Annotated in this window: 47 protein-coding genes, 1 tRNA gene and 1 rRNA gene (1 of these 49 cut by a window edge); 31 read left to right on the forward strand and 18 right to left on the reverse strand. The window is 71.4% G+C overall.

Annotated elements, in window-relative coordinates:
- Positions 1–86 precede the first annotated feature (86 nt).
- From rrf to ACPT94_RS29160, 3 genes are all read left to right on the forward strand, one after another.
- Positions 87–203, forward strand: a 5S ribosomal RNA gene (gene rrf / locus ACPT94_RS29150).
- Positions 204–318: 115 nt separating this feature from the next.
- The gene (locus ACPT94_RS29155; protein ID WP_425247230.1) at positions 319–981 is read left to right on the forward strand and encodes a DegT/DnrJ/EryC1/StrS family aminotransferase; all 663 of its coding nucleotides are present in this window, start codon (positions 319–321) and stop codon (positions 979–981) included.
- A gap of 75 nt (positions 982–1,056) precedes the next feature.
- Positions 1,057–1,132: transfer RNA gene (locus tag ACPT94_RS29160), tRNA-Thr, on the forward strand.
- Between the two features lie 47 nt (positions 1,133–1,179).
- Here ACPT94_RS29160 and ACPT94_RS29165 read toward each other — a convergent pair.
- Complete coding sequence (locus ACPT94_RS29165; protein WP_360343398.1) at positions 1,180–3,915, reverse strand: SpoIIE family protein phosphatase; 2,736 nt, start codon at positions 3,913–3,915, stop codon at positions 1,180–1,182.
- Between the two features lie 327 nt (positions 3,916–4,242).
- On the opposite strand from ACPT94_RS29165, the gene ACPT94_RS29170 reads away from it, so the two are divergent.
- The 9 genes from ACPT94_RS29170 (at position 4,243) to ACPT94_RS29210 (ending at position 18,644) form a co-directional block, all read left to right on the forward strand.
- Entirely contained in the window at positions 4,243–9,714 is a 5,472-nt protein-coding gene (locus ACPT94_RS29170; RefSeq protein WP_360343401.1) for a HAMP domain-containing protein, read from the forward strand.
- Positions 9,715–9,958: 244 nt separating this feature from the next.
- Positions 9,959–10,645, forward strand: a complete 687-nt coding sequence (locus tag ACPT94_RS29175; protein WP_360343404.1) for a response regulator — start codon at positions 9,959–9,961, stop codon at positions 10,643–10,645.
- A gap of 145 nt (positions 10,646–10,790) precedes the next feature.
- Positions 10,791–13,505: a DNA translocase FtsK gene (locus ACPT94_RS29180; protein ID WP_425247209.1), complete on the forward strand. Its 2,715-nt coding sequence runs from the start codon at positions 10,791–10,793 to the stop codon at positions 13,503–13,505.
- A gap of 258 nt (positions 13,506–13,763) precedes the next feature.
- Positions 13,764–14,597: a helix-turn-helix domain-containing protein gene (locus ACPT94_RS29185; protein ID WP_360343410.1), complete on the forward strand. Its 834-nt coding sequence runs from the start codon at positions 13,764–13,766 to the stop codon at positions 14,595–14,597.
- 107 nt (positions 14,598–14,704) lie between these two features.
- On the forward strand, positions 14,705–16,174 hold the full coding sequence (gene rimO, locus ACPT94_RS29190; RefSeq protein WP_425247210.1) for a 30S ribosomal protein S12 methylthiotransferase RimO: 1,470 nt from the start codon (positions 14,705–14,707) through the stop codon (positions 16,172–16,174).
- On the forward strand, positions 16,171–16,896 hold the full coding sequence (pgsA, locus tag ACPT94_RS29195; RefSeq protein ID WP_425247211.1) for a CDP-diacylglycerol--glycerol-3-phosphate 3-phosphatidyltransferase: 726 nt from the start codon (positions 16,171–16,173) through the stop codon (positions 16,894–16,896). Before rimO ends, pgsA begins: the two co-directional genes overlap by 4 nt.
- Complete coding sequence (locus ACPT94_RS29200; protein ID WP_425247212.1) at positions 16,893–17,438, forward strand: CinA family protein; 546 nt, start codon at positions 16,893–16,895, stop codon at positions 17,436–17,438. Before pgsA ends, ACPT94_RS29200 begins: the two co-directional genes overlap by 4 nt.
- Positions 17,439–17,547: 109 nt before the next feature.
- The gene (locus ACPT94_RS29205) at positions 17,548–17,928 is read left to right on the forward strand and encodes a helix-turn-helix domain-containing protein (RefSeq protein ID WP_003993396.1); all 381 of its coding nucleotides are present in this window, start codon (positions 17,548–17,550) and stop codon (positions 17,926–17,928) included.
- A gap of 245 nt (positions 17,929–18,173) precedes the next feature.
- Positions 18,174–18,644, forward strand: a complete 471-nt coding sequence (locus ACPT94_RS29210) for a Dps family protein (RefSeq protein WP_360343423.1) — start codon at positions 18,174–18,176, stop codon at positions 18,642–18,644.
- A gap of 502 nt (positions 18,645–19,146) precedes the next feature.
- Here ACPT94_RS29210 and ACPT94_RS29215 read toward each other — a convergent pair.
- The 3 genes from ACPT94_RS29215 to ACPT94_RS29225 are packed head-to-tail and all read right to left on the reverse strand — an operon-like array spanning position 19,147 to position 25,738.
- Entirely contained in the window at positions 19,147–19,911 is a 765-nt protein-coding gene (locus ACPT94_RS29215) for an SDR family NAD(P)-dependent oxidoreductase (RefSeq protein ID WP_360343429.1), read from the reverse strand.
- A gap of 32 nt (positions 19,912–19,943) precedes the next feature.
- Entirely contained in the window at positions 19,944–20,786 is an 843-nt protein-coding gene (locus ACPT94_RS29220; protein ID WP_425247213.1) for an Fpg/Nei family DNA glycosylase, read from the reverse strand.
- A 53-nt stretch (positions 20,787–20,839) separates the two neighbouring features.
- Positions 20,840–25,738: an ATP-dependent helicase gene (locus ACPT94_RS29225; protein ID WP_425247214.1), complete on the reverse strand. Its 4,899-nt coding sequence runs from the start codon at positions 25,736–25,738 to the stop codon at positions 20,840–20,842.
- Between the two features lie 157 nt (positions 25,739–25,895).
- Between ACPT94_RS29225 and ACPT94_RS29230 the strand changes: the two genes are divergently transcribed.
- From ACPT94_RS29230 to ACPT94_RS29240, 3 genes are read left to right on the forward strand one after another with little or no spacing between them, the layout of a single operon-like run.
- Positions 25,896–26,885 (forward strand): AraC family transcriptional regulator, encoded by a 990-nt coding sequence (locus ACPT94_RS29230; protein ID WP_360343437.1) that lies wholly within the window; start codon positions 25,896–25,898, stop codon positions 26,883–26,885.
- A complete protein-coding gene (locus ACPT94_RS29235) occupies positions 26,786–27,505 on the forward strand; it encodes an AzlC family ABC transporter permease (protein ID WP_360343668.1) in 720 nt (239 codons plus the stop codon). Before ACPT94_RS29230 ends, ACPT94_RS29235 begins: the two co-directional genes overlap by 100 nt.
- Positions 27,502–27,810 carry an AzlD domain-containing protein gene (locus ACPT94_RS29240; protein ID WP_360343440.1) on the forward strand — a complete coding sequence of 103 codons (309 nt, stop codon included), beginning with the start codon at positions 27,502–27,504 and terminating at the stop codon, positions 27,808–27,810. Before ACPT94_RS29235 ends, ACPT94_RS29240 begins: the two co-directional genes overlap by 4 nt.
- 25 nt (positions 27,811–27,835) lie before the next feature.
- On the opposite strand, the gene ACPT94_RS29245 is transcribed toward ACPT94_RS29240, so the two are convergent.
- Entirely contained in the window at positions 27,836–28,780 is a 945-nt protein-coding gene (locus ACPT94_RS29245; protein WP_360343443.1) for a prenyltransferase/squalene oxidase repeat-containing protein, read from the reverse strand.
- A gap of 79 nt (positions 28,781–28,859) precedes the next feature.
- Here ACPT94_RS29245 and ACPT94_RS29250 point away from each other — a divergent pair, with 79 nt between their 5' ends.
- The 4 genes from ACPT94_RS29250 (at position 28,860) to recX (ending at position 32,743) form a co-directional block, all read left to right on the forward strand.
- The gene (locus ACPT94_RS29250; protein ID WP_360343446.1) at positions 28,860–29,054 is read left to right on the forward strand and encodes a DUF3046 domain-containing protein; all 195 of its coding nucleotides are present in this window, start codon (positions 28,860–28,862) and stop codon (positions 29,052–29,054) included.
- A 60-nt stretch (positions 29,055–29,114) separates the two neighbouring features.
- Positions 29,115–30,377, forward strand: coding sequence for an AI-2E family transporter (locus tag ACPT94_RS29255; RefSeq protein ID WP_360343449.1), 1,263 nt, complete (start codon positions 29,115–29,117; stop codon positions 30,375–30,377).
- A 434-nt stretch (positions 30,378–30,811) separates the two neighbouring features.
- The gene (gene recA, locus ACPT94_RS29260; protein ID WP_360343452.1) at positions 30,812–31,942 is read left to right on the forward strand and encodes a recombinase RecA; all 1,131 of its coding nucleotides are present in this window, start codon (positions 30,812–30,814) and stop codon (positions 31,940–31,942) included.
- A gap of 3 nt (positions 31,943–31,945) precedes the next feature.
- Positions 31,946–32,743: a recombination regulator RecX gene (recX, locus tag ACPT94_RS29265; RefSeq protein ID WP_360343455.1), complete on the forward strand. Its 798-nt coding sequence runs from the start codon at positions 31,946–31,948 to the stop codon at positions 32,741–32,743.
- Positions 32,744–33,348: 605 nt separating this feature from the next.
- Here the strand turns inward: recX and ACPT94_RS29270 are convergent.
- From ACPT94_RS29270 to ACPT94_RS29305, 8 genes are all read right to left on the reverse strand, one after another.
- Positions 33,349–33,744, reverse strand: a complete 396-nt coding sequence (locus ACPT94_RS29270) for a rhodanese-like domain-containing protein (protein ID WP_360343458.1) — start codon at positions 33,742–33,744, stop codon at positions 33,349–33,351.
- Positions 33,741–34,319, reverse strand: coding sequence for a cupin domain-containing protein (locus ACPT94_RS29275; RefSeq protein WP_360343461.1), 579 nt, complete (start codon positions 34,317–34,319; stop codon positions 33,741–33,743). The genes ACPT94_RS29270 and ACPT94_RS29275 overlap by 4 nt, the downstream gene beginning before the upstream one ends.
- A 33-nt stretch (positions 34,320–34,352) precedes the next feature.
- A complete protein-coding gene (locus ACPT94_RS29280) occupies positions 34,353–34,439 on the reverse strand; it encodes a putative leader peptide (protein ID WP_313960178.1) in 87 nt (28 codons plus the stop codon).
- A gap of 163 nt (positions 34,440–34,602) precedes the next feature.
- Positions 34,603–36,198, reverse strand: coding sequence for an FAD-dependent monooxygenase (locus ACPT94_RS29285; protein ID WP_425247215.1), 1,596 nt, complete (start codon positions 36,196–36,198; stop codon positions 34,603–34,605).
- Between the two features lie 175 nt (positions 36,199–36,373).
- Entirely contained in the window at positions 36,374–37,279 is a 906-nt protein-coding gene (locus ACPT94_RS29290; RefSeq protein WP_425247216.1) for an amino acid ABC transporter permease, read from the reverse strand.
- Positions 37,276–37,944, reverse strand: a complete 669-nt coding sequence (locus tag ACPT94_RS29295; protein WP_360343470.1) for an amino acid ABC transporter permease — start codon at positions 37,942–37,944, stop codon at positions 37,276–37,278. The genes ACPT94_RS29290 and ACPT94_RS29295 overlap by 4 nt, the downstream gene beginning before the upstream one ends.
- A 149-nt stretch (positions 37,945–38,093) precedes the next feature.
- Positions 38,094–38,942: a glutamate ABC transporter substrate-binding protein gene (locus ACPT94_RS29300; RefSeq protein ID WP_360343473.1), complete on the reverse strand. Its 849-nt coding sequence runs from the start codon at positions 38,940–38,942 to the stop codon at positions 38,094–38,096.
- 90 nt (positions 38,943–39,032) lie between these two features.
- Positions 39,033–39,809, reverse strand: a complete 777-nt coding sequence (locus ACPT94_RS29305; protein WP_360343476.1) for an amino acid ABC transporter ATP-binding protein — start codon at positions 39,807–39,809, stop codon at positions 39,033–39,035.
- Between the two features lie 326 nt (positions 39,810–40,135).
- On the opposite strand from ACPT94_RS29305, the gene ACPT94_RS29310 reads away from it, so the two are divergent.
- Both ACPT94_RS29310 and ACPT94_RS29315 read left to right on the forward strand, forming a co-directional pair.
- Complete coding sequence (locus ACPT94_RS29310) at positions 40,136–40,822, forward strand: response regulator transcription factor (RefSeq protein ID WP_360343479.1); 687 nt, start codon at positions 40,136–40,138, stop codon at positions 40,820–40,822.
- Positions 40,823–40,831: 9 nt separating this feature from the next.
- Entirely contained in the window at positions 40,832–42,241 is a 1,410-nt protein-coding gene (locus ACPT94_RS29315) for a sensor histidine kinase (RefSeq protein WP_360343482.1), read from the forward strand.
- 10 nt (positions 42,242–42,251) lie between these two features.
- Here ACPT94_RS29315 and ACPT94_RS29320 read toward each other — a convergent pair whose 3' ends face one another.
- Positions 42,252–43,250, reverse strand: coding sequence for a TAXI family TRAP transporter solute-binding subunit (locus ACPT94_RS29320; protein WP_360343485.1), 999 nt, complete (start codon positions 43,248–43,250; stop codon positions 42,252–42,254).
- 118 nt (positions 43,251–43,368) lie between these two features.
- Here ACPT94_RS29320 and ACPT94_RS29325 point away from each other — a divergent pair, with 118 nt between their 5' ends.
- Complete coding sequence (locus tag ACPT94_RS29325) at positions 43,369–43,776, forward strand: pyrophosphohydrolase domain-containing protein (RefSeq protein ID WP_360343488.1); 408 nt, start codon at positions 43,369–43,371, stop codon at positions 43,774–43,776.
- Between the two features lie 242 nt (positions 43,777–44,018).
- Here ACPT94_RS29325 and ACPT94_RS29330 read toward each other — a convergent pair whose 3' ends face one another.
- Complete coding sequence (locus tag ACPT94_RS29330; RefSeq protein ID WP_360343491.1) at positions 44,019–45,242, reverse strand: cation:proton antiporter; 1,224 nt, start codon at positions 45,240–45,242, stop codon at positions 44,019–44,021.
- Between the two features lie 4 nt (positions 45,243–45,246).
- On the reverse strand, positions 45,247–45,732 hold the full coding sequence (locus ACPT94_RS29335) for a cation:proton antiporter regulatory subunit (protein ID WP_360343494.1): 486 nt from the start codon (positions 45,730–45,732) through the stop codon (positions 45,247–45,249).
- 395 nt (positions 45,733–46,127) lie between these two features.
- On the opposite strand from ACPT94_RS29335, the gene ACPT94_RS29340 reads away from it, so the two are divergent.
- The 4 genes from ACPT94_RS29340 to ACPT94_RS29355 all read left to right on the forward strand — a co-directional run bounded on the left by ACPT94_RS29340 (position 46,128) and on the right by ACPT94_RS29355 (position 50,439).
- Complete coding sequence (locus ACPT94_RS29340; protein WP_360343497.1) at positions 46,128–47,189, forward strand: sensor histidine kinase; 1,062 nt, start codon at positions 46,128–46,130, stop codon at positions 47,187–47,189.
- The gene (locus ACPT94_RS29345; protein ID WP_360343500.1) at positions 47,186–47,875 is read left to right on the forward strand and encodes a response regulator; all 690 of its coding nucleotides are present in this window, start codon (positions 47,186–47,188) and stop codon (positions 47,873–47,875) included. The genes ACPT94_RS29340 and ACPT94_RS29345 overlap by 4 nt, the downstream gene beginning before the upstream one ends.
- Before the next feature lie 205 nt (positions 47,876–48,080).
- Positions 48,081–49,601: a tRNA (N6-isopentenyl adenosine(37)-C2)-methylthiotransferase MiaB gene (gene miaB / locus ACPT94_RS29350; RefSeq protein WP_360343503.1), complete on the forward strand. Its 1,521-nt coding sequence runs from the start codon at positions 48,081–48,083 to the stop codon at positions 49,599–49,601.
- Between the two features lie 124 nt (positions 49,602–49,725).
- Positions 49,726–50,439 (forward strand): class III extradiol dioxygenase subunit B-like domain-containing protein, encoded by a 714-nt coding sequence (locus tag ACPT94_RS29355; RefSeq protein ID WP_360343506.1) that lies wholly within the window; start codon positions 49,726–49,728, stop codon positions 50,437–50,439.
- Positions 50,440–50,674: 235 nt separating this feature from the next.
- On the opposite strand, the gene ACPT94_RS29360 is transcribed toward ACPT94_RS29355, so the two are convergent.
- On the reverse strand, positions 50,675–50,944 hold the full coding sequence (locus ACPT94_RS29360) for an antitoxin (RefSeq protein WP_360343509.1): 270 nt from the start codon (positions 50,942–50,944) through the stop codon (positions 50,675–50,677).
- 24 nt (positions 50,945–50,968) lie between these two features.
- The gene (locus tag ACPT94_RS29365; protein ID WP_360343512.1) at positions 50,969–51,283 is read right to left on the reverse strand and encodes a hypothetical protein; all 315 of its coding nucleotides are present in this window, start codon (positions 51,281–51,283) and stop codon (positions 50,969–50,971) included.
- A 183-nt stretch (positions 51,284–51,466) separates the two neighbouring features.
- On the opposite strand from ACPT94_RS29365, the gene miaA reads away from it, so the two are divergent.
- The 5 genes from miaA to ACPT94_RS29390 form a co-directional block, all read left to right on the forward strand.
- Entirely contained in the window at positions 51,467–52,405 is a 939-nt protein-coding gene (miaA, locus tag ACPT94_RS29370) for a tRNA (adenosine(37)-N6)-dimethylallyltransferase MiaA (protein WP_360343515.1), read from the forward strand.
- Positions 52,406–52,513: 108 nt separating this feature from the next.
- Positions 52,514–53,023, forward strand: coding sequence for a hypothetical protein (locus ACPT94_RS29375; protein ID WP_360343671.1), 510 nt, complete (start codon positions 52,514–52,516; stop codon positions 53,021–53,023).
- A gap of 379 nt (positions 53,024–53,402) precedes the next feature.
- Complete coding sequence (dapF, locus tag ACPT94_RS29380; protein WP_360343518.1) at positions 53,403–54,272, forward strand: diaminopimelate epimerase; 870 nt, start codon at positions 53,403–53,405, stop codon at positions 54,270–54,272.
- Positions 54,273–54,572: 300 nt separating this feature from the next.
- A complete protein-coding gene (locus ACPT94_RS29385; protein ID WP_360343521.1) occupies positions 54,573–56,795 on the forward strand; it encodes a RelA/SpoT family protein in 2,223 nt (740 codons plus the stop codon).
- A 570-nt stretch (positions 56,796–57,365) separates the two neighbouring features.
- Positions 57,366–57,379, forward strand: the 5' end (the start) of a protein-coding gene (locus ACPT94_RS29390; RefSeq protein WP_360343524.1) for a M1 family metallopeptidase. The gene runs 1,507 nt beyond the window's last position; 14 of the gene's 1,521 nt are visible here — the first part of the coding sequence; the start codon lies at positions 57,366–57,368; its stop codon lies beyond the right edge, outside the window.

The raw sequence follows: 57,379 nt of genomic DNA on the forward strand, positions 1-57,379 counted from the left end.
TCAGTTGCTCGCGTCCACTGTGTTGGTTCTGAAACCACGAACAGCCCCACGTGCCACACGTGGTGCGGCTGACAGTTTCATAGTGTTTCGGTGGTTATAGCGTGAGGGAAACGCCCGGTTACATTCCGAACCCGGAAGCTAAGCCTTACAGCGCCGATGGTACTGCAGGGGGGACCCTGTGGGAGAGTAGGACGCCGCCGAACAATCATTCAAAAGGGTTGGGCTTTGAACTTCGGTTCGGAGCCCAACCCTTTTTTGTTCTTCGTCACTTGAAGTTCATGTTGCGCGCCCAGCATCCACCGCATGGGTACTGCTGCAATGCTCAGGGCCGCAGGAGTCGGAATCGGTGACGAGGTCATCGTGCCGGCCTTCGGGAACGTCGAGGTGGCCGAAGCGGTGGCCCTGGCGGGTGCGCTTCCGATGTTCGCCGACGTGGACCCGGTGACCTACTGCCTCGACGCGGACGCCGTCGATGCCGCCGTAACTTCCCGGACCGCGGCCGTCGTTGTCGTACATCGATTTGGGCGGCCGGCGGACATCGCGCGGTTGCACGAGCTGGGGCAGCGGCACGGCCTGCTGGTGTTGGAGCAGGCCGAGTCGCAGGCGCCGTATGACGAGGTCGCGCAGCGCAGGGAGCGGGCGGCCTATCTTGATGCGCGGTTGCGCGGCGTGCGGACGCCCGACGGCGGGGACGGGCACACCTATCAGCAGTACGTCGTGCGCGTGCCGGGGAACGGGCGGCCCGATCGGGACGCGTTCGCACGGGCTCTGCGGGGAAGGGGAGTCGAGTGCCGGGTGCCGGTGAAGACCCCGCTGCACCGGTTGCCCGAGTTCCGGCGGTTCGTTTCGCTGCCGCAGACCGAACTCGCTGCCGACGAGACACTCGCGCTACCGGTGGAGGCCTCGCTGACGAAGCGGGACATGCAGCGGATCGTGTCCGCCTGCAACGCACTTGGGGGGCTGCTCCAGCCGGCCTTCTGAACGAGTTTGGGACTACCGCTTCGTTCGGGGTATGATCTATTCCGTTGCCGCGAGGGAAACCTCAAAAGGCGACAGGCCCCTATAGCTCAGTCGGCAGAGCGTCTCCATGGTAAGGAGAAGGTCAACGGTTCGATTCCGTTTGGGGGCTCCAGACAAAATCCCCCGCCCATCCGGGCGGGGGATTTTTCGTGTCCTCCCTCAGGCCACTCGCATGGCCAGGATCGCCATGTCGTCCGACGGGGCGTCCGACGCGAAGCGTTCCACCGCGCGCATGATGCGAGCGGCGACCGCGCCGGCCGTCAGGCCCGTGCAGGTGGTGAGGACATCGGCGAGGCCGTCGTCGCCCAGCATGCGGGTGCCCTCACGGCGCTCGGTGACGCCGTCCGTGACACAGAGCAGGACGTCGCCGGGGTCGAGGGTGACCGTCTGCTCGTAGAGCTCCAGGTCCTCCATGACGCCGAGGAGGGGTTGAGGCTCGGCTGCCGCCTCGACCGTGCCGTCCTGGCGGAGACGGAGGGGGAGCGGGTGGCCGGCGCAGACCACCTTCAGTTCCGCACTGCCGTCCTCCTGCGGACGCATCTCGCCGTAGAGGAGGGTCAGGAAGCGGCTGCGGGCTCCCTCGTCGAGGATGGCGGAGTTCAGGCGCTCCAGGACCGCGGGTCCGCTGAGGCCCTCGCGGGCCAGCAGGCGCAGGGCGTGGCGGGCCAGGCCCGTCACCGCAGCCGCGTTCGGGCCCGTGCCGCAGACGTCGCCGATGGCGAAGCCGTAGGCGCCGTCGCTGATGGGGAAGACGTCGTAGAAGTCACCGCCGACCTCGTTGCCCTCGCCGGCCGCCCGGTAGATGACCTCGACCTCGACGCCGTCGATCTTGGGGGTCTCCGGGGGCAGGAGGCTGCGCTGGAGGGACTGGCTGATGGCCGTGCGCTCCGAGTACAGGCGGGCGTTGTCCAGGGCGAGGGCCGCTCGGCGGCTCAGGTCCTCGGCCAGTTCCAGGATTTCCTGGCGGAAGTGTTCGTCGGTGGGCTTGCCGAGGGTGAGCATGCCGATGACGCGGTTGCGTGCGACCAGGGGCAGGACGACTGTTTCGCCGCCCACGGCGGAGGCCGTGGCCAGGGTCGGGCCGATGCCCGACGTCACCTGGTGGGAAGGGCCGCCGGTCAGGCCGAGGCTGCGCATGGAGCTGCGCAGAGCCGCTTCGTGCGCCGCCTCGCCGGGGGCCGACCAGACCCGGGCACCCGGGGTGGGGACCGGGTCCGGCGGGGAGATCTTCGAGAGCAACGACTTGATGCCGTCGATGAGTTCCTCGTCCTCGTGCAGGACGTACGACAGGTACGGTTCCGAGGCCTGGTCGGCGATCGTGTAGACCGCGCACCAAGTCGCCAGTGTGGGGACCGTCATCTGGGCCATGAGGGCCAGGGTCTGGTCGCGGTCGAGGGTGCCGGCGAGGAGGTCGGAGGCTTCGACGAGGAAGCTGAGGGAGCCTCGGCGCAGGCGCTCCAGTTCGCCCAGGCGGGCCGACTCGACGGCCAGCGCGATGCGGTCCGCGGCGAACTGCAGGCGCAGGGCCTCCTCGTTGGAGTACCTGGCGGGGGCCTCGGCCGCGACGCCGAGGGAGCCGGTGAGGCGGCCTTCGACCTTCAGCGGGACCGTGACCACCGAGCGCATGCCCGTGCCGTTCAGCAGGGGGACGGCGCCGGGGACGGCCAGGAGGTCCTCGTGGACGGCCGGCATGCGGGCGGAGCCGTAGCGGCCGGGGCCCGCCTCGACGGGCACGCGCGCGAAGCGCTGGCGGGCGGAGGGCAGGCCGGTCGAGGCGCGGACCTCCAACTCCGTTTCGTCGTCGGTGGCGAGGAGCAGGAAGGCGGAGTCGCCGTCGAGCATGTCGCGGGCGCGTTCCACCGTGCGCTGGAGGAGTCCGTCGAGGTCGTCCGGGGCCGGGGAGCCGATGAACACCTCGAAGGGGTCGGTGCTCTGGCCGTCTGCGGCGGGGGCCGCGTCGGAGGCCGGGACGCGCAACGGCGTCTGCAAAACCGCCCGTTCGTGGTCGCGGACGAGGAGGCAGACCGTGGAGGGGTCGCCGTCGGTGTCGCGGACGCGCAGGTGGGAGGCGTACACCGGGGTCACGCGGCCGTCGGCGCCGCGGATGCCGTAGCTGCCCTCCCAGCGGGAGAGTTGGAGCGCCTCGGCGATGCCGGTGCTGGTGCCGGGGGTGTGCGGCCAGGCGGCGAGGTCGGTGAGGGGCTTGCCGGTGACCTGGTCGGCGGCGTAGCCGAAGAGTTCCTCGGCGTCCTCGTTCCACGCGGAGATGGCGCCCGTGCGGTCGATCTGGACGACGGCGACGCGGACGCGGCCGTCGGCGAGGGGGAGGAGGTCGGCGGGGAGCGACGGGCCGGCCGCGCGGGTGCCGACCGGGCGCTCGGGGAGCGCGAGTTGGAACCAGACGTTCTTGTGGGTGGGCGTGTAGTCGACGCCCCAGCGGCCCGCGATCGCCGCGCACAGTTGGAGGCCGCGGCCGCCTTCGCGGTCGGGGCTGCCCATGGAGGCGGGGGAGCCCTGGAGGGGGATCTCGCGCTCCGGGTAGCGGTCGGCGACCTCGATGCGCACGCCGTCGTCGGTGCGCAGGCACAGGACGTCGGCGTGGGTGCCCGCGTGGACCACCGCGTTGGTCACCAGTTCGCTGGTGAGGACCACGGCGTCGTCGACGATGTCCGCGAACCCCCAGCCCTGGAGGGTGTCGCGGACGAAGGAGCGGGCGGTCGCGACCGATCGCCCGACGGGCTCGAAACTGGCAGCCGCGCGCGCGGTGATCACTGAACTCCTCGGCCGATCGTCGACGTGCAGGGCTCCCCGGCCGTCCTGCTCGCACCGCTGCTGCGGAAGCGTGTTCGGCCGGGGTTCCGGGGGCTGTTCCCCCGGGATCAGTCCGGTGGTCATGTGTGCGGCCGCCCTCCGATGCCCGCTCGTGCTCGTGCCACCGCCCAGGCCGGACGGACCGGCGCGGCTGGACAGCCGCATGCAAGGTTACTTACCTTCCCCCTCCGTGCGGATGCCGGTCGCCGGTGTTTCCGCCCCCCGGGTGTGCGGAGCGTGTGCGAAAGCTGCCGAACTGTTATGGCCGGGTTGGGAGAGGGTGAAACACTGGGCAGGCTTCTTGTGAAGGTCCGGCAGACTGGGTGCCTTCTGTGTACGCCGGGCAGCAGCCTTTCGGGCCTGCCTGATTTCATCGGGCAGTGGAACGGACGACCCCTGCGGGAGGGACAAGTGGAGTCTGGCGCAGCGACGCGGGGCACTAAGGCGCGCGCGAAAGGCGGACAGTCCCTGAACAGGCAGCGCACACCTCGAGGCGGGACCACCACGGTGGACACGGCGGCCCTGAACAGGTTGCTGGCCGCGCTCGTTTCCATGCGGGACGGGAACTTCCGCAAACGGCTCACGGTGTCCGGGGACGGCGTGATGTCGGAGATCGCGGCGGTGTTCAACGAGGTGGCCGACCGGAATCTGCACCTCACCGGCGAGTTGTCGCGGGTGCGGCGCATGGTCGGGCGTGAGGGGAAACTCACGGAACGGCTGGAGACCGGCGCCTGCGAGGGTTCCTGGGCGACCGCCATCGACAACTCGAACGCGCTGGTCGACGACCTCGTACGGCCGGTTTCCGAGGTCGGGCGGGTGCTGTCGGCGGTGGCCGAGGGTGATCTGTCGCCGCGGATGGAGCTGCGGGCGCACACGCCGGAGGGGACCGGGCATCCGCTGCGCGGGGAGTTCCTGAAGGTCGGGCGGACCGTCAACAACCTGGTGGATCAGCTCTCGACGTTCACGGACGAGGTCACGCGTGTGGCCAGCGAGGTGGGGACCGAGGGCAAGCTGGGCGGTCAGGCCCAGGTGCGCGGTATGTCCGGCTCGTGGAAGGACCTCACGGAGTCCGTCAACACGATGGCGGAGCGGCTGACGGCCCAGGTGCGGGACATCGCGCTGGTGACGACGGCGGTGGCCAAGGGTGATCTGTCACGGAAGGTCACCGTGCATGTCGAAGGCGAGATGCTGGAGCTGAAGAACACCGTCAACACGATGGTGGACCAGTTGTCCGCGTTCTCGGTCGAGGTGACCCGGGTCGCGCGCGAGGTGGGCACCGAGGGCATCCTGGGCGGTCAGGCGCAGGTGTCCGGCGTGGACGGTGTGTGGAAAGAGCTCACCGATTCGGTGAACACGATGGCCGGCAATCTCACGGCTCAGGTGCGTGGGATCGCTGAGGTGACGACGGCCGTCGCCAACGGTGACCTGTCGCAGAAGGTCACGGTGTCGGCGCGTGGTGAGGTCGCGCAGCTGGCCGACACGATCAACCAGATGACCGAGACGCTGCGGACCTTCGCGGACGAGGTCACGCGTGTGGCCAACGAGGTCGGTGGCGAGGGGCGGCTCGGGGGCCAGGCGAATGTGCCGGGTGCGGCGGGAACGTGGAAGGACCTCACCGATTCGGTGAACACCGTCTTCCGGAACCTGACCACCCAGGTACGGGACATCGCCGCCGTGACGACGGCCGTGGCCAACGGTGATCTGTCGCAGAAGGTCACGGTGGACGTGGCCGGCGAGATGCTGGAGTTGAAGAACACCGTCAACGGGATGGTGGACCAGCTGTCGGCCTTCGGTGCCGAGGTGACGCGCGTGGCGCGGGAGATCGGTGTCGAGGGTGAGCTGGGCGGTCAGGCGCAGGTGTCGGGCGCGGCGGGGACGTGGAAGGACCTGACGGACTCCGTCAACACGGCGTTTCGGAATCTCACCGGACAGGTGAGGAACATCGCCCAGGTGACGACGGCCGTGGCCAACGGTGATCTGTCGCAGAAGGTCACCGTCGACGTGTCCGGTGAGATGGCGCAGCTGAAGAACACCGTGAACACGATGGTGGACCAGCTGTCGTCGTTCGCCGACCAGGTGACGCGGATGGCCCGTGACGTGGGCACGGAGGGCCGGCTCGGCGGTCAGGCGCGGGTGGACGGTGTGTCGGGTACGTGGAAGGAGCTGACGGACTCCGTCAACTTCATGGCCGGCAACCTCACCTCTCAGGTGCGGCAGATCGCGCAGGTGACGACGGCGGTCGCCCGGGGTGACCTCTCGCAGAAGATCGACGTCGACGCGCGCGGGGAGATCCTCGAGCTGAAGAACACCATCAACACGATGGTGGATCAGCTCTCCGCCTTCGCCGACCAGGTGACCCGGGTCGCGCGCGAGGTGGGTACGGAGGGCCGGCTGGGCGGTCAGGCGCAGGTGCCGGGCGTCGCGGGTGTGTGGCGCGACCTGACGGACTCCGTGAACGGCATGGCGTCCAACCTGACGGGCCAGGTGCGCAACATCGCGCAGGTGGCCACGGCGGTGGCGCGGGGTGACCTGTCCCAGAAGATCACCGTGGACGCGCGCGGGGAGATCCTGGAGCTGAAGAACACGCTGAACACGATGGTGGACCAGCTGTCGTCGTTCGCCGAAGAGGTCACGCGGGTGGCCCGTGAGGTGGGTACCGAGGGCATCCTCGGTGGTCAGGCCGAGGTGCAGGGGGTCTCGGGCACCTGGAAGGACCTCACGCAGTCGGTGAACTTCATGGCGAACAACCTGACCATCCAGGTCCGCAACATCGCCGAGGTCACCACGGCGGTCGCCAAGGGCGACCTGTCGAAGAAGATCACCGTCGACGCCAAGGGCGAGATCCTCGAACTCGTCACCACCGTCAACACGATGGTCGACCAGCTGTCGTCGTTCGCCGAGCAGGTGACCCGGGTCGCCCGTGAGGTGGGCACCGAGGGCATCCTGGGCGGTCAGGCCCATGTGCCGGGCGTCGTGGGCATCTGGAAGGACCTCAGCGACAACGTCAACCTGATGGCGAAGAACCTGACCGTTCAGGTGCGGAACATCTCCCAGGTTGCCGCGGCGGTCGCCAACGGCGACCTGACGCGGACGGTGACGATCGAGGCGCGCGGCGAGGTCGCGCAGCTCGCGGACACCTTCAACACGATGGTGAAGACGCTGAGTTCGTTCGCCGACCAGGTCACCAAGGTGGCCCGTGAGGTGGGTACGGACGGCATCCTCGGTGGTCAGGCGCATGTGCCGGGTGTGGCGGGTACGTGGAAGGACCTCACCGAGTCGGTGAACCAGATGGCGTCCAACCTGACCGGCCAGGTGCGCAACATCGCCATGGTGACGACGGCCATCGCCAAGGGCGATCTGACGAAGAAGATCGACATCGACGCGCGCGGGGAGATCCTCGAGCTGAAGACGACCATCAACACGATGGTCGACCAGCTGTCGTCGTTCGCCGAAGAGGTCACGCGGGTGGCCCGTGAGGTGGGTACTGAAGGACAGCTCGGCGGTCAGGCACGCGTGCGTGACGTCGACGGCACCTGGCGCGACCTCACCGAGTCGGTGAACGAGATGGCCGGGAACCTGACCCGGCAGGTGCGTGCCATCGCGCGCGTGGCGACCGCGGTGACCCGGGGCGACCTGAACCTGAAGATCGACGTGGACGCGTCCGGGGAGATCCAGGAGCTCCAGGACTACATCAACAAGATGATCGCCAACCTGCGTGACACCACGATCGCCAACAAGGAGCAGGACTGGCTCAAGGGCAACCTCGCGCGCGTGTCCGCTCTGATGCAGGGCCGGCGCGACCTGGAGGACGTGGCCTCGCTCATCATGAGTGAGCTGCCGCCGCTGGTGGCCGCTCAGCACGGCGCGTTCTTCCTGGCGATGCCGCCGGCCGACGGCGGGAGCGAGCAGGGCGACCAGTACGAGCTGCGGATGCTGGGCTCGTACGGCTACTCGATGGGGTCGATGCCGGCGTCGTTCCGGCCGGGTGAGGCGCTCGTCGGGACGGCCGCTGAGGAGAAGCGGACGATTCTCGTCTCGAACGCCCCGAGCGGCTACCTGAAGATCTCCTCCGGGCTCGGTGAGGCGCCGCCCGCGCAGGTGATCGTGCTGCCGGTGCTGTTCGAGGGCAAGGTGCTCGGTGTGATCGAGCTGGCGTCGTTCACGCCGTTCACACAGATCCAGAAGGACTTCCTCAACCAGCTCGCCGAGATGATCGCGACGAGCGTCAACACGATCTCCGTCAACACCAAGACGGAGCAGCTGCTGAAGCAGTCGCAGGAACTGACCGAGCAACTTCGGGAGCGGTCGGCGGAGTTGGAGCAGCGGCAGAAGGCCCTCCAGGCGTCCAACGCCGAACTGGAGGAGAAGGCCGAGCTGCTGGCCCGGCAGAACCGCGACATCGAGGTGAAGAACACCGAGATCGAGGAGGCGCGGCAGGTCCTGGAGGAGCGGGCCGAGCAGCTCGCGGTGTCGATGCGCTACAAGAGCGAGTTCCTCGCCAACATGTCGCACGAGCTGCGTACGCCGCTCAACTCGCTGCTGATCCTGGCCAAGCTGCTCGCCGACAACGCCGAGGGGAACCTGTCGCCGAAGCAGGTCGAGTTCGCCGAGACGATCCACGGCGCCGGTTCCGACCTGCTGCAGCTGATCAACGACATCCTCGACCTGTCGAAGGTGGAGGCGGGCAAGATGGACGTCTCCCCGACGCGCATCGCGCTCGTCCAGCTCGTCGACTACGTGGAGGCCACCTTCCGGCCGCTGACGGCGGAGAAGGGCCTGGACCTGTCCGTACGGGTCTCGCCGGAGTTGCCCGCCACGCTGCACACGGACGAGCAGCGTCTCTTGCAGGTGCTGCGCAACCTGCTGTCGAACGCGGTGAAGTTCACCGATTCGGGCTCGGTCGAGCTGGTCATCCGGCCCGCCGGGGCGGATGTGCCGGTGGCGATCCGGGAGCAGTTGCTGGAGGCCGGTTCGCTGACCGACGCCGACGCGCCGCTGATCGCGTTCTCGGTGACCGACACCGGCATCGGCATCGCGGCCAGCAAGATGCGGGTGATCTTCGAGGCGTTCAAGCAGGCGGACGGCACCACCAGCCGCAAGTACGGCGGTACGGGCCTGGGGCTGTCCATCTCGCGGGAGATCGCGCAGCTGCTGGGTGGTGAGATCCACGCGCAGAGCGAGCCGGGGCGTGGCTCGACGTTCACGCTGTACCTGCCGCTGCACCCGAGCGAGTTGCCGCCGCAGGGCTACCAGCAGGTCGTGCCGGCGCTGGAGGCGGGCGACCTGGTGGCGTCGGAGAACGGCGCGGCCGAGCTGTCGGAGCTGTCCGACGCGGAGATCGAGACGCCGGCCGAGGTGAAGTCGTACCAGGAGACGCAGAACGGGCCGGCCGCGCTCTTCCGCAGGCGGCGCCGCTCGGTGGCGGGTGGCGAGCCGCAGGTGGGGCGGCCGGACCAGTGGGCGCCGGTGGGGCACCACGCGCCACAGGGGCACCGGAGTTTCCGGTTCGGCGGTGAGAAGGTGCTGATCGTCGACGACGACATCCGCAACGTCTTCGCGCTGACCAGCGTCCTGGAGCAGCACGGCCTGTCGGTGCTGTACGCGGAGAACGGCCGTGAGGGCATCGAGGTCCTGGAGCAGCACGACGACGTGGCGGTCGTCCTGATGGACATCATGATGCCGGAGATGGACGGGTACGCGACGACCACGGCGATCCGGCGGATGCCGCAGTTCTCCGGGCTGCCGATCGTCGCGCTGACCGCCAAGGCGATGAAGGGCGACCGGGAGAAGGCGATCGAGTCGGGCGCCTCCGACTACGTCACGAAGCCGGTCGATCCCGATCACCTGCTGGCGGTGATGGAGCAGTGGATGCGGGAGGAGTGACGGGAACCGTGCCGGGAGGCGAGAAGTTGCTGACTGAGGGTGTCCGATGCCGTGTAGCGGGGCGGGAATCGGGGAACCTTCTGGTCTCCTGCCGCGTTCCTGCTACGTGCACAGTGACATCACGGTGACAGGGTGTGGCGACGGTCGGGGTGCGGCTACCATGACCGGCACAAGGAAGGGCGGCGCAAAGGAGTCGTCCCCAGGGGCGGCGCCCGGTGCACTGCCGGGGCGAGGAGGGCGGGCCATGGTGCAGAAGGCCAAGATCCTCCTGGTCGATGACCGGCCGGAGAATCTGCTGGCGCTGGAGGCGATCCTCTCGGCGCTCGATCAGACGCTGGTGCGGGCATCGTCCGGGGAAGAGGCGCTCAAAGCACTGCTGACGGACGACTTCGCGGTCATTCTGCTGGACGTCCAGATGCCGGGAATGGACGGTTTCGAAACGGCCGCCCACATCAAGCGGCGGGAACGGACTCGGGACATCCCGATCATCTTCCTCACGGCGATCAACCACGGCCCGCACCACACCTTCCGGGGGTACGCGGCGGGTGCGGTGGACTACATCTCCAAGCCGTTCGACCCGTGGGTGCTGCGTGCGAAGGTCTCCGTTTTCGTCGAGCTGTACATGAAGAACTGCCAGCTGCGTGAGCAGGCGGCGCTGCTGCGGCTCCAGTTGGAGGGCGGTGGCGGCAAGGCGGCGGCCGGTGGCGCCAAGGAGCCGGCCGGGTTGCTCGCCGAGCTGTCCGCGCGGCTCGCGGCCGTCGAGGAGCAGGCCGAGGCCCTGTCCAAGCAGCTCGACGACGAGTCGGCGGACGCGGCCGCGGTGGCCACCGCGGCGCACCTGGAGCGCAAACTGACCGGCCTGCGCCGGGCGCTGGACGCGCTGGAGCCCGGTACCGGAGCCGGCCCGGCCTCGGTGCCGTCGCAGAACTGACACGTGCGGCGGGAGCAGTTGCTGGTGAGCGGATGTCAGCCTCACGGGTGCAGGCGTCAGTTCCGCGCCTCAGCAGGGGCGACACGAACGGGTGAAGCAGTGGGCGCACGTGTCCACTGCCGTCTCCCCCGGTAATCTCACACCCATGGCCTCACGTCCCTCCGCAGCGAAGAAGCAGCCCGCCAAGAAGGCGGCTGCTCCCGCGAAGGCTCCGGCGAAGAAGGCCGCCGCGAAGAAGGCCCCGGCGAAGAAGGCTCCCGCCAAGAAGGCCGCGGCCAAGAAACCCGCGCCCAAACCGGCGCCCAGCCCCACCGGAGGGATCTACCGGCTCGTACGCGCCGTCTGGCTGGGCCTGGCGCACGCCGTGGGCGCGGTGTTCCGCGGCATAGGGAACGGCGCGAAGAACCTCGACCCCGCCCACCGCAAGGACGGCGTCGCGCTGCTGCTGCTCGGCATCGCGCTGATCGTCGCCGCGGGCACCTGGGCCGACCTGCGCGGCCCGGTGGGCGACCTCGTCGAGATCCTGGTGACCGGATCCTTCGGCCGTCTCGACCTGCTCGTGCCGATCCTGCTCGCGGTCATCGCCGTGCGCTTCATCCGGCACCCCGAGAAGCCCGAGGCCAACGGCCGCATCGTGATCGGCCTGTCCGCACTCGTCATCGGCGTCCTCGGCCAGGTGCACATCGCCTGCGGTGCGCCCGCCCGCAGCGACGGCATGCAGGCGATAAGGGACGCCGGCGGCCTCATCGGCTGGAGCGCGGCGACCCCGCTGACGTACGCCATGGGCGAGGTGCTCGCCGTACCGCTGCTGGTGCTGCTGACGGTCTTCGGGCTGCTGGTCGTCACGGCCACGCCCGTCAACGCCGTCCCGCAGCGGCTGCGGCAGCTCGGGGTGCGGCTGGGCGTGCTGCGCGATCCCGTGGCGGACGACGAGTTCACGGACGACGACGCGCGCTACGACGAGCAGTGGCGCGAGACGCTGCCCGCGCGCCCCCGCCGGCGCTCGAGCGCCCCCCAGGCGTACGACCCCGACGACGCCGAGCAGGAGGCCCTCTCGCAGCGCCGTGGCCGGCCGCGGCGCTCGGCGGTGCCGCAGCCCGCGATGGACCGGCAGATGGACGCGGTGGACATCGCCGCGGCCGCCGCGGCCGACCTCGACGGCGCCGTCCTGCACGGCATGCCGCCGTCGCCGATCGTCGCCGACCTCACCCAGGGCGTGCGCGTGGCGGACCGCGAGCCGACCACGCCGACGCCCGTCCCCGCCCCGGCCGCGCGCCCCAAGCAGGAGAAGCTCAAGCCCGGGGTGGTCCCCGACCTGACCAAGTCGGCCCCCGACGAGCCGCGCGACCTGCCCCCGCGCGCCGAGCAGCTCCAGCTGTCCGGCGACATCACGTACGCGCTGCCCTCGCTCGACCTCCTCACACGCGGGGGACCCGGCAAGGCGCGCAGCGCGGCCAACGACGCCGTCGTCGCCTCGCTGACCACCGTCTTCACCGAATTCAAGGTCGACGCCGCCGTCACCGGCTTCACGCGCGGGCCGACGGTCACGCGCTACGAGGTCGAGCTCGGCCCCGCCGTGAAGGTCGAGCGGATCACCGCGCTGACGAAGAACATCGCGTACGCCGTCGCCAGCCCGGACGTGCGGATCATCTCGCCGATCCCCGGCAAGTCGGCGGTCGGCATCGAGATCCCGAACACCGACCGCGAGATGGTCAACCTCGGTGACGTGCTCCGTCTGGCCGAGTCCGCCGAGGACGACGATCCGATGCTGGTCGCCTTCGGCAAGGACGTCGAGGGCGGCTACGTCATGCACTCGCTGGCGAAGATGCCGCACATGCTGGTCGCCGGCGCCACCGGCTCCGGCAAGTCGTCCTGCATCAACTGCCTGATCACCTCGGTCATGATGCGGGCGACCCCCGAGGACGTCCGGATGATCCTGGTCGACCCCAAGCGCGTCGAGCTGACCGCCTACGAGGGCATCCCGCACCTGATCACGCCGATCATCACCAACCCCAAGCGGGCCGCCGAGGCGCTCCAGTGGGTCGTACGGGAGATGGACCTGCGGTACGACGACCTGGCGGCGTACGGCTACCGGCACATCGACGACTTCAACCGCGCCGTGCGCGAGGGCAAGGTCAAGCCGCCCGAGGGCAGCGAGCGTGAGCTGCAGCCGTACCCGTATCTGCTGGTGATCGTCGACGAGCTCGCCGACCTGATGATGGTCGCGCCGCGGGACGTGGAGGACGCCATCGTGCGCATCACGCAGCTCGCGCGCGCGGCCGGCATCCATCTGGTGCTCGCGACCCAGCGGCCGTCGGTCGACGTCGTCACCGGTCTCATCAAGGCGAACGTGCCCTCACGGCTCGCGTTCGCCACCTCCTCGCTCGCCGACTCGCGCGTCATCCTCGACCAGCCCGGTGCGGAGAAGCTGATCGGCAAGGGCGATGGACTTTTCCTGCCGATGGGGGCGAACAAGCCGACGCGTATGCAGGGCGCGTTCGTGACCGAGGCCGAGGTCGCGGCCGTCGTGCAGCACTGCAAGGACCAGATGACGCCGGTCTTCCGGGACGACGTCACGGTGGGCACCAAGCAGAAGAAGGAGATCGACGAGGACATCGGCGACGACCTGGACCTGCTGTGCCAGGCGGCCGAGCTGGTGGTCTCCACACAGTTCGGGTCGACGTCCATGCTCCAGCGCAAGCTGCGGGTCGGCTTCGCCAAGGCGGGCCGGCTGATGGACCTCATGGAGTCGCGCAACATCGTCGGGCCGAGCGAGGGATCGAAAGCTCGTGACGTTCTCGTGAAACCCGACGAGTTGGACGGCGTGCTCGCGGTGATCCGCGGGGAGGCTGACGGATAGACGTTTCTCCGCAGGGCCGGCGGGCGTCCGTGACTCACCCGTTAGGGAGCGGCGGGCAACCGTTTCCCTTTGGCGTACGTCAAGTTGAGCGAGAGGACAGGTGCGGCTCCCATCCCGGGGCTCGTGCCTGTCCCGTCATCGGTCTGACCGGCCATTCCGATGGCGTACAAAGTCCTACCGCCGGGTTGCCCCGCCCTTTTGCACCCCCCCTAGACTGAACCTCCAGCACAGGTGGCTACACGCTCGAAAGGCGCCCCCGTGTCCATCGGCAACTCCCCTGAAGACGAGCGTCCGTTCGAAGACGTCTCCGAGGAAGCCCGCCCCTCCATCGGCCGCGCCCTGCAGCAGGCGCGTATCGCGGCCGGGCTGACCGTCGACGATGTCAGTACCGCCACCCGGGTCCGGATCGCCATCGTGCACGCCATCGAGGCGGACGACTTCGCACCGTGCGGCGGGGACGTCTACGCGCGAGGGCACATCCGGACCCTGGCCAGGGCCGTCCACCTCGACCCCACCCCGCTGATCGAGCAGTTCGACGCCACCCACGGCGGCCGTCCGGCGCCGACCCCGGCCGCGCCCCTCTTCGAGGCGGAACGTATCCGCCCCGAGCGGCGGGGGCCGAACTGGACCGCGGCCATGGTCGCCGCGATCGTCGCCGTCATCGGGTTCGTCGGCTTCACCGCCTTCCAGGGCGGTGACGACGGAGCGAAGGACGTCGCCGACGGCACCACGCCGACGACCAGTGCGCCCGCCACGCCCACGCCGAAGAGCGACAAGACCGTCGACAAGACGCCGGAACCCTCCGACAGCGCCATCGCCGCCGCGCCCCAGGACAAGGTGACCGTCCAGGTCAGCGCCACCGACGGCAAGAGCTGGATCTCCGCCAAGGACCACAACGGCCGACTGCTCTTCGACGGCCTGCTCAAGCAGGGCGACTCCAAGACCTTCCAGGACAGCGAGAAGATCAACCTCGTCCTCGGTGACGCCGGCGCGATCCAGCTGTACGTCAACGGCAAGAAGATCGAGGACGACTGGCAGCCGGGGGCCGTGGAGCGCCTGACGTACACCAAGGGTGACCCGCAGGCCGGGTGACGGACGGCGCGGGAACGGGGTCGGCGAGGATCGCCGACCCCGTTCCGTATGAAGATCGCCAACCCCGTCGACATGGGCTGTCAGTGAGACAAAGTAGTCTTGAGCCCATGCCTGAACGCCGTACCGTCGCACTCGTCACTCTTGGCTGCGCCCGTAACGAGGTGGACTCGGAGGAGCTCGCAGGCCGTTTGGAGGCGGACGGCTGGCAGCTCGTGGAGGACGCCGCGGACGCGGACGTCGCCGTCGTCAACACCTGCGGATTCGTCGACGCCGCCAAGAAGGACTCCGTCGACGCCCTCCTCGAGGCCAACGATCTCAAGGGGCACGGCAGAACCCAGGCTGTCGTGGCCGTGGGCTGCATGGCCGAGCGGTACGGCAAGGATCTCGCCGAGGCCCTCCCGGAGGCCGACGGCGTGCTCGGCTTCGACGACTACGCCGACATCTCCGACCGCCTGCAGACCATCCTGTCCGGCGGCATCCACGCCTCCCACACCCCACGCGACCGGCGCAAGCTGCTGCCGATCAGCCCGGCGGCGCGCCAGGAGTCGGCCGCCGACGTCGCGCTTCCCGGGCACGGTCCGGCGGACCTTCCGGACGGGCTCGCTCCCGCCTCCGGCCCCCGTGCGCCCCTGCGCCGCCGCCTCGACGGCGCCCCGGTCGCCTCGGTCAAGCTCGCCTCCGGCTGCGACCGGCGCTGCTCCTTCTGCGCCATCCCCTCCTTCCGCGGCTCCTTCATCTCCCGCCGTCCGAGCGACGTGCTGAACGAGACACGGTGGCTGGCCGAGCAGGGCGTCAAGGAGATCATGCTGGTCTCCGAGAACAACACGTCCTACGGCAAGGACCTCGGCGACATCCGGCTGCTGGAGTCGCTGCTGCCCGAGCTGGCCGACGTGGACGGCATCGAGCGGGTGCGCGTCAGCTACCTCCAGCCGGCCGAGATGCGGCCCGGGCTGATCGACGTGCTGACGTCGACGCCGAAGGTCGTGCCCTACTTCGACCTGTCCTTCCAGCACTCCGCGCCCGACGTGCTGCGCGCGATGCGCCGCTTCGGCGACACCGACCGCTTCCTGGAACTGCTCGACACCATCCGGAGCAAGGCGCCCGAGGCCGGTGTGCGCTCCAACTTCATCGTGGGCTTCCCCGGCGAGTCCGAGGCCGACCTGTCCGAGCTGGAGCGGTTCCTGAACCACGCGCGGCTGGACGCCATCGGCGTCTTCGGCTACTCCGACGAGGAGGGCACCGAGGCCGCGACGTACGACGGCAAGCTCGACGAGGACGTCGTCGCCGAGCGGCTGGCGCGTGTCTCCCGGCTCGCCGAGGAACTCGTCTCGCAGCGGGCCGAGGAGCGCCTGGGCGAAACCGTGCACGTGCTCGTGGAGTCGGCGGACGACGAGGGCGTGTACGGCCGCGGCGCGCACCAGGCGCCGGAGACGGACGGCCAGGTCCTGGTCACGTCGGGCGAGGGTCTGAGCGTCGGTCGTATGGTCGAGGCGAAGGTGGTCGGCACGGAAGGTGTCGACCTGGTGGCCGAGCCCCTGCAGGGCTCGATCGGGTGTAGTGAGGAGGCGGGCAGATGACGGGTGTCCCGGCGTCGGCCGCAGGCGGCTCCTCCCAGGCGAAGGGCGCCGCCCCCTCGGGCGCGCCCGCCGCCGACGGCTCGTCGGGTGCCAAGGGGCCGCGGGGCGGCAAGCTGGCGGCCGCCGCCGTCAACCAGGCGAGCGTCTGGAACATCGCCAATCTGCTGACGATGCTGCGGCTGATCCTGGTGCCCGGCTTCGTCGCGCTGATGCTGGCCGACGGCGGCTATGACCCGGCGTGGCGCTCGCTCGCCTGGGCGGCCTTCGCCATCGCCATGATCACCGACCTGTTCGACGGGCATCTGGCGCGGACGTACGACCTCGTCACCGACTTCGGGAAGATCGCCGATCCCATCGCCGACAAGGCGATCATGGGAGCGGCCCTGATCTGCCTCTCCGTACTCGGCGACCTGCCGTGGTGGGTGACGATCGTGATCCTCGGACGGGAACTCGGGATCACCCTGCTGCGTTTTCTCGTCATCCGGTACGGCGTGATCCCGGCGAGCCGGGGCGGCAAGCTCAAGACGCTCACCCAGGGCGTGGCCGTCGGGATGTACGTCCTGGCGCTGACAGGATGGCTGGCCACACTCAGGTTCTGGGTGATGGCCGCGGCGGTCGTGCTGACCGTGGTGACCGGGCTCGACTATGTGAGACAGGCCATTGTGCTGCGCCGGCAGGGAATCGCCGAGCGCCGGGCCGCGTTGGAGGAGACGGAAGCGTGAGTTCCACGGCCACCGACGTGGTGCGGCTACTCACGGTGAGGGGCGAGACGCTCGCCGTCGCCGAGTCGCTGACCGGTGGCCTGGTCGCGGCGGAGATCACATCGGTCCCCGGGGCGTCCCAGGCCTTCCGCGGATCGGTCACGGCCTACGCCACCTCGCTGAAGCACGAGCTGCTCGGGGTCGACGCCGCTCTGCTGGCCGCCCGGGGTGCTGTGGATCCGCAGGTCGCGGTCCAGATGGCAGCCGGCGTACGCAAGGCGCTGGGGGCCGACTGGGGCATCGCGACCACCGGTGTCGCCGGGCCCGATGCCCAGGACGGGCAGCCCGTCGGGACGGTCTTCGTGGCGGTGGACGGGCCCCTTGCGGCGGATCGTGGTTCCGCCGCTGGCGGAAAAGTGGAGGCCCTGCGGTTGAACGGCGACCGCGCGGAAATTCGTAGAGAGAGTGTACGGAGCGTACTCGCAGTGCTCCTGAGGGAGCTTGCGGGCGAACAGACCGGGAATGAGCAGGCACAGGATACGGAACAGAACGGGGGGTTTTGATGTTTGCAGCCCTGAGTGAACACGACATCGCTCCCCGCACGGCCGCGGCGCAAGGCGGTACGGTGGGGCGAGAAGGATGCGGCTACGCGGTCCGAGGAGGGAGCCACCGATGATTCTGCTCCGTCGCCTGCTGGGTGACGTGCTGCGTCGGCAGCGCCAGCGCCAGGGCCGTACTCTGCGCGAAGTCTCCTCGTCCGCCCGAGTCTCACTCGGCTATCTCTCCGAGGTGGAGCGGGGGCAGAAGGAGGCTTCCTCCGAGCTGCTCTCCGCCATCTGCGACGCGCTGGACGTACGGATGTCCGAGCTCATGCGGGAAGTGAGCGACGAGCTCGCCCTCGCCGAGCTGGCCCAGTCTGCTGCCGCCACCCCCAGTGAGCCTGTGCCCACGCCGGTTCGTCCGATGCTGGGTTCCGTGTCGGTGACCGGTGTGCCACCGGAGCGGGTGACCATCAAGGCGCCCGCCGAGGCGGTGGACGTGGTCGCCGCGTGATGTGCCGCTGGGTGGACGGGTCCACCGAGTGGTGTGTGTGAAGGCGTACAGCACGCCGTGTGTGTGAGCGTGCGGCATCTGTGAGGCCCCGGCCGGGGCTTCTCCGGGAGGTCCGGAGGACTGCGGTCGGGGTTTTTGCATGCCCGGGGTGGGTGGTTCGGGAGGGTTCGGGTGCGTTTGCCGGTCTCGGGTGCGGCGGTCATGGTGGAGGGGCACGACGGGAGTCGACCAATCCGGAGGTACGGATGCACGTCGTGAAGAGCCCACTGTCCGACGCCGACCAGAAGACCGTCTCCGAAGCCCTGCAGGGGGCGCTGGTCGATCTGATCGGCCTTTCGCTCGTCGCCAAGCAGGTCCACTGGAACGTGGTCGGGCCCCGCTTCCGGTCCGTTCACCTCCAGCTCGACGAGGTCGTGGACACCGCCCGCACGCACTCCGACACCGTGGCGGAGCGCGCCTCGGCGCTGGGCGTCCCGCCGGACGGGCGTGCGGCGACGGTGGCCGCCAGGAGCGGGATCAATGTGGTGTCCGAGGGCTGGGTCAAGGACACGGACGCGGTGGAGGCGCTGGTGGCGGCGCTGGGCGCGGTGATCACCCGGATGCGGGAACGGGTGACCGCCACCGGCAACGCGGATCCGGTGACTCAGGACGTCTTCATCGCGATCACCGCCGATCTGGAGAAGCACCATTGGATGTTCCAGGCGGAGAACGCGTGAGGAACGTGTGACGCGAGGCCGTGCGGCGCGGGGGAGGCGCGGGTGGGGCGCTCCTTACGGCGGTGCGCTCTCCCGGCGGTGCGAGCGGCTGACCAGCGACGTGCCGGGCAGGGGCGTGCCGGGCGGGGTGAGCGGCTTTCCGGCGTCGGGCTGGAGGTGACGGCCGTGTCGGGTCGGGCAGTGCGCCGGGGGGCGGCTCTGGGGCTCGGGGTGCTGTGGTGGTGGGCCGCGGTGCGGATCGCCGTGGCGCCCGACGCCGGTGTGGTGGAGGAGGCGGTGGTCACCGGGGGGTGGGGGTTGAGTCTGCTGCCGGTGCACTGTGTGGCCAAGGCGCGGGCCGTGGGAGCGGTCGCCGCGGGGCGGTGGAGGGCCGCGTGGCGGGGGCAGGCGGGTGGCGGTGCCGCCGGCGCGGAGTGTGCCGTCGGCGGCAAGGGCGAGGGGGCGCTGGAACGGGGCTCTGCAGCGGGCGGGGGCGGGTGGGGTGGAGATGCGCGCGGGGCGTCTACCAAGGCATGGCCACGCCGCCGTTCGGGCGGAGGATCTGGCCCGTCGTGAAGGAGGACGCGTCCGAGGCCAGGTGCAGCACGGCGTGGGCGACGTCCTCCGGCTCGCCGACCCGGCCCAGGGGTGACATGCGGGACATGAGCGCCTCGGTGTGCGCCTGTGCGTCGGCGTCGTGGCGGTCGGTCATCGGGGTGCGGATCCAGCCCGGGGCGACGGCGTTGACGCGGATGCCGTACCGGCCGACCTCTGCCGCCAGGGTCTTCGTCAGCTGGACCACCGCCGCCTTGGAGACGCCGTAGCAGAGGAGCCCGGGGCCGCCCGTGTCCACGGCGCCCGAGGCCATGGTGATGATGCTGCCCCGGGTGCTGCGGGAGAGCATCAGGCGGGCCGCTTCCCGGCAGGCGTGGAGCACGCCCTTGAAGTTGACGTCGAGGACCCGGTCGAGGTCCTCGTCCCGGGTCTCCAGGACCGGGCTGCTGTGCATGATCCCGGCGACCGCCGCCATCACGTCCAGGCGCTCGCAGGACTCGACCGCCTGCCGCACCTGGGCGCGGTCGGTGACGTCGAGGTGGTGGGTGTGGGCCGTTCCGCCCCTGTCCTTGATCAGGGTCGCCGTCTCGTGCAGACCCTGCGTGTCGCGGTCCGCGCCGTGCACGGTGGCGCCGGCCTCGGCCAGCAGTACGGCACAGGCACGGCCTATGCCGCTGGCGGCGCCGGTGACGAATGCGGTGCGTCCGGTGAGGTCGTACGCCTTCACGGCCATGAAGGGACGGTACGAGGATTTCTGACGGTGCGTCAATTGTTGGTGCGGGGGCGGAGGCGGCGCGTGGGCGGGGAGCCCGGGGCCGGGGCGGGGCCCGTCTGGCAGGTGGGGCACCAGTACGTGGGACGCTCACGGGAGCCGTCGCCCTGGTCGGCCGCGCGGACGGGTGTTCCGCAGCGCAGACACGGGCGGGGGGCGCGGCCGTAGACGAAGAGGTCCTGGGCGCGGCGGCCGGTGGTGCTGCGGATGGGGCGGTCGCGGTTGGTCTCCAGGAGCTTCCTGGCGAGGACGGGCAGCTTGGCGGCGCGGTCGGCGGGGAGTGCGCCGACGGGGAGCCACGGGGTGGCCCCGAGGAGGAAGCAGAGCTCGCTCTTGTACACGTTGCCGATGCCGGCGAGGTTGCGCTGGTCGAGGAGGGCCTCGCCGAGGGGGCGGGTGGGGTCCGCGAGGAGGTTGGCGAGGGCGCGCTCGGGGTCCCAGTCGGGGCCCAGCAGGTCGGGGCCGAGGTGACCGACGGCTCGGTCCTCGTCGGTGGTGCGCAGGAGTTCGAGGACGGGGAGGCGGTAGCCGACGGCGGTGCGGTCGTGGGTGCCGAGGACGGCGCGGATCTGGTGTGCGGGGCCGCCGGTCCAGCGCTGGCCGTTCGCGTACACCTTCCAGGAGCCGTCCATCCGAAGATGCGAGTGGAGCGTCAGGCCGCCCTCGATGCGGGTGAGGAGGTGCTTGCCGCGGGGGGTGACGTCCAGGACGGTGCGGCCGGTGAGGTCGGTGGTGGCGTACTTGGGCACGCGGAGGTCGGAGCGGGTCAGCACCTTGCCCGCGAGGGCGGTGTGCAGCCGGCTCGCGGCTTGCCAGACCGTGTCACCTTCGGGCATGGGTCAAGGGTGGCACGGGGGAGTGGTGCGGGAGGCGGTGTGGGTTCTGGTCGTCATGCTCGTATCCGTAGGCCTCGGGGGGTCGCGATGAAGCCGGCTCCCTCCAGGAGGGTGCCCAGGGGGGAGGTCAGGGCCGAGGCGCCGTTGACGCGTTCGACGGTGACCGTGCCGAGGGAGCCCGCGCGGGCGGCCGCGGCGAGGGCTTCCGCGGCTGCGTGCAGGCGGGGGTCGTCGGTGGGGGTGGCCTCGCCGTCCGGGGTGGAGGGCCAGGCCAGCAGGGTCTTGCCGCCGCGTTCCATGTAGAGGGTCAGTTCGCCGTCGACGAGCACCACCAGGGAGCCCGCCTTGCGGCCGGGCTTGTGTCCGGCTCCGGTCGGTGGCTCGGGCCAGGGCAGGGCGGCGCCGTACGCGTTCGCCGGGTCGGCCGCGGCGAGGACCACGGCACGGGAGGCGGGGGAGGGCGTACGGCGACGGTGGTCGGAGAAGCCGGAGGCGTACGGGAAGCCGTTGCCGCCTCGTGGGCCGCCCGCGCCGGGGGAGGCGAAGTCGCGGGGGGAGACGTAGTCGCCCGGTGCGGGAGGGGCCGGCGACGAGTCGAAGTCGTCGAGGCCGGGAACCTCCCAGCCGAGGTCGTCGGACGGGGAACCGTCGGGGAAAGTGAAGCCGTCGGGGCTGCCGTCCTCCCGGGCCGCGCCGGGCAGCGTCTCACCCCGGTCGCGGGCGTTGGCCACCGCGCGGACGCGGTCCACGGCGCCGTCCATCGCGAACTGCGCGGCGCCGAGACCCTCCACGACATAGCCCCGCCGGGCCTGGCCGCTCTCCTCGAAGGCGGACAGGACACGGTACGCAGCCGAGAAGCCGCCTTCGACGCCCTCGGCGGAGACCGCGCCCCGGGTCACCACTCCGTGGCGGTCGAGGAGCGTGCGGGCAAGGGCGTGGGCGCGCACGGTGGCGTCGGCCTCGTGCGCCGGGAGCAGGGACCAGCGGCCGGCGACGGTCGGAGGGCCGCTGCGGGAGGCGGAGCGGGCGGCGGCCGTCAGCGAGCCGTAGCGGCCGCGGGGGACCGTGCGCTTGGCGCGGTGGGCCGTGGAACCGGCTGTGCGGCCCGAGCCCAGCAGGGAGCGCATCGGCGCCAACGTGTCGTTGGTCAGGCGGCCCGACCAGGCCAGGTCCCAGAGGGCGTCGGCGAGTTGCGGGTCGGCGACGTCGGGGTGGGTGGTGGCGCGGACCTGGTCGGCGATCTGGCGGAAGAACAGGCCGTAGCCGCCGGAGAGGGTGTCCAGGACGGACTGGTGCAGGGCCGTCAGCTCCAGCGGGTGGGCCGGGGGCAGCAGCAGCGGGGCCGCGTCCGCCAGGTACAGGGAGACCCAGCCGTCCTTTCCGGGAAGGGCGCCCGCGCCGGCCCAGACCACCTCTCCGGCGGCGGTGAGCTCGTCGAGCATGGCCGGGGTGTAGCCCGTCACACGGGACGGAAGGACGAGCTTCTCCAGGGCGGAGGCGGGGACGGACGCGCCCTGGAGCTGCTCGATCGCGCGGACCAGGCCGTCGATGCCCCGGAGCGCGTGACCCCTGCCGATGTGCTGCCACTGGGGCAGGAACTGGGCGAGCGCGGCGGCCGGGACGGGTTCGAGTTCGTGCCGCAGGGCGGCCAGGGAGCGACGGCGCAGCCGGCGCAGGACGGTCGCGTCGCACCACTCCTGGCCGATGCCGGCCGGATGGAACTCGCCCTGGACGACGCGCCCGCCCGCCGCGAGCCGCTGGAGGGCGCCCTCGGTGACCGCCACGCCCAGGCCGAATCGGGCGGCCGCGGCGGCCGAGGTGAACGGACCGTGCGTGCGGGCGTAGCGGGCGAGGAGGTCGCCCAGCGGGTCCTTCACGGGCTCGGTGAAGGCCTCCGGGACGCCGACGGGGAGAGCGGTGCCCAGGGCGTCGCGCAGGCGGCCCGCGTCCTCGACCGCCGCCCAGTGGTCGGCGCCGGCGACACGGACCCGGATGGCGCGGCGGGCGGCGGCCAGCTCCTGGGCCCAGTGGGGTTCGGCACCCCGCTCGGCCAGCTCGGCGTCGGTGAGCGGGCCGAGTACACGCAGGACGTCCGCGACGCCTTCGACGTCCTTCACGCGGCGGTCCTCGGTCAGCCACTGCAGCTCCCGCTCCAGCTCGGTGAGCACCTCGGCGTCGAGCAGTTCGCGCAACTCCGCCTGACCGAGCAGCTCGGCCAGCAGCCGTGAGTCCAGGGAGAGGGCAGCGGCACGGCGTTCCGCGAGGGGGGAGTCGCCCTCGTAGAGGAACTGGGCGACGTATCCGAACAGGAGGGAGCGGGCGAAGGGCGACGGCTCCGGGGTGGTGACCTCGACCAGGCGCACCTTGCGGGATTCCAGGTCGCCCATCAGCTCGACGAGTCCGGGGACGTCGAAGACGTCCTGGAGGCACTCGCGGACCGCTTCCAGGACGATCGGGAACGAGCCGAACTCGCTCGCCACCTGGAGCAGCTGGGCGGCGCGCTGGCGCTGCTGCCACAGAGGGGTGCGCTTGCCCGGGTTGCGCCGCGGCAGCAGCAGGGCACGGGCGGCGCACTCGCGGAAGCGGGCCGCGAACAGCGCGGAGCTGCCCACCTGGTCGGTGACGATCTGGTCGACCTCGCCCTTGTCGAAGACGACGTCGGCCGCGCCGACCGGGGCCTGTTCGGCGTCGTATTCCGTGCCGGCCTTCACCGGCTCCTGGTCGAGCAGGTCGAGACCCATGAGGTCGGCGTCCGGCAGGCGCAGGACGATGCCGTCGTCGGCATGCATGACCTGCGCGTCCATGCCGTACCGCTCGGAGAGTTTGGCGCCGAGGGCGAGGGCCCAGGGGGCGTGGACCTGGGCGCCGAACGGGGAGTGCACGACGACCCGCCAGTCGCCCAGTTCGTCCCGGAAGCGTTCCACGACGATCGTGCGGTCGTCGGGGACGTGGCCGCAGGCCTGGCGCTGTTCGTCCAGGTACGACAGGACGTTGTCCGCGGCCCATGCGTCCAGTCCCGCGGTCAGCAGGCGCAGACGGGCGTCGTCCTTGGGCAGGGAGCCGACCTCGCGCAGGAACGCGCCGACCGCGCGCCCGAGCTCCAGTGGGCGGCCCAGCTGGTCGCCCTTCCAGAACGGGAGACGGCCGGGGACGCCGGGGGCGGGGGAGACCAGGACACGGTCGCGCGTGATGTCCTCGATGCGCCAGGACGTCGTACCCAGGGTGAAGACGTCGCCGACGCGGGACTCGTAGACCATCTCCTCGTCCAGCTCGCCCACCCGGCCGCCGCCCTTCTTGGGGTCGGCGCCCGCGAGGAAGACGCCGAACAGTCCGCGGTCGGGGATCGTGCCCCCGGAGGTCACGGCGAGACGCTGGGCTCCGGGGCGGCCGGTGATCGTGCCGGCGACGCGGTCCCACACCACGCGCGGGCGGAGTTCGGCGAAGGCGTCGGAGGGGTAGCGGCCGGCGAGCATGTCCAGGACCGCCGTGAAGGCGGACTCGGGGAGCGAGGCGAAGGGCGCGGCGCGGCGGATCAGGGCGAGCAGGTCGTCGAGCTGCCAGGTGTCCATCGCGGTCATGGCGACGAGCTGCTGGGCGAGGACGTCCAGGGGGTTCGCCGGCACCTTGAGGGACTCGATGGCGCCGGTGCGCATGCGCTCGGTGACCACCGCCGCCTGGACCAGGTCGCCGCGGTACTTGGGGAAGACCACGCCGGTGGAGACGGCTCCGACCTGGTGGCCCGCGCGGCCGACGCGCTGCAGGCCCGAGGCGACGGAGGGCGGCGACTCGACCTGGACCACGAGGTCGACCGCGCCCATGTCGATGCCCAGTTCCAGGCTGGAGGTGGCGACCACCGCGGGGAGACGGCCCGCCTTCAGGTCCTCCTCGACCAGGGCGCGCTGCTCCTTGGAGACCGAGCCGTGATGGGCGCGCGCGATGACGGGCGGTGCGCCCTGGGCGGTGCCCGAGCCGCCCATCAGTTCGGCCGGGGCGTGGTGCTCGCCGAGGGTTTCGCCGGTGGCCCGCTCGTAGGCGATCTCGTTGAGGCGGTTGCAGAGACGCTCCGCGAGGCGGCGGCTGTTGGCGAAGACGATCGTGGAGCGGTGGGACTGGATGAGGTCGGTGATCCGTTCCTCGACGTGGGGCCAGATGGACGGGCGTTCCGCCCCTTCGGAGCCGTCCGCGACCGGGGAGCCGCCCAGTTCGCCCAGGTCCTCGACCGGGACGACGACCGAGAGGTCGAACTCCTTGCCGGACTTGGGCTGGACGATCTCCACCTTGCGGCGCGGGGAGAGGTAGCGGGCCACCTCGTCGACCGGGCGGACGGTCGCGGAGAGACCGATGCGGCGGGCCGGCCTCGGGAGCAGTTCGTCCAGGCGCTCCAGGGAGAGGGCCAGGTGGGCGCCGCGCTTGGTGCCGGCCACGGCGTGCACCTCGTCGAGGATCACGGTCTCGATGCCGGTCAGCGCGTCGCGGGTGGCCGACGTCAGCATCAGGAAGAGGGACTCGGGCGTGGTGATCAGGATGTCCGGGGGGCGGGTGGAGAGGGCGCGGCGCTCGGCGGCGGGAGTGTCGCCGGAGCGGATGCCGACCTTGACCTCGGGCTCGGGCAGGCCCAGGCGTGCGGATTCGTGACGGATGCCCGTCAGCGGGCTGCGGAGGTTGCGTTCCACGTCGACGGCCAGGGCCTTGAGCGGGGACACGTAGAGCACGCGGCAGCGCTTCTTCGGGTCGGCCGGTGGCGGTGTGGAGGCCAGCTGGTCCAGGGCGGCGAGGAACGCGGCCAGGGTCTTGCCGGAACCGGTCGGGGCCACCACCAGCACGTCCGAGCCCTCACGGATGGCCTGCCACGCGCCCGCCTGGGCGGCGGTGGGCGTGGAGAACGCCCCCGTGAACCAGCCGCGGGTCGCGGAGGAGAAGCCGTCCAGGGCTCGGTGTGCGTCGCTGACCATGCGTCCATCGTGCACCCCCGCACTGACAATGGCGCTGACCTGCGGTGGCGCTGCGCCGACCGGGCTGTGCGCCCAGAATGGGGCCGGGGCCAGGGACGCGGCCGCTCCCCTCGGACTGCGGCTGCTGGTCAGCGCAGGCGTCGCCGAGAATGGGGGTATGGCGGGATCGGTCGACGTGGCGAGGCACTGGCAGTATGCGGAGCTGCCCGGGGTCGATCTGCTGCGGGCCCGGTACGTGCGGAAGAACTTCGTGCGGCACACGCACGAGCACTTCGTGATCGCCGGCATCGCCGAGGGGGTCGAGGTCTTCCACCATCGTGGGGGCGACCAGTACGCGGGGGCCGGTGCGCTCGCGCTGCTCAATCCGGACGCTCCGCACACGGGACGAGCCGGTGTGCCCGAGGGGTGGCGCTACGGGGCCGTGTATCCGGCGCCCGAGGTCGTGGCCGGGATCGCCGCCGAGACGACCACCCTGCGGGGCACCCCCGGGTTCGTCGGTCCCGTGCTCGACGATCCCTACTCCGTCTCTCTGGTGCACCAGGTGCTCCGCGCCGCCGACGAGGGCAACGCGCTGGCCGCCGACACGCTGTTGCGCGTCACCGTGACACGGCTGCTGCGGTTGAACGGCGGGCCCCTGCCGGTACGGCGGGTGAGTACGGCCGGTGCGCGGGTCGCCGCACGCGCGCGTGCCGTGTTGGAGGAGCGGATGGCCGATCCGCCGACCTTGGAGCAGCTCGCGGGTGATCTCGGGACCGGTCCCTTCCCGCTGTTGCGCGCGTTCCGGGACGCCTACGGGATGCCGCCCCACGCCTGGCTCACGGACGCGCGGGTCCGCCGGGCGCGGCGGCTGCTGGACGCCGGGACGACACCCGCGGAGGCGGCCCTCGCGGTGGGGTTCACCGACCAGCCGCACCTCAACCGTCACTTCTCCCGGATCGTGGGCGTGCCTCCGGGCTCCTACCAGCGCGAGCGCAAGAACGTACAAGACGCGCGGTCGCGGCTGGCCCTACCGTCCGACGCGTGGCAGAACAGACAGCTCTCGCAGACATCCGCGCCGACGACGGACGGAGGCCGGACACCGCCGTCGTACGGGACGCCCTGGGCGTCGGGGTCGCCGTCGGACTCTCCGGGTTCGCCTTCGGGGTGACCTCGGCGGGCAGCGGGCTCACGGTGTGGCAGACCTGCGCGCTCAGCCTGCTGGTGTTCACGGGCGCGTCGCAGTTCGCGCTCGTCGGGGCGCTCGCGGCGGGCGGCAACCCGATGACGGCGGCCGCGGGCGCCTTCTTCCTGGGCGTGCGCAACGCCTTCTACGGCCTGCGCCTGTCGCAGTTGCTGGCCCTCCCGCGCGCGGTGCGCCCGTTGGCCGCCCAGTGGGTGATCGACGAGACGGCGGCCGTGTCGCTGGCGCAGCGCGATCGGCGCGGGGCGCGGATCGGCTTCGCGGTCACCGGGCTGAGCCTGTACGTGCTGTGGAACCTCACGACACTCCTGGGCGCGCTGGGCGCCGAGGCGATCGGGGACACGAACGCGTGGGGGCTCGACGCGGCCGGGCCCGCCGTCTTCCTGGCGTTGCTCGCGCCCATGCTGAAGACCGTCATGGAGCGGGCCGTCGCCGCTCTCGCGGTCCTTCTGGGACTGGGCCTCCTGCCTGTCCTGCCCGCCGGGGTGCCCGTCCTGGTGGCCGCGCTCGCCGCGCCGCTCGTCCTGTGGGCCGAGGGGCGTCGCGAAGGCCGGACGCGCGGCCGACCGGAGGAGGGCGAGCGATGAACGTCTGGATCGCGATCGGGGCGACCGCCCTCGGCTGCTACGCCGTCAAGCTCGCCGGGCTGCTCGTTCCCGCGGGCGTTCTCGAGCGGCCCGTGGTCCGGCGGCTCGCGGCCCTGCTGCCCGTCGCCCTGCTCGCCGCCCTGACGGCCCAGCAGGCCTTCGCCGACGGACAGGCGCTCGTACTCGACGCACGGGCCGCTGGGCTGGCCGCGGCCGCCGTGGCGCTCGTCCTGCGAGCGCCGTTCCTGCTCGTCGTCGCGGCGGCCGTGGTGGTGACGGCGGGGGTGCGGGCCGTGGGCGGGTGACGGTGCGCGGCCGGGTGCTCGGGCGTCAGCCGATGGCGCGGCCGTACGCCCTCAGGGTCCGCAGGGCCTCGATCGTCACCAGGGGGCGTGCTTCCAGGGCGGTGCCCGGTGCCCAGCGGCGCCAGCGGATCGGCCAGCCGCCGTCCTCCTCCTGCTCGCCGGCGAGGAAGTCCAGGGAGCGTTCCATCTCGTCGTCCGTGAACCACGCGCGCGCGAGGGAGCCCGGCGTCCGGGCGAAGTCGTGCGGGAAGTGGTGCTCACCGGGGGCGTATCCGGGCGGGACGGGGTGCGTGTCGCGGTGGTCGGGGTCCAGTACGGCGAGCCGTTGTTCGCGCACCAGGCGGCCCAGGCGGTCGGCGGCCGCCTCCGCGCGCGGGCGGTCGGGGGCGGAGTCCAGGAAGGCCACGGCGGCCTGGATCTCGTACGGGTGGGACGTCTCCAGGGCGTCCACCGCCTGCCAGCAGAAGTCCGTGGCCCTGAACAGCCAGGCGTGCCACACCTCGTTGCGGTGGAGGAGGCCCACCACCGGACCCGTGGCCAGGAGTTGGCTGGGCGGGTCGTCCACGATCGGGACGAACGGGGCCGTCGGGTAACCGCGCTGGCTGGGATGGATCGCGGGGAGGGCCCCGTCGGGGTTGGACACGGAGGTGAGGTAGCGGCACACCCGTTCCACACGCTGGCCGCCGCAGCGCCCGAGAGAGTCCAGGACGCGCAGGGCGTGCGCGGTGTGCAGGGGCTGGCTGACGGGGCCCCGCAGATCCGGCTCCAGCGCGTGGCCGTATCCGCCGTCCTCGTTGCGGTAGGCGTCGAGTGCGGTCTCGACGGGATCGGCGCCGCCGTGGAGGAAGTGATACGCGAAGAGGCGCTGTTCCAGCACGCGCGCGGTGAGCCAGACGAAGGGCTCGGCGCGGAAGAGCGGGGTGCGCGCCGGGGGCGTAGGGGGGAGTGGGGAAGCTCCGGTTTCGGCCATGCGTCAGACCGTAGGGCGGAAAGCGGTGTCGACAGGCGGTCCCGGCCAGGGCCACCCCCGGGGGCGGGATACTGGTGTCATGCGGTTGACGGTCTTCTGGCAGCGGATGGCGGAGCACTTCGGTTCGGGCTACGCCGACACCTTCGCGCGCGATCATGTGATGGCGGAGCTCGGCGGGCGCACGGTGCACCAGGCGCTGGAAGCCGGCTGGGAGGCCAAGGACGTGTGGCGCGTGGTGTGCGCGGTGATGAACGTTCCGCACGAGAAGCGCTGATCCGCGATGAAGATCGCAGGGGGGGCTCCGGTTGTCGGTGGCGTGGGCGAGACTTGATCCGTGGCACCCACTGACGAGAGCGGACAGGTCGCCCCGCAGGCATCCCCGTCGGGCGCGACGCCGCCCAGCCAGCCCCCGGCCGGCCCCGACGCCGCGCCGGGTGCGCGCATGCCCCGCTGGCTCCCGCGCGCGATGGTGCTCGCGTTCGCTCTCTTCGGCGTGTTCCAGCTGGGCACCTGGGCCTTCCACCAGCTCATCGGCCTGCTGATCAACATCATGATCGCGTTCTTCCTGGCCCTCGCCATGGAGCCCGCGGTGAGCCGGATGGCCGCGCACGGCATGCGCAGGGGGCTCGCCACCTTCCTGGTCTTCTTCGGGCTGCTGATCGCGGTCGCCGGCTTCTTCACGCTGCTCGGCTCGATGCTCGCGGGGCAGATCATCAAGATGATCGAGGGCTTCCCCGAGTACCTCGACTCCGTCATCCACTGGATCAACACCACGTTCCACACCGACCTCAGACGCGTGGACATCCAGGAGGGCCTGCTCCACTCCGACTGGCTGAAGAAGTACGCGCAGAACAGCGCCGCCGGCGTGCTGGACGTCTCCACCCAGGTTCTCGGCGGCCTGTTCCAGCTGCTGACGATCGGGCTGTTCTCGTTCTACTTCGCCGCCGACGGACCCCGCCTGCGTCGCGCCCTGTGCTCCGTCCTGCCGCCTGCCAGGCAGGCCGAGGTGCTGCGCGCGTGGGAGATCGCCGTCGACAAGACCGGCGGCTATCTGTACTCGCGCGGTCTGATGGCGCTGATCTCCGGCGCGGCGCACTACGTGTTGCTGCAGGCCCTCGGCATCCCGTACGCGCCCGTGCTCGCGGTGTGGGTGGGTGTGGTCTCGCAGTTCATCCCGACCATCGGTACGTATCTCGCGGGCGCCCTGCCCATGCTGATCGCCTTCACGGTCAGCCCCTTGTACGCGGTGTGGGTGCTGATCTTCGTCGTGGTGTACCAGCAGTTCGAGAACTACATGCTGCAGCCCAAGCTGACGTCCAAGACCGTCGACATCCACCCCGCCGTCGCCTTCGGCTCGGTCGTCGCCGGCACCGCCCTCCTCGGCGCGGTCGGCGCCCTGATCTCCATCCCGGCGGTCGCCACGCTGCAGGCCTTCCTGGGCGCGTACGTGAAGCGGTACGACGTCACGGACGATCCCCGTGTCCACGGTCACCGGCGACAGGGCGAGGGGCCGCGCCCGCTCACCCGCCTGCGGCGGCTGTGGGCGAGGACGCGGGAGCGGACCGGGGCGACCGGGCCGGGGGAGAAGTCCGACTGACGCCGCTCGTGGGCGGGGTGACCGTGCTCGCGCGCGGGCGAGGGCATGTGCCGGTACCGGCGAGGACGTGTGCGGGTACGGGCGAGGCCTCAACCGCATGAGAATGCCTGCCATCCGCGTGCGGTGACGGCGGCCGCCGTGTGACGGCCGGTTGTCGCGGGCCGCGATCCACTCCTGTGCCATCACCGGGTCCGGGGCGTTGACGGGCTGCGGACGCGGGGGTCGGAAGTGCTCCGGGGTGCGCTTGACACCAAAATCGAACATCCATTCTTATAGAACCTCCGGCGAGGCTCTCGACGGGGATTCCGTCCCGTTTTGGGTGGAGAAGTGCCTGAGTTATCCACAGGCCGGACCGGCGTCGGGGCGCATTGTCAGTGGCAGGCGTTAGCGTCTTTGACGTGAAGCGATCGACTCAAGCAAACCGGGTGGAACCCATGGCAGGAACCGACCGCGAGAAGGCCCTGGACGCCGCACTCGCACAGATTGAACGGCAATTCGGCAAGGGCGCGGTCATGCGCATGGGCGAGCGGTCGAAGGAGCCCATCGAGGTCATCTCGACCGGGTCGACCGCCCTCGACGTGGCCCTCGGCGTCGGCGGTCTGCCGCGCGGCCGCGTCGTGGAGATCTACGGACCGGAGTCCTCCGGTAAGACCACACTGACCCTGCACGCCGTGGCCAATGCCCAGAAGGCCGGCGGCCAGGTCGCCTTCGTGGACGCGGAGCACGCCCTCGACCCCGAGTACGCGCGCAAGCTCGGCGTCGACATCGACAACCTCATCCTCTCCCAGCCCGACAACGGCGAGCAGGCCCTGGAGATCGTGGACATGCTCGTCCGCTCCGGCGCCCTCGACCTGATCGTCATCGACTCCGTCGCAGCGCTCGTCCCGCGCGCGGAGATCGAGGGCGAGATGGGCGACAGCCACGTCGGTCTGCAGGCCCGCCTGATGAGCCAGGCCCTGCGGAAGATCACCAGCGCGCTCAACCAGTCCAAGACCACCGCGATCTTCATCAACCAGCTCCGCGAGAAGATCGGCGTGATGTTCGGCTCCCCGGAGACCACGACCGGCGGCCGGGCGCTGAAGTTCTACGCCTCGGTGCGCATCGACATCCGCCGCATCGAGACCCTCAAGGACGGCACCGAGGCGGTCGGCAACCGCACCCGCTGCAAGGTCGTCAAGAACAAGGTCGCGCCGCCCTTCAAGCAGGCGGAGTTCGACATCCTCTACGGCCAGGGCATCAGCCGCGAGGGCGGCCTGATCGACATGGGCGTGGAGCACGGCTTCGTCCGCAAGGCCGGCGCCTGGTACACGTACGAGGGCGACCAGCTCGGCCAGGGCAAGGAGAACGCCCGCAACTTCCTGAAGGACAACCCCGACCTCGCCAACGAGATCGAGAAGAAGATCAAGGAGAAGCTGGGCGTCGGCGTACGTCCGGAGGAGCCCGCCGCGGAGCCGGGCGCGGACGCCGCGGTCGCCACGGGCGCGCCGGCGGACGACGCCGCCAAGACGGCTCCCGCTCCCGCCGCCAAGGCCGCCAAGACCAAGGCCGCGGCTGCCAAGAGCTGACCCGTGACCCGACGAACGGACTGGGCCGAATACGACGCCTACCCCGGCATCCCCCGGGAGCCGGGGCACGCGGAGGACGACGGCGGCCCTGACCGAGGCGGCGACGACTGGCCGGACGGCGGCTCGCACCGGAGCGACGGCGCGGACGGTGCCGGCCGGCTCCGCGGCGGCCGGACGGGGCGCGGCGGTGAAGGCGGTCCACGGGGCGGACGTGGACGCCGTCGGCGCGGCTTCGGAGAGCCGTCCGCCGAGGACGAAGACCCCTCTACCTCGTCGAGGGCCGAGAAGGGGGAGTCTTCAGGGGACCCGGCTGAGCGGGCACGGGCGATCTGCCTGCGCCTGCTCACCGGGACCCCGCGCACACGGAAACAACTTGCCGACGCCCTCAGTAAACGGGAGATTCCGGACGACGTGGCCGAGGAGGTGCTCTCGCGGTTCGAGGAGGTCGGGCTGATCAATGACAGCGCCTTCGCGGACGCCTGGGTGGAGTCCCGGCACCACGGCCGGGGGCTGGCCCGGCGCGCGCTCGCGCAGGAACTGCGGACCAAGGGGGTCGACTCGACGCTGATCGACGAGGCCGTCTCCCAGCTCGACTCCGAGCGGGAGGAGACGACCGCACGTGAGCTCGTCGCCCGCAAGCTGCGCTCGACCCGCGGCCTCGACCGCGACAAACGGCTCCGCCGCCTCGCCGGGATGCTCGCGCGCAAGGGCTACTCCCAGGGCATGGCCCTGCGAGTGGTCCGGCAGGCGCTGGAGGAGGAAGGGGAGGACGCCGAGGTCTTGGGGGACGAGGAGTTCTGAGCCTCAGCAGGACCAAGGGTGCGTCGTCGGCCGGGGCTCGGCGAGTGGCGAGGCCTCTCGCGTGAGGCCCTGACGACCGGTTTTCACGACAAGGCTTCAAGACAAGCCCTTGTTTGTCGTTCTGATCGGGCCTGGTCGGCCCAGCAGCGCGCTCGTGAGAGGGCCGGAACACGCGGGCGTGGCTGCGGCTGGGGGCGTGAGCCATCCCGCCCCGTCGGCTCGGCGCCGGACACGGTGGACGCGCGGGGGCGCCGATCGCGTCCGGAGCCGGGCCGGTACGGGCGGAGCTCCATCGAGGGGCCGGACTCGCACCTCGCGCCAACTGCCCTCCGGCAGGTGGGACGACCGCGGTGGGTGGGCAGCGCACACCCAGTGGGCGACTCCGTATCCGCGCGGCGGCAGGGCACCTGGCCGGCGCCTTGGATGGCCCCAGGAAACGCAGGATCACCTTGCGCCTCCTGACGGGGGGCGCCCGCTCCGTCCGGTTGCACGGTCTGCCGTGGTCGTACGGCCCACGTCACCTGTACTGCATGTCACCGGTGCCGCACGCCACCTGCACCGCACGAATCCGCGGCGGCGCCCGGCCCCCGCCCACGTGGCTCCGCCTACGACGTCACCGGCAGTCCCGCCGCCCGCCACGCCTGGAAACCGCCCACCAGGTCGGTGGCCCGGTGCAGTCCGAGCTGGTGCAGGGACGCGGCCGCGAGGCTCGACGCGTAGCCCTCGTTGCAGATCACGACGATCCGCACGTCGTGGCCGGTGGCCTCGGGAAGACGATGGCTGCCCTGGGGATCGAGGCGCCACTCCAGCTCGTTGCGCTCGACGACCAGGGCACCGGGGATCAGCCCGTCCCGCTCGCGCAGGGCCGCGTACCGGATGTCGACGAGCAGCGCCTCACCCGCGCGGGCGGCCTCGTACGCCTCGCGTGCCTCCACGCGCGCGTACTCCGCGCGCACCCGCTCGAGCAACTCGTCGATGCCCAGAGGGCGTTCGCCGCTCACTGCCAGTCCTCCGGGCGCTCGACCTGCTCCAGGCGCAGCACCTGACCGGTACGGCTGTAACGACGGATCTGCGGCAGCGGCGGGTAGTAGGCGTGGACGGAGATCGCGTGCTGGTCGGGGGACTCGTTGAGGACCTCGTGCACATGGTGCCGTCCGAAGGCGCGGCCCTTGCCGGCGGACAGTCGGCGTTCCCGGTCCACGCCCTCCGAGAGTTCCAGGGTCTTCCAGCCGTCGGTGGGCAGCCGCGCGGCGAGCGAGTTCTCCTTGAGCTCGCCTCGTGCGGTGAGGAAGGCACCCACCGAGTCGGCGTGGTCGTGCCAGCCGGTGCCGGTGCCGGGCGGCCAGCCGATCAGCCAGGCCTCGCTGCCTCCGGGCCCCTCCAGGCGCACCCAGGTGCGGCCCTCCGGATCGAGGGGGAGGGAGGCGATCAGTTCGGCGTCGGCGGCCGTACGCCGGACGAAGTCGAGCAGGTCCGCCTGCGTGGGTACGGCGACGGCGGTGGGCACGGATGGGGAGACAGACACGGGTACCGTCCTGGGGGCGTTCGCGGGGCGCGCGGCAGCGCGGGAGCGCATCTCGGGCGCGCTGGTGGAAGAGGGGTTGCGAATTCAGCAGGACGGACGACACACGCAGCCCGCATAGCGGACGAGGTCCATATGGACCCTCCGCCACAGGCGCACACAGGTGTCGGTCACGATTCGGAGTACACCACGCCGGCCCGTACCGGTCAACTCACTGTCACCATGCGGACCGCAGAGTGACAGTCAGTGTCGACCGCCTCGCGGGGCTGCGCCCGGCCGGCGCGATCGTCGGCAACCGATCATCACATCGCTGCGGGCCCCGCGCCGGCGCTCACGGTCACTTCGCCCCGGCTCCGGCCTCCGCCCCCACCGGCCCTCCCACCGCCGTCTCCGCCGCCGCGTGCAGATCGGCCGGACGGACCCCGCTCAGCGCGGTGACCAGGTGGCCGTCGGGCCGGACCAGCAGGACCGTGTGGGCGGCCGCCCCCGGATAACTTTCGGCCACCAGCAGTTCGGCCGGGCAGGGCAGGGCCGTCACCGCGGCGGCGAGCCGGGGCATGATCCCGGCGCTCACCCAGTGCTTGCGCTCCCACACGCCGGTGCCGGGCGCGATCAGTACGACCAGCAGGGCACCGCGGCCCAGCCGGTCCCGCAGCCGTACGAAGGAGCCGTCCTCCGCCGTGACGCGCACGTCCTCGACAGGCGCGCCGGGGGGCGTGTCCACCGGCACCTCTGCCTCCAGGTGCCGGGGCGTGAGCGGGGAGCCGCCGTACGTACCGGGCGCGCCCAGCTGGCCACGCCCGAGGTGGCCCTCGGTGAGCAGCGCGTCGTGGCCGCGGGCGGAGCCGGGGACGTACGCCCTTATGCCACCGCCGCCGCGCAGCAGGGGCAGCGCCTGGTCGGCCGCGCGCAGGCGGGCGGCGACCACCGCGCGGCGCTCCGTCTGGTAGCTGTCCAGCAGCGCCTCGTGCGGCCCGTGATGCCAGGCCAGGGCCAGCTTCCACGCGAGGTTGTCGGCGTCCCGCAGGCCCTCGTCGAGCCCCTGGGTGCCGAGCGCGCCGAGCAGGTGGGCGGCGTCCCCTGCGAGGAAGACCCGCCCGGCACGCCAGCGGCGGGCCAGCCGGTGGTGGACCGTGTGGACACCGGTGTCGAGCAGCTCGTACGCCGGCGTGGAGCCGCCGCTCCAGCCCGCGAGGGTCTCACGGACGCGGCTCACCAGCAGCTCGGGCGTGACGAGGTCCTTGCCGGGGGGCAGCAGCCAGTCGAGGCGCCAGACGCCGTCCGGCAGCGGGCGTCCGGTGACTTCCCCGGCGGAGGGACCGGACGTACGCCACGGCGGCATCCGATGGAGCAACGCCTCACCCGTCCACGGAAGTTCCGCACGCAGGGCGGCGACGGCGTGTCGCTCCACCGCCGTACGGCCGGGGAAGCGGATGTCCTGGAGTTTGCGGACCGTGGAGCGGGGACCGTCGCAGCCGACCAGGTAACTGCCGCGCCACCAGGTGCCGTTCGGGCCGCGGGTGTGGGCGGTGACACCCGAGGGTTCCTGCTCGACGGTGTCCAGGCGGCTGTTCACGGCGATTCTCACGAGCCGCTCGCCCGCGAGGGCCGTGCGCAGGGCGCCGGTCAGCACATGCTGGGCGAGGTGCAGGGGAGCCGGTTCGGTGGCGTCGAAGGTGATCTCGCGCGTCACCTGCCTGCGCCGCATCGCCCGCCATCCGGCCCAGCGGACGCCGGCCTCGGTAAGGGATGTGCCGGTGAGACGTTCCACCAGGGCGGCGGTGTCCTCACGGAGGACGACGGTGCGCGCCAGCCGCGGTTCGTCCTTGCCCGGGCCCTCGTCGAGGAGGATCGACGGCACCTCCTGACGCGCCAGCGCCAGGGCGAGCGTGAGCCCCACGGGCCCCGCTCCGACGATGATCACCGGGTCCACGGCGTGGCGCCCCCTGCCCGTGACGGTGTCCTCAGGGACGTGAGTGAACAAGAGGTTGGAGCAGGGTGCACGATCACAGAACGTATGCAACCCACCGCCGGTTCCCGCGTCAAGCGACGGAGGCAGTGGCGAGTTCGCCACTGCCTCCGTACAGGTCACACCACTTGCACGAGCGTCAGATCGTGCCGCCCGCGCCGGTCCCGTAGGTGCCCGGGATTGCGGCCGGGTTGTCCTCGACGTCGTCCGGCGCCAGCACCGCACCCGTGCCGCGCTTGCTGCGCCGCAGCCGGCCCTCCAGCCAGGAGGCGAAGGAGGTGAGGATGAAGTTCACGATGATGAAGATGATCGCCACGACGATGAAGCTGGGGACGACGTTGGCGTAGTTCGCCGCCAGCGTGCTGCGCGCGTTCAGCAACTCGGTGAACCCGAGCATCACGCCGCCCAGCGCGGTGTCCTTCACGATGACCACGAGCTGGCTGACGATGGCCGGCAGCATCGCGGTGACGGCCTGCGGCAGCAGGATGCTCGTCATCGTCTGGCCCTTGCGCAGGCCGATCGCGTAGGCGGCCTCCGTCTGCCCCCTGGGCAGGGCGAGGATGCCGGCCCGGACGACCTCGGCGAGGACCGAGGCGTTGTAGAGCACCAGGCCGGTGACGACCGCGTACAGGGGCCGGTCCTCGCTGCTGACGCCCGTGGAGCGGACGTAGAACTCGTTGGCGAACAGCATCAGCAGCAGCACCGGGATCGCCCGGAAGAACTCGACCACCGCGCCGGCCGGGACGCGGACCCAGCTGTGGTCGGACATGCGGGCGATGCCGAAGACCGCGCCGAGCGGGAGGGCGATGACCATGGCGAGCGCCGCGGCCTTCAGGGTGTCGCCGAGACCGGGCAGCAGATAGGTCGTCCACGCCTCGGAGGTGGTGAACGGCTCCCACAGGGCCCACTCGAGCTGCTTCTTGTCGTCCATCTTCTGCCACATCCACCACAGCGCCAGGGCCAGGAGGACGAAGAAGAGGACGGAGAGAAGGACGTTGCGCCGCTTGGCGCGGGGGCCGGGGGCGTCGTAGAGGACGGAGCTCATCGCTTCACCGCCAGTCGCTTGCCGAGCCAGCCGAGCAGCAGGCCGGTGGGAAGGGTCAGGACCACGAATCCGAACGCGAAGACCGCCCCGATGGCCAGGGTCTGGGCCTCGTTCTCGATCATTTCCTTCATCAGGAAGGCCGCCTCGGGCACGCTGATCGCGGCCGCCACGGTGGTGTTCTTGGTCAGGGCGATCAGGACGTTGGCCAGCGGGCCGATGACCGCGCGGAACGCCTGTGGCAGCACGACGAGCCCGAGCGTCTGGCTGAAGCCCAGCCCGATCGCCCGCGCCGCCTCGGCCTGGCCGAGGGGAACGGTGTTGATGCCGGAGCGGATCGCTTCGCAGACGAAGGCCGCGGTGTAGCCGACCAGACCGAGCACCGCGAGGCGGAAGCCCTGCAGCTTGAAGTCGTGGGACGCGCCCATCGTCATACCGAAGATGTCGGCGAGGCCGAGCGAGGTGAAGACGATGATGACCGTGAGAGGGATGTTACGAACGATGTTGACGTAGGCGGTGCCGAATCCGCGCATCAGCGGGACCGGGCTGACCCGCATCGCGGCCAGCAGGGTGCCCCAGACCAGGGAGCCGACGGCGGAGAAGACGGTCAGTTTGATCGTCATCCAGAACGCCGCGAGGACGTCGTAGCCTTCAAGAAAGTCGAACACGATCTCCCGCGCTTCCGGGTGTGTGGCGTACGTGGAGGGCGTGGCGCGCCGCCGCCCTGATCGCGACGGTCGGCGGCGCGCCCGCGGAACCCCACGTCGGCCGCGGGGTTCCTACGGCAGTGGATGCCGCATGGCGTGCGGAGGACGCCTTACTTGACGACGACGCCGATCTTCGGGGCCGGCTCGTTCTTGTAGTTCGCCGGGCCGAAGTTCTTGGTGACCGCCTTGTCCCAGGACTTGTCGGCGACCATCTTCTCCAGCGCGGCGTTGATCTTGTCGACCGTCGCCTTGTCGCCCTTCTTGACGCCGATGCCGTAGTTCTCGTTGCTGAGCTTCTCGCCCACCAGCTTGAACTGGCCCTTGTACTTGTCCTGCGAGGCGTAGCCCGCGAGGATCGAGTCGTCGGTGGTCACCGCGTCGACCGCGCCGCTCTGCAGGGCGGCGATGCACTCCGAGTAGCCCGCGTTCTCACGCAGGTTGGCCTTCGGGGCGATCTTGTCCTTGACGTTCTGCGCCGAGGTCGAGCCGGCCACCGAGCAGAGGTTCTTGCCGTTGAGATCCTCACCCTTGGTGATCTTGGAGTCGGCCTTGACCAGCAGGTCCTGGTGGGCCAGCAGGTACGGGCCGGCGAAGTCGACCTTCTGCTTGCGCTTGTCGTTGATCGAGTACGAGGCCACGATGAACTTCACGTCGCCACGGGCGAGCGCGTTCTCGCGGTCGGCGCTCTTGGTCTCGACGAACTCGATCTGGTTGGCCTCGTAGCCGAGCTCCTTGGCCACGTACGTCGCCACGTCGATGTCGAAACCGGAGAAGGAACCGTCCGGCTCCTTCAGGCCGATGCCGGGCTGGTCGTACTTGATGCCGATCTTGATCTTGTCGCTGCCGCCGCTGGAGCCGCTGCCGCTGCCGCTGTCCTTGTCGTCGGAGCCGCACGCCGTGGCCGTCAGGGCGAGGGCGAGGACGGCGGCCGAGGCGGCGGTGACCTTGCGAAGCTTCATGGTGAACTTCCTTTGATGATGCCTTCGGGATGAAGGAATACGGGCCGTCGAAAGGCAGGTGACGCAGGTCGTCGGGTGCGCCGGGGCGCGTCAGTGATGCAGGATCTTCGACAGGAAGTCCTTGGCGCGGTCGCTGCGCGGATTGCTGAAGAACTGGTCGGGCGCAGCCTCTTCGACGATGCGGCCGTCCGCCATGAAGACCACGCGATTTGCAGCCGATCGTGCGAAGCCCATCTCGTGGGTGACGACGATCATGGTCATACCGTCCCGGGCGAGCTGCTGCATGACCTCCAGCACCTCATTGATCATCTCCGGGTCCAGGGCCGAGGTCGGCTCGTCGAAGAGCATGACCTTCGGGTTCATGGCCAGGGCCCGCGCGATGGCGACGCGCTGCTGCTGGCCGCCGGAGAGCTGCGCCGGGTACTTGTCGGCCTGGGTGCCCACACCGACCCGGTCCAGCAGCTCGCGGGCCTTCTCCTCGGCCTTCTTCTTGTCGGTCTTGCGGACCTTGATCTGGCCCAGCATGACGTTCTGGAGCACGGTCTTGTGCGCGAACAGATTGAAGGACTGGAAGACCATGCCGACGTCGGCGCGCAGCCGGGCCAGCTCCTTGCCCTCCTGGGGCAGCGGCTTCCCGTCGATCGTGATCGTCCCCGCGTCGATCGTCTCCAGGCGGTTGATGGTGCGGCACAGCGTGGACTTTCCGGACCCGGAGGGTCCGATGACCACGACGACCTCACCGCGCGCGATCGTCAGATCGATGTCCTGGAGAACGTGCAACGCGCCGAAGTGCTTGTTGACGCTCTTCAGGACGACCAGTTCGCCGGGCACGGCCGCGTCTTCCTTGGCCACCGATACTTCGGTCATCGCTCTCAGGCTCCGTCCTCCTCGGTTTCGGAGGACAGTAGTAACCAGTCTCGACCAGCGTCATTACATCTGAGGGGAATCTGAGCATCACGATCCGATAGCAATCGGACACCCGTCGTAGCACTTGTGACCTGCGTGCGTATCGGCCGGATAACGGAAGTCCCGCGCAACCGGAACCCACTTGACGGCGTCCTCGTCCATCAGCGTGACTGCCTTGGTGCACGCGCGCCGTGCCGGGTTTTCGCGCGCGCCGGAACCGCGCGCCGGGAACCGTGCGACTTTGTACAGAGCCGGACCGTACGCCCTATGAACAGGAGGAGGCCGGGATGAGACTGCTGCTCGTCGAGGACGACAACCACGTCGCCGCCGCGCTGTCCGCGGTCCTGAAGCGGCACGGTTTCGACGTCACTCACGCGCGCAGCGGTGAGGAGGCGCTCCAGGCGCTCGTCCCGGAGGGACCCGGCTTCGGCGTCGTCCTGCTCGACCTGGGCCTGCCCGACCAGGACGGCTACGAGGTCTGCGGCAAGATCCGCAAGCGCACCGCCACCCCGGTGATCATGGTGACGGCCCGCTCCGACGTGCGCTCCCGCATCCACGGCCTCAACCTGGGCGCCGACGACTACGTGGTGAAGCCGTACGACACCGGAGAGCTGCTGGCCCGGATCCACGCCGTCAGCCGGCGCACCGCCCACGAGGACCCGGCCGCGGCCGGCGAGGACACGCTCAGCCTGGGGCCCGTGCACATCGAACTGCCCACCCGGCGTGTCACCGTGGACGGTTCGGTCGTCCAGCTGACCCGCAAGGAGTTCGACCTCCTGGCGCTCCTCGCCCAGCGTCCCGGCGTCGTCTTCCGCCGGGAGCAGATCATCAGCGAGGTGTGGCGCACCAGCTGGGAGGGGACCGGGCGGACCCTGGAGGTGCACGTCGCCTCGCTGCGCGCCAAGCTGCGCATGCCCGCGCTGATCGAGACCGTACGCGGCGTCGGCTACCGGCTCGTCGCCCCGGCCGCGTAGCGGGGACCGTTGCGCACACGTCTCCTGCCGCTGCTCATCGTCCTGATGGCGGCCGTGCTGCTCGCGCTCGGCGTGCCCCTCGCCGTCAGCGTGGCCGGGGCGCAGCAGCAGAAGGTGGTCCTGGACCGCATCGACGACACGGCGCGCTTCGCGGCCCTCGCCCAGTTCGTCACCGCCCCCACCGCCACGTCCGGTGCCACGTCCACGAGCAACGACGAGCGGCGCGAGACGCTCAGCCGCGAGCTGGCCAGTTACTACGAGGTCTACGGCATTCGTGCCGGTGTCTTCTACCGCACCGACACGCCCATGGCTCACGCACCGAGGGACTGGTACCTCCCGGAAACGGGGGAGGTGCGGGACGCCTTCGAGGAGGCGCTGCTCAGCCGTCGCAGCCACGACCCCCAGCAGGTGTGGCCCTGGCAGCGCAACCGGCTGGTCGTGGCGTCGCCGGTGATCCGGGACGGCGACGTCGTCGCGGTCGTCGTCACCGACTCGCCCACCGGCGCGATGCGGTCGCGGATCCTGCACGGCTGGCTGATCGTCGGCGCCGGCGAGATCGCCGCGATGCTGCTCGCCATAGGCGCGGCCCTCCAGTTGACGGGCTGGGTGCTCAAGCCCGTACGCGTCCTGGACGCCACCACCCACGACATCGCCACCGGGCGCCTGAAGTCCCGGGTCGCGGTCGCGAGCGGTCCGCCGGAACTCAGGCGACTGGCCCGGTCGTTCAACGAGATGGCGGACAACGTCGAGGACGTGCTGGAGCAGCAGCGTGCCTTCGTCGCCGACGCCTCGCACCAGCTGCGCAACCCCCTCGCGGCGCTGCTGCTGCGCATCGAACTGCTGGCCTACGAACTCCCGGAGGGCAACGAGGAGATCGCCTCCGTCCAGAGCGAGGGCAAACGCCTCGCCCAGGTTCTGGACGATCTGCTCGACCTGGCCCTGGCCGAGCACACCGAGGCCGACCTCAGGGTCACCGACATCGGCGCGCTGACCGCCGAGCGCGTCGCGGCCTGGGCGCCCGCCGCCGAGGCCCAGGGTGTCCGCCTGGTGGGCGACTGCCCGGCCACCACGGCATGGGCCGACCCGGTCACGCTGTCCAGCGCCCTGGACGCGGTGATCGACAACGCGGTGAAGTTCACGCCGGAGGGCGAGAGCGTCGAGGTGACGGTCGCGTCCAACGGCGAGACCTCGACCATCGTCGTCACGGACAACGGCCCCGGCCTGACCGACGAGGAACTCGCGCGCGTGGGCGACCGTTTCTGGCGCAGCGGCCGCCACCAGAACATCAAGGGCTCCGGACTGGGCCTGTCCATCTCCCGCACCCTGCTCGCGGCCGGCGGCGGCTCGCTGTCGTACGACCATCACGAGCCGAGCGGACTGAAGGTGACGGTGTCGGTGCCGAGGTCGCGGCCGTTGTGAAGCGCCGTGCCTACGGTTTGACGGACCGGTAGTAGCGCCGGGCGCCCTCGTGCAGCGGGAGCGGGTCGGTGTAGATGGCCGTGCGCAGATCGACCAACTGGGCGGAGTGGACGTGCGCTCCGATGCCGTCCCGGCTCTTGATCACGGTCCGGGTCAGCCACTCGGTGAGGCGGGGGTTCATGTCCGTGCGGGTCATCAGCAGGTTCGAGACCGCGATCGTCGGGACGGCCGAGCCGTTCTGGATGGTGGGGTAGGCCGACTCGGGCATGTTGGTGGCCCGGTAGTAGCCGGTGGCGTCGTCCTGCTCGTGCATCCGGGCGACGAGCTCGGCGTCGATCGGCACGAACCGGAAGGTGAAACTGTCGGCCAGCTTCTCCAGACCGGCCGTCGGCACCCCGCCGGACCAGAAGAACGCGTCGATCTTTCCCCGCTTCAGTCGCTCGGGCCCGGTGTCGATGCCCTCCGACACGGCCGTGATGTCCTTCGCCGGGTCCAGGCCGGCCGCCTTGAGCACCCGGTCGGCGATGAGGCGCACCCCCGAGCGGGGCAGGCCGGTCGCGACCTTCTTCCCCTTCAGGTCCGCGACGGACCGGACGTCCGAGTCGCGCGGCACGACGAGCTGGACGTAGTCGTCGTACAGACGGGCGACCCCGCGCAGCCGGGCGGCCGCGCCGCGGTGCTGCTCCTCGTACGTCGCCACGGCGTCGGCCGCGGCGATGGTGAAGTCCGCCCTGCCCTCCGCCACGCGCGCGACGTTCTCCTGCGATCCGTTACTGGTCGTCAGGTTCACGTCCAGGTGCGGCATGTCCTCGGCGAGCTCGGTGCGCAGGCGGCTGCCGTACTCGTAGTAGACGCCGCTGGTCGTGCCCGTGCTGAAGGTGATCGTGCCGCTCGGCGGATCCTCGCCCAGGGGCAGCAGCCACCACAGCAGCAGCCCGAGGACGACGGCGCCGGCGGCCGCGCCCTGCAGGGCCCGGCGCCTGCCGACATGGGGGAACACCTTGGACATGCGCGCGATCCTGCCAGGCGGGGGCGGGGGCTGACCAGGGCGGGGCTCACAGGACGACCGCGGGAGCGGGCGTCCGCCGATCGGGGGTGGTGTCAGTGGCCGTCGTTACAGTCGGTGCATGAGTTCCTCGCCCGCCGACCTGGTCCGTGCATTCCACCTCGCCTTCGGGCTCGACGTCCGCAGTGCGCCGACGGAGGTGTCGCCCCGCCTCGCCGCGCACCGCGGTGAGCTGCTCGCCGAGGAGGCCGCCGAGGTCGCCGAGGTGTCGGTGAGCGGCCCACTGGACCGGCTCGCGCACGAGCTGGCCGATGTCGTCTACGTCGCCTACGGCACGGCCCTGGTGCACGGGATCGACCTCGACGCGGTGATAGCCGAGATCCACCGCTCCAACATGACCAAGCTGGGCCCGGACGGCGAGATCGCCCGCCGCGCCGACGGCAAGGTCCTCAAGGGCGAGCACTACGAGGCTCCGGACGTGTCGGCGGTGCTGCGCCGCCAGGGGTGGGTGCCCGGCGGCGCGGCCTGAGGTCTACGGAAGGGGGCCGTGCAGCCCGACGTCCGGGCTGCCATGGCGCGTTACCGGGGCTCCACGATTCGGCCAGGCTCCAGTGCGACGCAGGGCATCGGCATGGTGTGACGTACGCCATGACGTTGCCGGCTTCATGCGGCGAGATGACGTGGCCGGCGTCAGGCGGCGAGATGACGTGGCCGGCGTCAGGCGGCGAGAGGGCGCACCCTGCGGTGGGGCGTGCCCTGCGGTCCCCCGCCTCAGTCACCCACAGGCGTCTCCGTCCGCGTCTCGGAGACCTGCTCCGCCATGCTCCGGCGTGCCTCCCCACGACGCATCCACCGCGTCGCCAGCGGTTCCGTGTAGCGCGCGGTGAGCGGTCCCAGGACGACGAGGATCAGGACGTACGCCGTCGCCAGCGGGCCCAGGGACGGCTCGATACCGGCGGTCACCGCCAGCCCGGCGATGACGATCGAGAACTCCCCGCGCGCCACCAGCGCTCCGCCCGCGCGCCAGCGGCCCTTGACGGAGATCCCGGCGCGCCGGGCCGCCCAGTACCCGGTGGCGATCTTCGTGGCGGCGGTGACGGCGGCCAGCGCGAGGGCGGGCAGCAGAACGGGAGGAATGCTCGCCGGGTCGGTGTGCAGCCCGAAGAACACGAAGAAGACGGCGGCGAACAGGTCCCGCAACGGGCTCAGCAGGGTGTGCGCGCCCTCGGCGACCTCCCCGGAGAGCGCGATGCCCACCAGGAACGCGCCCACCGCCGCCGACACCTGCAGCTGCTGCGCCACACCGGCGACCAGGATCGTCAGCCCCAGGACCACGAGCAGCAGCTTCTCCGGATCGTCGCTCGACACGAAACGGGAGATGACCCGGCCGTAGCGCACCGCCGCGAACAGCACGAGCCCGGCGACACCCAGCGCGACCGCGAGAGTCACGCTGCCGGCCGCCAGCCCGACCCCGGCCACCAGAGCGGTGACGATCGGCAGGTAGACCGCCATGGCCAGGTCCTCCAGCACGAGGACGCTGAGGATCACCGGGGTCTCGCGGTTGCCGACCCGGCCCAGATCGCCCAGGACCTTGGCGATCACCCCGGACGACGAGATCCAGGTGACGCCCGCCAGCACCACGGCCGCCACCGGCCCCCAGCCGAGCAACAGCGCGGCGGCCGCGCCCGGCAGGGCGTTGAGAGCGCAGTCCACGAGCCCCGACGGGTAGTGCGCCTTGAGGTTGGAGACCAGATCGCTCGCCGTGTACTCCAGGCCGAGCATCAGCAGCAGCAGGATGACGCCGATCTCGGCGCCGATGGCGACGAACTCCTCGCTCGCGCCGAGGGGCAACAGCCCGCCCTCGCCGAAGGCCAGACCGGCCAGCAGGTACAGCGGGATGGGCGAGAACTGGAAACGGGCCGCGAACCGGCCGAGCAGGCCGAGGCCCAGGATGATGGAACCGAACTCGATCAGCAGGACGGCGGAGGAGTGCACGCGCTCACTCCCGTCCGAGTATCGCCGCGGCCGCGTCCACACCCTCGCGGGTGCCGATGACGATGAGGGTGTCCCCGCCCGCGAGCCGGAAATCCGGCGCCGGGGACGGAATCGCCTCGGCCCGCCGCAGCACCGCCACGATCGAGGCGCCGGTCTCCGTGCGCATCCGGGTCTCGCCGAGCAGCCGCCCGTTCCACCGCGAGGTCGCCGCCACCTCGACGCGTTCGGCGACCAGCCCCAGGTCCGTGGTGTACAGCAGGCTCGCGCTGTGGTGGGACGGCTTCAGCGCGTCGATCAGCGAGCCCGCCTCGGCGCCCGTCAGCCGCAGGGACTGGGCGCACGAGTCCGGATCGTCGGCGCGGTACACGCTCACCGTGCGGGTGCCGTCGCGGTGCGCCACCACGGACAGGTGACGGTGCTCCCGCGTCACGAGGTCGTACTGAACGCCGATGCCTGGCAGCGGTGTCGTCCGGAGGCGTGGAGCGGACACGGTTCTTCCCCTTGCTGGTCGTTCGTCTGCTGGTCGTTCGTCGCTGGTCGTTCGCGCGGTGGTGCGCGGCCGGGTGATGGTGCGGGTTCCGGTGCGGGTGCCGGTGGTGGTGCAGGCACCGGCAGTGGTGCAAGTTCCCGTCCTGCGGTCGTGCAGGCCTCGGCCGACGGGCGCCCAGGCGCTCGCCCGGTGGCCGGGCAGGGCTCGCCCGGCGGCCGGCCCGACCGCCGGTCACCTGCGCACGGAGTGGCCATGCTGCCATCCCCCCGTACGGTGGCGACATGGGTGTCGTGACGGATGGACAGGGCCGGCGCCGGACGGAAAGGCTGGTCACGGCGGTGCCATGGACGAGGAACCGGCCGGCGGCGAGGAGCAGGGGAGGAGGAGTGGCGCACGTGTCGCTGTTCTGGCGGATCTTCGCCCTCAACGCCGTCGGCCTGATCGCGGCCGCCGCGCTGCTCCTCGGGCCGGTCACCGTCTCCACACCCGTCCTTCCGGCCGAGGCGCTCGTCGTCGTGGCGGGCCTGGCCGCGCTGCTCGGCGTGAACGCGGTCGTGCTGCGCGTCGGACTCGCCCCGCTCGGCCGCCTCGGCCGGGCCATGGCGGACGCCGACCTGCTGCACCCCGGGGCCCGTGCGGTCGTCGCCGGACCGGTGGAGACGGCCGAGCTCATCACGACGTACAACGCCATGCTCGACCGGCTGGAGGCCGAACGCGCTGCCAGCGCCGCCCGGGCCCTGTCCGCTCAGGAACGCGAACGTCACCGCATCGCCCGCGAACTCCACGACGAGGTCGGCCAGACCCTGACCGCCGTGCTCCTTCAGCTCAAGCGCGTCGCCGACCGTGCCACCGACGACCTTCGCGAGGAGGTGGGCCAGGCACAGGAGGCCACCCGCGCGGGCCTCGACGAGATCCGCCGCATCGCCCGCCGTCTGCGCCCCGGCGTCCTCGACGAACTCGGCCTGCTCAGCGCCCTGCGCTCCCTCGCGGCCGAGTTCACCACCCACGGACTGACGGTCCGGCATGAACTGCGGGCCGGGCCGCACCCGCTGACCGAGGAGACCGAACTCGTGCTCTACCGCGTCGCCCAGGAAGCCCTCACCAACACCGCCCGGCACGCCGGCGCCGACCGCGCCGAACTCCGCCTCCACCCGGTCCCCGACGGCGTCGAACTTCTCGTCCGGGACAACGGCAGCGGCCTGGGCCCGGCGGCGGCCGAGGGCGCCGGCATCCGCGGCATGCGCGAACGGGCCCTGCTGATCGGAGCGACGCTCACCCTCACCTCGGGCCCGGACGGCGCCGGGACGGACGTACGGCTGCGGATCGGGACGAGGACGAGAGCCGGCAGCGGTCCCCCTCCCGCAGGAGGTACCGGCACCGATGCCGGCACCGGCCCCCGTGCGGGCGAAGTCGCCGTCCCCGGCCACCGCTCGCCCGCATCCGGGGGCCGTCGATGAGTGCCGACACGCCCCCGCTCTCGCCCGCCCCGCCCATCCGCGTCCTCCTCGCCGACGACCACACGCTGGTACGCCGGGGCGTGCGGCTCATCCTGGACGGCGAACCCGATCTGACGGTGGTCGCCGAGGCCGGGGACGGCGCCGAGGCGGTCGAGCGGGCCCTCGCCGGAGACGTCGATCTCGCCGTCCTCGACGTGGCCATGCCCCGCACGACCGGTCTGCAGGCGGCCAGGGAACTCTCCCGCCGCCTCCCCGAGCTGCGCATCCTCATCCTCACCATGTACGACAACGAGCAGTACTTCTTCGAGGCCCTCAAAGCCGGAGCCGGCGGCTACGTCCTGAAGTCCGTCGCCGACCGCGACCTCGTCGAGGCCTGCCGGGCGGTCGTGCGTGACGAGCCGTTCATCTACCCGGGCGCGGAGCGGGCGCTCGTCCGCTCGTACCTGGAACGGCTCCACCGCGGCGACGGCATCGACGGTCTGCCCGAGCGGCCCATCACCGAACGCGAGGAGGAGATCCTCAAGCTCGTCGCCGAAGGGCACACGTCCAAGGAGATCGGCGCACTGCTCTTCATCAGCGCGAAGACGGTCGAACGGCACCGCGCCAACCTCCTGCACAAGCTCGGTATGCGCGACCGGCTGGAACTCACCCGCTATGCCATCCGCGCCGGCCTCATCGATCCCTGAGCACGGCCCCCGCAACCGTCACGACGGTCTGCCCACCGCCGAGGCGAGCGACCCCGGGCGGGCCCTGACCGGCTGCGCCCGCGCCTACGGCCGCATGCGCGACGCGGGCGGCACGCGCGCGTGGGGGGCGGCGGACGGGCACTGAGGCGGAGGCCCTTCGGTCATCGAGGACTGGGCTGTCCGAGCTACCGCCTACCCTTATGGCATGAGCAGCATCGACCGGAGCCAGCCCGTGGGCGCCCATCGCACCTATGAGATCCGCACCTACGGGTGCCAGATGAACGTCCACGATTCCGAGCGGTTGTCCGGGCTGCTCGAAGAGGCCGGCTACGTGCGCGCCCAGGAGGGGGCGGACGGCGACGCGGACGTCGTCGTCTTCAACACCTGCGCGGTCCGTGAGAACGCCGACAACAAGCTGTACGGCAACCTCGGTCACCTCGCCCCGAAGAAGGCCAGGCGTCCCGGCATGCAGATCGCGGTCGGCGGCTGTCTGGCGCAGAAGGACCGCGACACCATCGTGAAGAAGGCGCCCTGGGTGGACGTCGTCTTCGGCACCCACAACATCGGCAAGCTGCCGGTCCTGCTGGAACGCGCGCGCGTGCAGGAAGAGGCGCAGGTCGAGATCGCCGAGTCGCTGGAGGCGTTCCCCTCGACACTGCCGACGCGCCGCGAGAGCGCGTACGCGGCCTGGGTGTCGATCTCGGTCGGCTGCAACAACACCTGCACCTTCTGCATCGTCCCCGCCCTGCGCGGCAAGGAGAAGGACCGCCGCCCCGGCGACATCCTCGCCGAGGTCGAGGCCCTGGTCGCCGAGGGCGTCTCCGAGATCACCCTGCTCGGCCAGAACGTCAACGCGTACGGCTCCGACATCGGCGACCGCGAGGCCTTCAGCAAGCTCCTGCGCGCCTGCGGGAAGATCGAGGGCCTGGAGCGCGTCCGTTTCACCTCACCGCACCCGCGTGACTTCACCGACGACGTGATCGCGGCCATGGCCGAGACGCCGAACGTGATGCCCCAACTGCACATGCCGCTCCAGTCCGGCTCGGACACGGTCCTGAAGGCGATGCGCCGCTCCTACCGGCAGGAGCGCTACCTCGGGATCATCGAGAAGGTCCGCGCCGCCATCCCGCACGCGGCGATCACCACCGACATCATCGTGGGCTTCCCCGGCGAGACCGAGGAGGACTTCGAGCAGACGCTGCACGTCGTGCGCGAGGCACGGTTCGCCCAGGCGTTCACCTTCCAGTACTCCAAGCGGCCCGGCACCCCGGCCGCGACCATGGACCACCAGATCCCCAAGGAGGTCGTCCAGGCGCGCTACGAGCGTCTCGTCGCCCTCCAGGAGGAGATCTCCTGGGAGGAGAACAAGAAGCAGGTCGGTCGCACCCTGGAGCTGATGGTCGCCGAGGGCGAGGGCCGCAAGGACGGCACCACCCACCGCCTCTCCGGCCGCGCCCCCGACAACCGCCTGGTCCACTTCACCAAGCCGGAGCAGGAGGTCCGCCCCGGCGACGTGGTGACCGTCGAGGTCACCTACGCCGCCCCGCACCACCTCCTCGCCGAAGGAGCCGTCCTGGACGTGCGCCGCACGCGCGCGGGGGACGCCTGGGAGAAGCGCAACGCCGAGAAGGCGGCCGAGCCGGCCGGCGTCATGCTCGGCCTGCCCAAGGTCGGCGTGCCGGCACCGCTCCCGGTGGCCACGGGCAGCGGCTGCGGCTGCGACTGAGCCGTCCGGTGGCGGTGGGAATCCCGGTCGTCGCGGCGGGGACCATGGGGCGATCGGCCCGACGGACCTCCTGACGGACCTGCTGGTCGAGGACTGACCGCGGGCGGGGGCTACCCTGCCGATCATGCTTGTCGCCGCCGCAGTCTGTCCCTGTCCGCCCCTGCTCGTGCCCGAGGTCGCCGCGGGTGCCGCACCCGAGCTGGACGCCGCGCGTGCCGCCTGCTCCGACGCGCTGGGCGTGCTCGCCGCCGCCCGGCCGGACCGGCTCGTGGTCGTCGGGCCCGCGGACGAGCCCGGGCGGGGCACGCACGCGCAGGGCACGCCCGGCTCGTTCAGCGGCTTCGGCGTCGACGTCGCCGTACGGCTCGGGAGAGGCGGCGGAGCCACGGCGTCCGAGCGGGAACTGCCGCCCTCCCTCGCCGTCGGTGCCTGGCTGCTGGAACGGGCCGGATGGTCCGCCCCGGTCGAGGGGCTCGGCGTGGGGGAACCGCTCGCGCCCGAGCGGTGCGTCGAGGTCGGACGGGACATCGCCGCACAGCCCGGCCGGGTGGCGCTGCTGGTGATGGGCGACGCCAGCGCGTGCCGGACGCTGAAAGCACCGGGCTATCTCGACGAGCGCGCGGCACCCTTCGACGCGGAGGTCGCCCGGGCGCTCGGCACGGCGGACATCGCGGCCCTCGAGGCCTTCGACGCCGAGCTGGCGCGCGAGCTGAAGGCGGCCGGCCGGGCACCCTGGCAGGTGCTCGCGGGCGCGGCCGAGAGCGCCGGACTGGCCGGCACGCTGCTGTACGAGGACGCGCCGTACGGCGTCGGATACGTGGTCGCGGCCTGGACGTAGGCGACCGACGGCGCTGCAATCATGCGGCAGCGCCGGGCGGTGTCGTGGTGGTGCCGTGCCGGGCGGCGCTTTCGTTCCCAGGGCGGCCCTCGTACTGGCCGGCGAAGGCGGTCACGTCAGGGCCGAGGGGGTGCGTCAGCGTCCGCGGCGGCGCGGGCGTCGCGGAACGGCGGACGGCCGCGAGCGTTTCCGCTGCGCGGCCGTCCGCCGATCGACGTCGTGCTGTGGCTGCTGTTCAGGAGGTGGGCGGGGGTGTGTTCGGCGGCGTGAACGTGTCGCCGCCCGCCCTCGGCTCGTCCTTGTGCGCGAGCCGGTCCATGGCGCCCTTGGCCTTGTCGGTGCCCGTATGGATCTTGTCGTGGTACTTGCCCTTGGTCCCCTTGTCGACGGCCTTGGCAGCCCTGTCGATCCCGTGCTGGATCTTGTCCTCGTGCCGGTGCGCAAGATCCGAGACCTTGCCCTTGGCCGGGGCGAACCTGGACTTGAGATTGTGCAAAAGACCCATGGGTCACCTTCCCTGGCGGGTCCGCTACGTGCGGGCGTTCTCGCCGGCCTCGCTGTCGACGGCCTCCTCGGCGGACTGCTGCCGGGGGATCTCGACGCCGTCGGTGGTGGCGGCGTCGGTCTTCGCCGCCGTCTCCCTGGCCCCGCCGGTCCCGGCCGACGTCCGCACCTGCGAGTCCTCGGCGGTCTCTTCCGACTCGGCGCCGTCCGCCGTCGTACCGGCCGGCGCCTCGGCGGTGGCCTCCGCCTCCCGCGCGGTCGTCTCCTCCGTGACCGTCTCCTCCTCAGTCGCCTTCTCCGTGCCCTTCGACCTCCGGAAAAGCCGCGCCAAAACGCCCATATCAACTCCATACGGTACTCGTGCGGGCGAAATCCCGCGTTGCCCGGTGCGTCCGTTTGCGTCACCGGGATGCGCCGCCCCTGCGAACGGGCGACGGGAATCTCGCAACGGGCAACGACGCCGGACCGGCCCCGTCACGTAACTCGTTCGAGAGCGGGCTGCGAGGTTTGCGAGACTGGTGCAGTGAGCAGCGCACCCCCCGCCCCCCACGTCATCGCCGTCGTCGGACCGACCGCGGCCGGAAAGTCCGATCTGGGCGTCTTCCTGGCCCAGCAGCTCGGCGGCGAGGTCGTCAACGCCGACTCCATGCAGCTCTACCGAGGGATGGACATCGGCACCGCCAAGCTGACGCCCGAGGAGCGCGGCGGCGTCCCGCACCACCTCCTGGACATCTGGGACGTCACGGTCACCGCCTCCGTCGCCGAGTACCAGAAGCTGGCCCGCGCCCGGATCGACGCGCTGCTCGCCGACGGCCGCTGGCCGATCCTGGTCGGCGGCTCCGGACTGTACGTCCGCGGCGCGGTCGACAACCTGGAGTTCCCCGGCACCGACCCCGGGATCCGCGCGCGCCTCGAGGAGGAGCTCACGCTGCGCGGCTCCGGCGCACTGCACGCCCGGCTGGCCGCCGCCGACCCCGAGGCGGCGCAGGCGATCCTGCCCAGCAACGGCCGTCGTATCGTCCGCGCCCTCGAGGTGATCGAGATCACCGGCAAGCCCTTCACGGCCAACCTGCCGGGCCACGACTCGGTCTACGACACCGTCCAGATCGGGGTCGACGTCGCGCGCCCCGAACTCGACGAGCGCATCGCCCGCCGTGTCGACCGGATGTGGGACGCGGGGCTCGTGGACGAGGTGCGCGCGCTGGAGGCGCAAGGCCTGCGCGAGGGGCGTACGGCCTCGCGCGCGCTCGGCTACCAGCAGGTCCTCGCGGCTCTGAGCGGTGAGTGCACGCTGGACGAGGCGCGCGCGGAGACCGTCCGTGCCACCAAGCGCTTCGCGCGCCGTCAGGATTCGTGGTTCAGGCGCGACCCTCGGGTGCACTGGTTGAGTGGGGCCGCGGCGGATCTCACGGAACTTCCGCGGCTGGCGCTGGCATTGGTCGAACGACCGGTTACAGCCTGATCACGTCATGGCATCGGGACGCTCAGGCCGCCGTCCGGGCGTTCGCCCCCGTGCCATCATCGAGCTTCGATCGACCAAGATGAGTCCGAGTTGGGAGGGCGCGTGGCGATGGAGGCCGGCCCTCGCGACACCGCACAAGGCACCGAGCACCTGATCACCGAGCTGGGTGAGCCGGAGCCCGAGGGAGCCCGTCTGAGCCCCGACGGGCCGGACGCCGACGACACCCAGGACGGCGTGACCGCCGACGGGCCCGAGCCCGAGGAGATGTTCGCGGGCGGTCCCGAGGTGGAGGTCGAGCTGCGCCCCCAGCGGCGGCTGCGCATCTGGCAGCTCGCCCCCATCGTGGGCCTGGCCGCGACCGGCTCCCTGATGTTCGCGTTCCCCCTGGCCTTCGACTTCGGCGACAGCGGAGCCGTGATCGCCATGCTGGGGCTGCTGATCTGCTCCTGCGCCGCCGGGTGGGGGATGATGGCCGCGCGTCGCGTTGGTTACACGTGGCCCGGCCTTCCCCAGCGCGGCTCCGGCCGCCGCCCCGACTGGCGTGTGGTCCTCGCGTACGTCGTCGTGGTCGCCGCGGTGGTGGTCCTGGCCGTGTGGCGGGTCGCCCGGCTCCGCTAGGGCCTGTCCGGCAGAGCCCCGCCCGCCCGCGACGCCTGGCACGCACGCCCGACCGTCGCAGTACCGCTCCCGTGGCGCCGTCGTGAGGGCGCTTCGGCGCCTTGCTGTCGCAGGCCAAGCGGCCACGGCGGGCTCGTCACCGGCCGGCCCGGCAGACATCGACCAGGCAGTGGCCGACCGCGGGCGACGGGTAGGTGTCGGACAGTCCCTGGGCCGCGGAGCATCCACGAGGCGTCCACGCGCGTGTGCCGTGTCCTGGGCTGCAGGCACGCGTGCGTGCACCGCGCGACACGCACGCGTGCGTGCGCGCATGGCTCCGCTTGCAGGTGTGGCCCTCCACGCGCGCCGCGGTGTCGTACCCACCCCGTACGATCGAGGAATGAGCACGCGGATCGCCTTCCTCAAGGGGCACGGCACCGAGAACGACTTCGTGATCGTCCCGGACCCCGAGAACGCCATCGACCTCCCCCCGGCCGCCGTCGCCGCCCTGTGCGACCGCCGCGCGGGCATCGGCGGCGACGGGCTGCTGCACGTCGTGCGGTCCGCCGCCCACCCCGAGGCCCAGGAGATGGCGGCCGAGGCGGAGTGGTTCATGGACTACCGCAACGGCGACGGCTCGATCGCGGAGATGTGCGGCAACGGCGTCCGGGTCTTCGCGCGCTACCTCCAGCACGCCGGGCTCGTCACCGAGGGCGACCTCGCCGTCGCCACGCGCGCGGGTGTGAAGAGAGTCCACCTCGCCAAGAACGGTGACGTCACCGTCGGCATGGGCAGGGCGCGCCTCCCCGAAGGGGACGTCACCGTGAGCGTCGGCGAGCGCAGCTGGCCCGCGCGGAACGTGAACATGGGCAACCCGCACGCCGTGGCCTTCGTCGACGACCTCACGCACGCGGGCAACCTGTTCTCCCCGCCGCCCTTCAGCCCGGCCTCCGCCTACCCGGACGGGGTCAACGTCGAGTTCGTCGTCGACCGGGGCCCGCGGCACGTCGCGCTGCGGGTGCACGAGCGCGGTTCCGGCGAGACCCGGTCGTGCGGCACGGGCGCGTGCGCCGTCGCCGTGGCGACCGCGCGCCGGGACGGCGTCGACCCGACCGTCACCGGGACGCCGGCCACCTACACCGTGGATGTCCCCGGCGGACGCCTCGTCATCACCGAGCGGCCCGACGGCGAGATCGAGATGACCGGACCCGCGGTGATCGTCGCCGAGGGCGAGATCGATCCGGAGTGGCTGGAAACCGCCGCCCGCTGACGGATGCGGCGGCTTGGCTTCGGAGGCCGACGCGGCCCTGGGGTGCACGGGAGTGCCACCAGGGCCGCCGCCGGAAGTTCGAAATCAAGATCGGTCCCTGGTCGGGCGGCGCAAAACCGTAAACCTCTCCGCCCTCGCTCGAATGGGTGATCCGTTTCACGCTCGGCGAGAGGCGGTCAGTCCGGCGTGGTGGGCTCGGTAGCATCAAGCACCGGCCCGGACGGGGGATTGCTGGCAGCCCCCTGAGCCGTGTCCGCCCTGGGGCACTCCGTCCGCCGGTCCACGCAGCCGGAGGTGCCCATGAGTGCGGAGGCCACGAACCCCGCGACCCCAGGCCCGGTAGCGCCTGCAACGTCCCGCAGGCGCAGCCGCCCCCGGATCGACCTGCGTCGCCTGGGCCGGGCCGCGCTGCTCGGCCCCACCTCACGCGGCCGGCTGCCCGACGCGATCGGCCATGTGGTCGAGGCCCACCGCGCCCACCACCCCGACGCCGACCTCGAACCGCTGCGCCGCGCCTACGTGCTCGCCGAGTCCTCGCACCGCGGCCAGATGCGCAAGAGCGGCGAGCCGTACATCACGCACCCGCTCGCCGTGACGCTCATCCTCGCCGAACTCGGCGCCGAGACCACGACCTTGACGGCCTCTCTGCTCCACGACACCGTGGAGGACACCGACGTGACCCTCCATCAGGTCGGCGAGGAGTTCGGCGAGGAGGTGCGCTATCTCGTCGATGGCGTCACCAAGTTGGAGAAGGTCGACTACGGCGCCGCCGCCGAACCCGAGACCTTCCGCAAGATGCTCGTCGCCACCGGCAACGACGTCCGCGTGATGTCGATCAAACTCGCCGACCGGCTGCACAACATGCGCACCCTCGGCGTGATGCGCCCCGAGAAACAGGCGCGCATCGCCAAAGTGACCCGGGACGTCCTCATCCCGCTCGCCGAACGCCTCGGCGTCCAGGCACTCAAGACCGAGCTGGAAGACCTCGTCTTCGCGATCCTCCACCCCGAGGAGTACGAGCACACCCGCGAGCTGATCGCCGACAACGCCGCCCGGGTGGACGACCCGCTCGCCGAGTTCGCCGACGCCATGCGCACGGTCCTGCGGGACGCCGACATCCAGGCCGAAGTCCTCATCCGGCCACGGCACTTCGTCTCCGTCCACCGCGTGTCCCGCAAACGCGGCCGGCTGCGCGGCTCCGACTTCGGCCGCCTGCTCGTCCTCGTCAACGAGGACGCCGACTGTTACGCGGTCCTCGGCGAACTGCACACCTGTATGACGCCGGTCGTCTCGGAGTTCAAGGACTTCATCGCCGTCCCCAAGTTCAACCTGTACCAGTCGCTGCACACCGCCGTCGCCCGCGAGGACGGCCAGGTCGTCGAAGTCCTCATCCGTACGCACCAGATGCACAAGGTCGCCGAGGCCGGCGTCATCGCGCTCGGCAATCCCTACGCTCCTCCTTCGGAGGAGCAGAGCGGCGAAAGCGGGCAGACAGAGGGAAGCAACGCCGACGGGGAGCGCGTCGACCCCACCCGCCCCGGCTGGCTCTCCCGCCTCCTCGACTGGCAGGAGGCCGCGCCCGACCCCGACACCTTCTGGTCCACCCTGCGCGAGGACCTCGCTCAGGACCGCGAGATCACCGTCTTCCGTCCCGACGGCGGCACCCTGGGACTGCCCGAGGGCGCCACCTGTGTGGACGCCGCCTACGCGCAGTACGGGGAGGACGCCCACGCCTGCATCGGCGCCCGCGTCAACGGGCGCCTGGCGACCCTGAGCACGGTTCTGCGGGACGGTGACACCGTCCAGCTGCTCATGGGCCAGGACCCGGCCTCCGAGCCGTCCAGAGAGTGGCTGGAGCACGCCCACACACCGGCCGCCCGCATCGCCATCCAGAGGTGGCTGACCGCACATCCGGGAACGGACGGTCCGGCTGCCGCGTCCGGCACCGGCGCCTCCGCTGACACCACGGACCATGAGGGAGGCGCGAACGCCGACGAGACCGAGGCAGCGGAAGCCGCTGGAGGCGTCTCCGTCCGCCCTGTCTCCGAGGGGCCCGCCTCACGTCCCGGCGCCGCCCTCACCGTCGTGGACCGTCCCGGGGCGAGCGTCCGGCTCGCCGGGTGCTGCACGCCGGTGCCGTCCGACGAGGTCATCGGTTTCGCCGTGCGCGGGGGAGTGGTGACCGTGCACCGGGTGGAATGCGCCGCCGTGACGCGCATGACGAACGCCGGGCGCGCGCAGGTCGACGTGCGCTGGGGAGACACCACCGAGTGCCGGGTCACCCTGGTCGCGGAATCGTTCGGCCGCCCCCATCTGCTCGCCGACCTCACCGAGGCGATCGCCCTGGAGGGCGCCGAGATCGTCTCCGCGACCGTCGAACCGCCCAGCCAGCAACGCGTACGCCACACGTACACCCTCCAACTCCCCGACGCGGCCCACCTGCCCGCCCTGATGCGCGCCATGCGCAACGTGCCCGGCGTGTACGACGTGAGCCGGGCACAACATCACGCCCCGGCTTCGTGAGGTGGCGCTCGGGGGGCCGCGTCCGGCATTGACCGGCGCACGGCTCCACGTAGGAGCCGGTGGCGTACGCCGGTGCTGATTGGTCCGCCTGACAGGGGCACGCAGCGGTCGGGAGCGCATGCCCTGGATCGCACGCCGGCGGACGATTCATCTGCCGACGCTCCGGGCGCAGACCCCCCTCGGGGAACGCGCGCCGTTCACGCCCCGCGCCCGGAGGCGCCCGCGCGCCTCCAGCAGGAGTGCACGCCCTCTGATCGCGCTCCCAGCGGGAGTGCGCGCCCCACTATCGCGCCCCCAGCGGGAGCGCACGCCGCCCGATCGCGCCCCCAGTGGGAGCGCGCGCCCCCAACCCTGGCTCGCGCCTCCTCCCACTCCCTGCGCGCCGTACTCTCGGCCCAGCCGCCCAGCCGCCCAGCCGCCCAGCCGCCCAGCCGCCCAGCCGCCCGCCGGCGCGCACCGCTGGGCCCGCTCCTCCAGTCACCGCACCCCACGCGCGCGTGCGCAACCCGTTCGAGTGGGCCGGTCGCGCGTCGGCGCTGAGGTGTGCGCGGGCGCTGGTAGCGGTGGTGCATGCTGCTCACCCC

It is taken from the genome of Streptomyces aurantiaciflavus (assembly GCF_049808595.1).
In the GTDB taxonomy this organism is placed as follows: Bacteria; Actinomycetota; Actinomycetes; order Streptomycetales; family Streptomycetaceae; genus Streptomyces.

Excerpts from the sequence above, each read along its gene's own strand:
- ACPT94_RS29240 (WP_360343440.1), top strand. The coding sequence starts at position 27,502 with ATGAACGTCTGGATCGCGATCGGGGCGACCGCCCTCGGCTGCTACGCC.
- ACPT94_RS29365 (WP_360343512.1), bottom strand. The coding sequence starts at position 51,283 with ATGGGCGTTTTGGCGCGGCTTTTCCGGAGGTCGAAGGGCACGGAGAAG.
- ACPT94_RS29175 (WP_360343404.1), top strand. The coding sequence starts at position 9,959 with ATGGTGCAGAAGGCCAAGATCCTCCTGGTCGATGACCGGCCGGAGAAT.
- pgsA (WP_425247211.1), top strand. The coding sequence starts at position 16,171 with ATGACGGGTGTCCCGGCGTCGGCCGCAGGCGGCTCCTCCCAGGCGAAG.
- ACPT94_RS29275 (WP_360343461.1), bottom strand. The coding sequence starts at position 34,319 with ATGCGCTCCCGCGCTGCCGCGCGCCCCGCGAACGCCCCCAGGACGGTA.
- ACPT94_RS29155 (WP_425247230.1), top strand. The coding sequence starts at position 319 with ATGCTCAGGGCCGCAGGAGTCGGAATCGGTGACGAGGTCATCGTGCCG.
- ACPT94_RS29385 (WP_360343521.1), top strand. The coding sequence starts at position 54,573 with ATGAGTGCGGAGGCCACGAACCCCGCGACCCCAGGCCCGGTAGCGCCT.
- ACPT94_RS29210 (WP_360343423.1), top strand. The coding sequence starts at position 18,174 with ATGCACGTCGTGAAGAGCCCACTGTCCGACGCCGACCAGAAGACCGTC.
- ACPT94_RS29305 (WP_360343476.1), bottom strand. The coding sequence starts at position 39,809 with ATGACCGAAGTATCGGTGGCCAAGGAAGACGCGGCCGTGCCCGGCGAA.
- ACPT94_RS29245 (WP_360343443.1), bottom strand. The coding sequence starts at position 28,780 with ATGGCCGAAACCGGAGCTTCCCCACTCCCCCCTACGCCCCCGGCGCGC.
- ACPT94_RS29300 (WP_360343473.1), bottom strand. The coding sequence starts at position 38,942 with ATGAAGCTTCGCAAGGTCACCGCCGCCTCGGCCGCCGTCCTCGCCCTC.
- ACPT94_RS29225 (WP_425247214.1), bottom strand. The coding sequence starts at position 25,738 with ATGGTCAGCGACGCACACCGAGCCCTGGACGGCTTCTCCTCCGCGACC.
- rimO (WP_425247210.1), top strand. The coding sequence starts at position 14,705 with ATGCCTGAACGCCGTACCGTCGCACTCGTCACTCTTGGCTGCGCCCGT.
- ACPT94_RS29325 (WP_360343488.1), top strand. The coding sequence starts at position 43,369 with ATGAGTTCCTCGCCCGCCGACCTGGTCCGTGCATTCCACCTCGCCTTC.
- ACPT94_RS29290 (WP_425247216.1), bottom strand. The coding sequence starts at position 37,279 with ATGAGCTCCGTCCTCTACGACGCCCCCGGCCCCCGCGCCAAGCGGCGC.
- ACPT94_RS29165 (WP_360343398.1), bottom strand. The coding sequence starts at position 3,915 with ATGACCACCGGACTGATCCCGGGGGAACAGCCCCCGGAACCCCGGCCG.
- ACPT94_RS29360 (WP_360343509.1), bottom strand. The coding sequence starts at position 50,944 with ATGGGTCTTTTGCACAATCTCAAGTCCAGGTTCGCCCCGGCCAAGGGC.
- ACPT94_RS29220 (WP_425247213.1), bottom strand. The coding sequence starts at position 20,786 with ATGCCCGAAGGTGACACGGTCTGGCAAGCCGCGAGCCGGCTGCACACC.
- miaB (WP_360343503.1), top strand. The coding sequence starts at position 48,081 with ATGAGCAGCATCGACCGGAGCCAGCCCGTGGGCGCCCATCGCACCTAT.
- ACPT94_RS29345 (WP_360343500.1), top strand. The coding sequence starts at position 47,186 with ATGAGTGCCGACACGCCCCCGCTCTCGCCCGCCCCGCCCATCCGCGTC.
- recA (WP_360343452.1), top strand. The coding sequence starts at position 30,812 with ATGGCAGGAACCGACCGCGAGAAGGCCCTGGACGCCGCACTCGCACAG.
- ACPT94_RS29180 (WP_425247209.1), top strand. The coding sequence starts at position 10,791 with ATGGCCTCACGTCCCTCCGCAGCGAAGAAGCAGCCCGCCAAGAAGGCG.
- ACPT94_RS29375 (WP_360343671.1), top strand. The coding sequence starts at position 52,514 with ATGGAGGCCGGCCCTCGCGACACCGCACAAGGCACCGAGCACCTGATC.
- ACPT94_RS29205 (WP_003993396.1), top strand. The coding sequence starts at position 17,548 with ATGATTCTGCTCCGTCGCCTGCTGGGTGACGTGCTGCGTCGGCAGCGC.
- dapF (WP_360343518.1), top strand. The coding sequence starts at position 53,403 with ATGAGCACGCGGATCGCCTTCCTCAAGGGGCACGGCACCGAGAACGAC.
- ACPT94_RS29250 (WP_360343446.1), top strand. The coding sequence starts at position 28,860 with ATGCGGTTGACGGTCTTCTGGCAGCGGATGGCGGAGCACTTCGGTTCG.
- ACPT94_RS29355 (WP_360343506.1), top strand. The coding sequence starts at position 49,726 with ATGCTTGTCGCCGCCGCAGTCTGTCCCTGTCCGCCCCTGCTCGTGCCC.
- ACPT94_RS29230 (WP_360343437.1), top strand. The coding sequence starts at position 25,896 with ATGGCGGGATCGGTCGACGTGGCGAGGCACTGGCAGTATGCGGAGCTG.
- ACPT94_RS29215 (WP_360343429.1), bottom strand. The coding sequence starts at position 19,911 with ATGGCCGTGAAGGCGTACGACCTCACCGGACGCACCGCATTCGTCACC.
- ACPT94_RS29320 (WP_360343485.1), bottom strand. The coding sequence starts at position 43,250 with ATGTCCAAGGTGTTCCCCCATGTCGGCAGGCGCCGGGCCCTGCAGGGC.
- ACPT94_RS29310 (WP_360343479.1), top strand. The coding sequence starts at position 40,136 with ATGAGACTGCTGCTCGTCGAGGACGACAACCACGTCGCCGCCGCGCTG.